The 57671-nt window shown below is 71.5% G+C and carries 49 protein-coding genes (2 of these 49 cut by a window edge); 17 read left to right on the top strand and 32 right to left on the bottom strand.

All coding sequences use genetic code 11. The features are described from left to right. The 4 genes from ACGFIO_RS03135 to ACGFIO_RS03150 all read right to left on the bottom strand — a co-directional run. Positions 1-886: the 5' portion of a GNAT family N-acetyltransferase gene (locus tag ACGFIO_RS03135; RefSeq protein ID WP_392821285.1), read on the bottom strand. 71 nt of this gene lie to the left of the window's left edge; the window shows 886 of its 957 coding nt (coding positions 1-886); it begins with the start codon at positions 884-886; the stop codon falls past the left edge of the window. A gap of 40 nt (positions 887-926) precedes the next feature. Beyond that, complete coding sequence (locus tag ACGFIO_RS03140) at positions 927-1664, bottom strand: hypothetical protein (RefSeq protein ID WP_392821288.1); 738 nt, start codon at positions 1662-1664, stop codon at positions 927-929. Between the two features lie 90 nt (positions 1665-1754). Next, complete coding sequence (locus ACGFIO_RS03145) at positions 1755-2660, bottom strand: hypothetical protein (protein WP_392821289.1); 906 nt, start codon at positions 2658-2660, stop codon at positions 1755-1757. Continuing rightward, positions 2660-3301, bottom strand: coding sequence for an MBL fold metallo-hydrolase (locus ACGFIO_RS03150; RefSeq protein ID WP_392821292.1), 642 nt, complete (start codon positions 3299-3301; stop codon positions 2660-2662). The genes ACGFIO_RS03145 and ACGFIO_RS03150 overlap by 1 nt, the downstream gene beginning before the upstream one ends. A gap of 111 nt (positions 3302-3412) precedes the next feature. Here ACGFIO_RS03150 and ACGFIO_RS03155 point away from each other — a divergent pair, with 111 nt between their 5' ends. Continuing rightward, positions 3413-4357: a DUF4349 domain-containing protein gene (locus ACGFIO_RS03155; protein WP_392821293.1), complete on the top strand. Its 945-nt coding sequence runs from the start codon at positions 3413-3415 to the stop codon at positions 4355-4357. On the opposite strand, the gene ACGFIO_RS03160 is transcribed toward ACGFIO_RS03155, so the two are convergent. Beyond that, positions 4297-5091 (bottom strand): helix-turn-helix domain-containing protein, encoded by a 795-nt coding sequence (locus ACGFIO_RS03160; RefSeq protein ID WP_392821296.1) that lies wholly within the window; start codon positions 5089-5091, stop codon positions 4297-4299. The genes ACGFIO_RS03155 and ACGFIO_RS03160 overlap by 61 nt on opposite strands. A gap of 3 nt (positions 5092-5094) precedes the next feature. Between ACGFIO_RS03160 and ACGFIO_RS03165 the strand changes: the two genes are divergently transcribed. Next, positions 5095-5433 carry an SDR family NAD(P)-dependent oxidoreductase gene (locus tag ACGFIO_RS03165; RefSeq protein ID WP_392822564.1) on the top strand — a complete coding sequence of 113 codons (339 nt, stop codon included), beginning with the start codon at positions 5095-5097 and terminating at the stop codon, positions 5431-5433. Between the two features lie 4 nt (positions 5434-5437). Here ACGFIO_RS03165 and ACGFIO_RS03170 read toward each other — a convergent pair whose 3' ends face one another. Both ACGFIO_RS03170 and ACGFIO_RS03175 read right to left on the bottom strand, forming a co-directional pair. Beyond that, positions 5438-6679 (bottom strand): amidohydrolase, encoded by a 1242-nt coding sequence (locus tag ACGFIO_RS03170; RefSeq protein WP_392821299.1) that lies wholly within the window; start codon positions 6677-6679, stop codon positions 5438-5440. 141 nt (positions 6680-6820) lie between these two features. Beyond that, positions 6821-8377: a methylmalonyl-CoA mutase gene (locus ACGFIO_RS03175; protein WP_392821301.1), complete on the bottom strand. Its 1557-nt coding sequence runs from the start codon at positions 8375-8377 to the stop codon at positions 6821-6823. A gap of 155 nt (positions 8378-8532) precedes the next feature. Here ACGFIO_RS03175 and ACGFIO_RS03180 point away from each other — a divergent pair, with 155 nt between their 5' ends. After that, positions 8533-10416: a protein kinase gene (locus ACGFIO_RS03180; protein ID WP_392821303.1), complete on the top strand. Its 1884-nt coding sequence runs from the start codon at positions 8533-8535 to the stop codon at positions 10414-10416. A gap of 162 nt (positions 10417-10578) precedes the next feature. Next, complete coding sequence (locus ACGFIO_RS03185; protein WP_392821305.1) at positions 10579-12222, top strand: phospho-sugar mutase; 1644 nt, start codon at positions 10579-10581, stop codon at positions 12220-12222. 33 nt (positions 12223-12255) lie between these two features. On the opposite strand, the gene ACGFIO_RS03190 is transcribed toward ACGFIO_RS03185, so the two are convergent. Continuing rightward, entirely contained in the window at positions 12256-12939 is a 684-nt protein-coding gene (locus ACGFIO_RS03190; RefSeq protein WP_392821307.1) for a GPP34 family phosphoprotein, read from the bottom strand. Between the two features lie 141 nt (positions 12940-13080). Here ACGFIO_RS03190 and ACGFIO_RS03195 point away from each other — a divergent pair, with 141 nt between their 5' ends. After that, a complete protein-coding gene (locus tag ACGFIO_RS03195; protein WP_392821310.1) occupies positions 13081-13596 on the top strand; it encodes an acyltransferase in 516 nt (171 codons plus the stop codon). Between the two features lie 212 nt (positions 13597-13808). Here the strand turns inward: ACGFIO_RS03195 and ACGFIO_RS03200 are convergent, their stop codons facing one another. From ACGFIO_RS03200 to ACGFIO_RS03210, 3 genes are read right to left on the bottom strand one after another with little or no spacing between them, the layout of a single operon-like run. Then, the gene (locus ACGFIO_RS03200) at positions 13809-15092 is read right to left on the bottom strand and encodes a nucleotide sugar dehydrogenase (RefSeq protein WP_392821313.1); all 1284 of its coding nucleotides are present in this window, start codon (positions 15090-15092) and stop codon (positions 13809-13811) included. Between the two features lie 45 nt (positions 15093-15137). Next, the gene (locus ACGFIO_RS03205) at positions 15138-16703 is read right to left on the bottom strand and encodes a glycosyltransferase (protein ID WP_392821315.1); all 1566 of its coding nucleotides are present in this window, start codon (positions 16701-16703) and stop codon (positions 15138-15140) included. Further along, entirely contained in the window at positions 16700-18898 is a 2199-nt protein-coding gene (locus tag ACGFIO_RS03210; protein WP_392821317.1) for a glycosyltransferase, read from the bottom strand. Before ACGFIO_RS03210 ends, ACGFIO_RS03205 begins: the two co-directional genes overlap by 4 nt. Positions 18899-19066: 168 nt before the next feature. Between ACGFIO_RS03210 and wecB the strand changes: the two genes are divergently transcribed. Genes wecB through ACGFIO_RS03230 form a run of 4 tightly spaced genes read left to right on the top strand, consistent with a single transcriptional unit; the run spans position 19067 to position 23222 of the window. Then, complete coding sequence (wecB, locus tag ACGFIO_RS03215) at positions 19067-20146, top strand: non-hydrolyzing UDP-N-acetylglucosamine 2-epimerase (RefSeq protein WP_392821319.1); 1080 nt, start codon at positions 19067-19069, stop codon at positions 20144-20146. 9 nt (positions 20147-20155) lie between these two features. After that, positions 20156-21355, top strand: a complete 1200-nt coding sequence (locus tag ACGFIO_RS03220) for a glycosyltransferase (RefSeq protein WP_392821321.1) — start codon at positions 20156-20158, stop codon at positions 21353-21355. Then, positions 21352-21894, top strand: a complete 543-nt coding sequence (locus ACGFIO_RS03225) for a hypothetical protein (protein ID WP_392821324.1) — start codon at positions 21352-21354, stop codon at positions 21892-21894. Before ACGFIO_RS03220 ends, ACGFIO_RS03225 begins: the two co-directional genes overlap by 4 nt. After that, entirely contained in the window at positions 21891-23222 is a 1332-nt protein-coding gene (locus ACGFIO_RS03230) for a glycosyltransferase (protein WP_392821327.1), read from the top strand. Before ACGFIO_RS03225 ends, ACGFIO_RS03230 begins: the two co-directional genes overlap by 4 nt. On the opposite strand, the gene ACGFIO_RS03235 is transcribed toward ACGFIO_RS03230, so the two are convergent. From ACGFIO_RS03235 to upp, 5 genes are all read right to left on the bottom strand, one after another. Further along, a complete protein-coding gene (locus ACGFIO_RS03235) occupies positions 23219-25483 on the bottom strand; it encodes a TIM-barrel domain-containing protein (RefSeq protein WP_392821330.1) in 2265 nt (754 codons plus the stop codon). The genes ACGFIO_RS03230 and ACGFIO_RS03235 overlap by 4 nt on opposite strands. Before the next feature lie 4 nt (positions 25484-25487). Then, positions 25488-28085, bottom strand: a complete 2598-nt coding sequence (locus ACGFIO_RS03240) for a glycosyltransferase family 4 protein (RefSeq protein WP_392821333.1) — start codon at positions 28083-28085, stop codon at positions 25488-25490. A gap of 35 nt (positions 28086-28120) precedes the next feature. Continuing rightward, positions 28121-29122 carry a Gfo/Idh/MocA family protein gene (locus ACGFIO_RS03245; RefSeq protein ID WP_392821334.1) on the bottom strand — a complete coding sequence of 334 codons (1002 nt, stop codon included), beginning with the start codon at positions 29120-29122 and terminating at the stop codon, positions 28121-28123. Then, positions 29119-30225, bottom strand: coding sequence for a DegT/DnrJ/EryC1/StrS family aminotransferase (locus tag ACGFIO_RS03250; RefSeq protein ID WP_392821336.1), 1107 nt, complete (start codon positions 30223-30225; stop codon positions 29119-29121). The genes ACGFIO_RS03245 and ACGFIO_RS03250 overlap by 4 nt, the downstream gene beginning before the upstream one ends. Positions 30226-30477: 252 nt before the next feature. After that, the gene (gene upp / locus ACGFIO_RS03255; protein ID WP_392821338.1) at positions 30478-31110 is read right to left on the bottom strand and encodes a uracil phosphoribosyltransferase; all 633 of its coding nucleotides are present in this window, start codon (positions 31108-31110) and stop codon (positions 30478-30480) included. 227 nt (positions 31111-31337) lie between these two features. Here upp and deoC point away from each other — a divergent pair, with 227 nt between their 5' ends. The 5 genes from deoC (at position 31338) to ACGFIO_RS03280 (ending at position 37825) form a co-directional block, all read left to right on the top strand. Further along, the gene (gene deoC, locus ACGFIO_RS03260; protein WP_392821341.1) at positions 31338-32264 is read left to right on the top strand and encodes a deoxyribose-phosphate aldolase; all 927 of its coding nucleotides are present in this window, start codon (positions 31338-31340) and stop codon (positions 32262-32264) included. Positions 32265-32266: 2 nt separating this feature from the next. Further along, positions 32267-33691, top strand: coding sequence for an aldehyde dehydrogenase family protein (locus ACGFIO_RS03265; RefSeq protein WP_392821343.1), 1425 nt, complete (start codon positions 32267-32269; stop codon positions 33689-33691). Between the two features lie 49 nt (positions 33692-33740). After that, positions 33741-34547 carry an aldehyde dehydrogenase family protein gene (locus ACGFIO_RS03270; RefSeq protein ID WP_392822566.1) on the top strand — a complete coding sequence of 269 codons (807 nt, stop codon included), beginning with the start codon at positions 33741-33743 and terminating at the stop codon, positions 34545-34547. Positions 34548-34588: 41 nt separating this feature from the next. Continuing rightward, positions 34589-35548, top strand: coding sequence for a DNA primase (locus tag ACGFIO_RS03275; protein ID WP_392821344.1), 960 nt, complete (start codon positions 34589-34591; stop codon positions 35546-35548). Between the two features lie 93 nt (positions 35549-35641). Next, entirely contained in the window at positions 35642-37825 is a 2184-nt protein-coding gene (locus ACGFIO_RS03280; RefSeq protein WP_392821345.1) for a transposase, read from the top strand. A gap of 308 nt (positions 37826-38133) precedes the next feature. On the opposite strand, the gene ACGFIO_RS03285 is transcribed toward ACGFIO_RS03280, so the two are convergent. After that, positions 38134-38586 (bottom strand): hypothetical protein, encoded by a 453-nt coding sequence (locus tag ACGFIO_RS03285; protein ID WP_392821347.1) that lies wholly within the window; start codon positions 38584-38586, stop codon positions 38134-38136. Between the two features lie 222 nt (positions 38587-38808). Then, positions 38809-39684 carry a ketopantoate reductase family protein gene (locus ACGFIO_RS03290; RefSeq protein WP_392821350.1) on the bottom strand — a complete coding sequence of 292 codons (876 nt, stop codon included), beginning with the start codon at positions 39682-39684 and terminating at the stop codon, positions 38809-38811. 52 nt (positions 39685-39736) lie between these two features. On the opposite strand from ACGFIO_RS03290, the gene ACGFIO_RS03295 reads away from it, so the two are divergent. After that, positions 39737-40366: a TetR/AcrR family transcriptional regulator gene (locus ACGFIO_RS03295; protein ID WP_392821353.1), complete on the top strand. Its 630-nt coding sequence runs from the start codon at positions 39737-39739 to the stop codon at positions 40364-40366. Positions 40367-40616: 250 nt separating this feature from the next. On the opposite strand, the gene ACGFIO_RS03300 is transcribed toward ACGFIO_RS03295, so the two are convergent. From ACGFIO_RS03300 to ACGFIO_RS03320, 5 genes are all read right to left on the bottom strand, one after another. Beyond that, positions 40617-41225, bottom strand: a complete 609-nt coding sequence (locus tag ACGFIO_RS03300) for an ATP/GTP-binding protein (protein WP_392821354.1) — start codon at positions 41223-41225, stop codon at positions 40617-40619. Continuing rightward, positions 41206-41586: a DUF742 domain-containing protein gene (locus tag ACGFIO_RS03305; protein ID WP_392822568.1), complete on the bottom strand. Its 381-nt coding sequence runs from the start codon at positions 41584-41586 to the stop codon at positions 41206-41208. Before ACGFIO_RS03305 ends, ACGFIO_RS03300 begins: the two co-directional genes overlap by 20 nt. Positions 41587-41683: 97 nt before the next feature. Then, positions 41684-42088, bottom strand: a complete 405-nt coding sequence (locus tag ACGFIO_RS03310; RefSeq protein ID WP_014447580.1) for a roadblock/LC7 domain-containing protein — start codon at positions 42086-42088, stop codon at positions 41684-41686. Continuing rightward, entirely contained in the window at positions 42085-45633 is a 3549-nt protein-coding gene (locus ACGFIO_RS03315) for a nitrate- and nitrite sensing domain-containing protein (protein ID WP_392821357.1), read from the bottom strand. The genes ACGFIO_RS03310 and ACGFIO_RS03315 overlap by 4 nt, the downstream gene beginning before the upstream one ends. A gap of 447 nt (positions 45634-46080) precedes the next feature. After that, the gene (locus ACGFIO_RS03320; RefSeq protein WP_392821360.1) at positions 46081-47160 is read right to left on the bottom strand and encodes an adenosine deaminase; all 1080 of its coding nucleotides are present in this window, start codon (positions 47158-47160) and stop codon (positions 46081-46083) included. Between the two features lie 26 nt (positions 47161-47186). Here ACGFIO_RS03320 and ACGFIO_RS03325 point away from each other — a divergent pair, with 26 nt between their 5' ends. Further along, on the top strand, positions 47187-48026 hold the full coding sequence (locus ACGFIO_RS03325) for a putative RNA methyltransferase (RefSeq protein WP_392821363.1): 840 nt from the start codon (positions 47187-47189) through the stop codon (positions 48024-48026). Here the strand turns inward: ACGFIO_RS03325 and ACGFIO_RS03330 are convergent. The 9 genes from ACGFIO_RS03330 to ACGFIO_RS03370 all read right to left on the bottom strand — a co-directional run bounded on the left by ACGFIO_RS03330 (position 47968) and on the right by ACGFIO_RS03370 (position 57548). Beyond that, positions 47968-48648: a DUF4272 domain-containing protein gene (locus ACGFIO_RS03330; protein ID WP_392821365.1), complete on the bottom strand. Its 681-nt coding sequence runs from the start codon at positions 48646-48648 to the stop codon at positions 47968-47970. The genes ACGFIO_RS03325 and ACGFIO_RS03330 overlap by 59 nt on opposite strands. A 6-nt stretch (positions 48649-48654) precedes the next feature. Beyond that, positions 48655-49932, bottom strand: coding sequence for a thymidine phosphorylase (locus tag ACGFIO_RS03335; RefSeq protein ID WP_392821367.1), 1278 nt, complete (start codon positions 49930-49932; stop codon positions 48655-48657). Then, positions 49929-50687: a cytidine deaminase gene (locus tag ACGFIO_RS03340; protein WP_392821369.1), complete on the bottom strand. Its 759-nt coding sequence runs from the start codon at positions 50685-50687 to the stop codon at positions 49929-49931. The genes ACGFIO_RS03335 and ACGFIO_RS03340 overlap by 4 nt, the downstream gene beginning before the upstream one ends. A 143-nt stretch (positions 50688-50830) precedes the next feature. Further along, positions 50831-52135 carry an ABC transporter permease gene (locus ACGFIO_RS03345; RefSeq protein WP_392821371.1) on the bottom strand — a complete coding sequence of 435 codons (1305 nt, stop codon included), beginning with the start codon at positions 52133-52135 and terminating at the stop codon, positions 50831-50833. Positions 52136-52140: 5 nt separating this feature from the next. Further along, a complete protein-coding gene (locus ACGFIO_RS03350; protein WP_392822570.1) occupies positions 52141-53421 on the bottom strand; it encodes an ABC transporter permease in 1281 nt (426 codons plus the stop codon). Continuing rightward, positions 53376-54848, bottom strand: coding sequence for an ABC transporter ATP-binding protein (locus ACGFIO_RS03355; RefSeq protein ID WP_392821372.1), 1473 nt, complete (start codon positions 54846-54848; stop codon positions 53376-53378). The genes ACGFIO_RS03350 and ACGFIO_RS03355 overlap by 46 nt, the downstream gene beginning before the upstream one ends. 146 nt (positions 54849-54994) lie before the next feature. Continuing rightward, positions 54995-56092 carry a BMP family protein gene (locus ACGFIO_RS03360; RefSeq protein WP_392821375.1) on the bottom strand — a complete coding sequence of 366 codons (1098 nt, stop codon included), beginning with the start codon at positions 56090-56092 and terminating at the stop codon, positions 54995-54997. Positions 56093-56287: 195 nt separating this feature from the next. Then, on the bottom strand, positions 56288-56545 hold the full coding sequence (locus ACGFIO_RS03365; RefSeq protein ID WP_392821377.1) for an SCO4848 family membrane protein: 258 nt from the start codon (positions 56543-56545) through the stop codon (positions 56288-56290). Positions 56546-56579: 34 nt separating this feature from the next. Further along, a complete protein-coding gene (locus ACGFIO_RS03370; protein ID WP_392821380.1) occupies positions 56580-57548 on the bottom strand; it encodes a hypothetical protein in 969 nt (322 codons plus the stop codon). 101 nt (positions 57549-57649) lie between these two features. On the opposite strand from ACGFIO_RS03370, the gene ACGFIO_RS03375 reads away from it, so the two are divergent. Next, on the top strand, positions 57650-57671 hold the beginning of the coding sequence (locus tag ACGFIO_RS03375; protein ID WP_392821383.1) for a TetR/AcrR family transcriptional regulator. 569 nt of this gene lie beyond the right edge of the window; 22 of the gene's 591 nt are visible here — the first part of the coding sequence; it begins with the start codon at positions 57650-57652; its stop codon lies off the right edge, out of view.

A 57671-nucleotide genomic window follows, 5' to 3' on the forward strand; every position in this document is an offset into this window, starting at 1 on the left:
CACGGGTCGGGTTGGCCATGTCCACACCCAGACCAGCCCGGGTGCGTCCGTGCTCGGCGTAGGCGGCGAAGGCTCGGCGCAGGAGCGCCTCACCCACACCCCTCCGGCGGTACGCGCGGAGCACGGCCAACGAGCGCACCCAGCCCTCGTCCTCGGCCGAACCGTCACCGTCGGCCGACTGCAACGCCCCCACGATCTGCCCGCCGACCTCGGCCACGAACCACTCCGACCAGGTCACCGACGTCTGCGCCAGCACCCGGTCGAGCCACACCTCATAGCTGGTGGCCTGGTGGTCGGAGTCGCGGAACGCCACCTGGATGACCTCGTGGAACCGCTGCAGCTCGGTCTCGTCCTCGTGGTCGAGCGGCCGCACGGTCACGCCGGCCGGCGGCTGCGGTGGGGTCGCCGGCACACCGGCCAGCGACATCGACATGCGGGCGTGCTGGGCGTGGAACTCGAACCCGAAGTCGGTGAGCGCGGCGATGTAGCCGGTCTCGGACGGGATCGCTCCCGCTCGTACCTCATAGAGCTCGTGACCGAACGCCTCACCCCGCTCTCGCACCCGCGCGAGGATCAGGTCGAGCAGCGGCCGCTGAGCCGGCACGCCGCGGCCGGGCCAGGTGTAGACCTCGATGAAGTCACGGCTGCCGCCGGTCGGGTTGTGCGGGTACGCCCAGCCGACGATCGTGCCGTCGGCATCCAGCGCCACCCAGCAGTCCACAGTCATGTCGGTGTTGGCGTCGGTCAGCGCCTCGCGAACGTCGTCGGTGCCGAAGTCGGGCTCGCCGACCGCCTCCAGATCGCTGGCATGCGTGAGTTTCAGCAGGTCGGGAACGTCGTCCAGGGTGGGCCGGCGGGTCGACCAGCCGGGCGGCAGAGCGTACACACCTGCATCCGACCACACCATCGCCGCGGCGGGTAGCGGTTTACCTGGTCAGGCTGCTCACCAGGGATTCCATCAACCCGTTGAGCTCGACCCGCTCCTCGCGGTTGAGGCTGCCGTAGGCCTGCCCGGCCAGCGCGTCGGCCACCGACTCGGCCCACATGAGACGCCGGACGATCGGACCGGCCGGCGGATAGGGCGGCTGCCAGCCGAACGCCACCGCGCCGGTCTCGCCCTCCGGCCCGGCGATGATCGCCTCGAGCGGTGTCAGGCCGCTGGCCCGGATGGCCACCACCTGGATGCCCATCCGATGCTCGTGCAACAGGTGCAACTGGACGGCCGCGAGCGCCCCGGGCGTGGAGTCCGGGACGGGCATGGCCCGCCACGCCGCGAACAGCGGCAGCCCAGCGGCGTCCACGGCGGACACCACCCGGCGGGACAGCTCCAGCAGCCGGGCCACCCGCGGGAACTCGCCCAGTTCCTCGGCGCCCCAGCGGCACAGCTCGTGCAGGTGCCAGGTGGCCACCTCCATCGGCTCGGAGGTCTTGGCCGTCGCCTCCCAGCCGTCGGTCACCGCCTCGGGGGCGATGAATCCGATCGCCGCGGTCACCGTCTCGGGCCGCACGTCGCCGAGCGCGCCGGCTCGGGCCGAGACGTGGTAGGCCCAGCCGGACAGCCCGAGCAGACGGGCACGGCGCAGCGTCCGCGGCGACTCGGCGAACGCACCGATGAGTTTCGCGAGTCCCGGTCGGGCTTTGGCGGCGGCCTGTTCGGGGGTCACGTGGCGATTCTGCTCTCTGCGCGGGAATCCTGAAAATCATCCCAACAGACCGAGCAGTGATTTCCGGGAATCAACCGGAACTTCGCCGGCTCAGTCCGGAGTGACGCTGTCCAGGTCATCCAGGGCGGCCTCGGCGTCGCCGACCCGGCGGCGGGCGGCCGCGGCCTCCCGTTCCGCGGTCCGCCGGGCCAGTTTGCGCCGGCCCACCTCGGACTGCGCCTCGGTCCGGCGACGCTCCAGTTCGGCCAGTTCGTTGTCCAGATCCTCGACGACATGACCCGCGTCACGCTCGGCCGTCTCGGCTTTCTCGAGCTGATCGTCGGCCCGTTTCTCGGCCGACCGGGCCGCGGTCAGCTCCTTCTTGACCTCGCGCCGGCGTTCCTCGTGCTCCCGGCGGCGACGCTCGGCCACGGCCCGTTCCCGGGCGCTGGGTCGCGTCTCCTCTTCGGATTCGGGCTCGTTCTCATCGGCGGAAGCCCCCGAACCGGTGACCAGCCTCAGCCGCGGGCGTGGGACCTCACCGAAGCCGGCGTATGTGGCCGCGCGTACCAGCCGGCCGGTGCGGACCTGTTCGGCCACCTCGGGCTCGGCCATCGCCGCGCTCAGCGTCGCCTCCACCTCGCCCAGCGGCAGCTTGCCGGCCAGCCCGCGATCTTGGGCCACGGCCAGTTTGCGTGCCTCGCCGACCAGCGCGGACACGATCTGGCGGCGCTGAGTGGACAGTTCCCGCAGTTCGTCGCCCTGGAGCGTGCGCTGGGCGGTCCGCAGCGCCTCGGCCAGGTCGACCAGTTGGTCGATCAACTCCGGCTTCTCCAGGGCCAGGAGGTTGACCAGCCAGGCCGCCACTGTCGGTTTGCGCAGGGCGGTCAGCCGTTTGACGGCGGTGGTGTCACCGGACTTCTTGGCGTCGGCGATGGCCGCGGTCCGGGCCGCGACGAAGCCGTCCGGCGGCTCGAGGTACATCCGCCGGATCAGCGCCTCGGTCGCCGACGCCATCAGCCGATCGTGCTGCCCGGCGTGAGGCGGGCGTAGCTGGTGCCGGAGAGCCGTTCCATCTGCCCGTTGTACACACCGAAGGCGATGTCGTTGAGCAGGCCGTCGTGCAGGGCGAAGGCGCGCTCCGGGCGTACCGTACGGGTGAAGTCGATCGTCTCGGAGATCTTGGCCCACGGAGCGTGCAGCGGGACGAACAGGGTCTCCACCGCCTCCCCCTCGGGTGCGAAGTACGAGTCGCCCGGGTGGTAGAGGTTGCCGCTGCCGTCCGAGATCAGATAGCCCAGGTTGGCGATCCGCGGGATGTCCGGGTGGATGATCGCGTGCTGGCCGCCGAAGGCCCGCACGGTGAACCCGGCCGCGGTGAACTCGGCTCCCGGCTCGACCGCGGTGATCGACTCCGCGCCGAGCGACTCGACCTTGGGCAGCACCTCCGGATGCACGACGATGCGCAGGTCCGGGCGCTGCTTCACCGCCTCGCCGAGCGCCTCGACATCCAGATGGTCGGGGTGCTCGTGGGTGATGAGCACGGCGTCCGCCCCGGTCAGGGCCTCCGACGTCTCGCTGAACACGCCGGGATCGACGACGAGCACGCCGTCGCCCTCGAGACGCAGGCAGGAATGCGTGAACTTCGTGATGCGCACGGGACTCCTCCGAAGCCGAATCGTGACTCCTCAACCCGCAGTCTGCCGGAACCGACCGGCGCGCGGCGCGCGTCTGACGGGGGCAAACCGAAACGGGGTTCGGAGGATGCCATGCGTACCACACGACTGATTGCGGCCGCTCTGGTGGCCGGTTTCCTATTGACAGGTTGCGGTGCCGGCTCGGATGACAGCGCCGGCACCGCGGGCCGGAGCGACGCCGGAGGTCCCGCCGCGGCGCCGGCCGCGCCCAACGAGGCGGCCAAGGACCAGGCCCAGGTCGCTCCGGCCGAGGGCAAGAACGAGCCGGCCCAGGCGCCCGATCTGAGCGTCGACCAGCGCTCGATCATCTACACCGGGTCGATCACCGTACGCGTCGAGAACGTCAACGACGCGGCCGCGCGTACGGTCGGGATCGCCAACGGCGCCGGCGGCTTCGTCGGCGGCGACAACCGCAACAGCAGCAACGGTGGCGCCAACGCCACGCTCACCCTGCGCGTACCGGCCGAGAAGTTCACCAGCGTCGTCGACCTGGTCGCCAAGCTGGGCAAGGACGGCAAGGAGGAGTCCCGGGAGATCAACACCCAGGACGTCACCGAGGAGACCGTCGACCTCGACGCCCGGATCAAGGTGCAGCAGGCCCGGGTGGACAGCGGGCGACGGCTGCTGGCCTCGGCCAAGTCGCTGAACGACCTGGTCATGCTCGAGCGCGAGGTGGCCACCCGGGAGTCCGACCTGGCGTCACTGCAGGCCAAGCAGCGCCGCATGGCCGACCTGACCGCGCTCTCGACCATCACGGTGGTGCTGCTCAGCCCGGCCGCACAGGTGGGACCGCCGGGCAACGAGCCGCCGGGCTTCCTGGCCGGGCTGCGTGGCGGCTGGCAGGCGCTGACCGCCTCGCTCGGCGTGCTGGTGACCGTGCTGGGTGCGCTGCTGCCCTGGCTGATCGTCCTGGGCGTACCGGTCTGGCTGCTGATCTGGGCCCTGCGCCGGCGGCGTCAGGGAACGACCAGCGAGGCCAGGCGGCCGGCCGAGTCGGTGCCCGGTTCGGCCGAATAGGTGACCACGTGCAGGTCGCTGTCCGGGACGTGCAGGATGTCACTGTCCAGGACGAGCCGGCCGGCGTGCGGATGCTCGACGAGCTTCTGGGCGGTCCGGTGCCGGGCCGCCCGGGCGGCGTCCCAGCGGCGGGCGAAGTCCGCGCTGTGCTCGCGCAGTCTCGCGATCAGTGCGGCCAGCCCCTGGTCGTCGGGGTGGTCGAGCCGGGCCACCCGCAGGTCGGCCACCAGCGCGGCCCGGAACGCCTCACTGTCCGGGCCGGGCAGCCGCACCCGGGACGGCTGCCCGGTGAACTCGTACCAAATCAGGTTGCGGGCGTCGCCGGTCAGCCCGGCCGGGTCGCCGAGGAGCCTGGCCCACGCGTCGTTCCAGGTCAGGAGCCACCAGTCGGCCGAATAGACGGCCATCGGCCAGGCCGCGGCACTGCGGACCAGCCGGGCGATGCTGCGCGGGACGTCGTGGCTGACCGGGCCGCGCGATCCGGCCAGGCCCGCGGCCTGGTGCAGCAGCATCGTGTCGGCCGGTGACAGCTCGAGGGCCCGGCTCAGCGCGCCGACCACCTGGGCCGACGGGTGGGCCCGGCCCTGTTCCAGCCGCACGATGTAGTCGACCGACAGCTCGGCCCGGGCCGCCAGTTCCTCGCGACGCAGGCCGGGAGTGCGGCGGGCGTCGCCGGGCCGCTCCGGGCGGGTGCGGTTGCGCCACCCGCGCAGCAGCGTCCCGAACTCGCTCATCCGCTGCGGGCAAGCGAAGCGGCGAGGATCGTCATCGTCTCCAGCGACCTCGGTTCGTTCGCGAACACCTTGACCAACGACTGGTGGGACTGGCAGCAGGAGCCGCCGCTGTACGCCGCGAGCAAAAGCGCCCTGACCATGCTCACCCTGCGTTACGCCCGCGCGCTGCCCGGGATGCGGGTCAACGCCGCCGCCCCGGGCTGGACGGCGACCGACCTCAACGCCTTCCAGGGCGTGCAGACCGTCACCGAGGGCACCGACGCCATCATCCGGCTGGCCACGCTGCCACCGGACGGGCCGACCGGCACCTACCTGAGCCGGCACGGCGAGGTGCCGTGGTGAACTGCTAGAAGGAGCCCGAAGCGAGCGCGGCCAGGGCGGTGTGCGCCATCACCCGTACGCCGTAGCCGATGCAGCGCTCGTCCACGTCGAAGTTGCTCCGGTGCAGGTCGTACTGGACGTCGCTGCCCGGGGTGCCGGTGCCGAGCCGGATCATCGCCCCGGGCACGTGCTCCAGATAGAACGAGAAGTCCTCGCCGCCCATGCTGATCTCGGCCTCGACGACGTGATCGGCGCCCAGCGCGGCACCGGCGGCCCCGGCCACCACGGCCGCGGCCATCCGGTCGTTGATCACCGGCGGCACACCACGCCGGTAGGTGACCTCGGCCTCGGCCCCGGTCGCCGCGACCACGTCCTTGATCAGCTGGGTGACCAGCTCGGGGGCCTCGCGCCAGGCCTCCCGGTTGAGGATCCGGACGGTGCCACGGGCGACGCCGGTGCCGGGGATCGCGTTGGCCGCCTCACCGGCGTGCACCGCGCCCCACACCATCGACACACCGGCCCGTGGGTCCATCCGCCGGTCGAGCAGCGCCGGCACGTCGACGACGACCCGGCCCAGCGCGTGCACCAGGTCGGCGGTCAGATGCGGCCGGGCGGTGTGCCCGCCGGGGCCGGTCAGCGTCACGTGCACCATGTCGGCGGCCGCGGTGAACGGGCCGGACCGGACGCCGACCAGACCGGCCGGCAGCTGCGGGTAGCAGTGCAGGGCGAAGATCGCGGCGACGTCCTTGAGCGCGCCGGCGGCGATCACCTCGGGCGCGCCGGACGGGATGTGTTCCTCGGCGGGCTGGAAGATCAGCCGGACCCGGCCGGGCAGCACGCCGTCCCGCTCCAGCTCGGCCAGGGCCAGGCCGAGGCCGAGCAGCACGGTGGTGTGCACGTCGTGCCCACAGGCGTGGGTGACGTTGTCCACCGTGGAGCGGTAGGGCACGTCCTTGGTGTCGGGCAGCGGCAGCGCGTCGAGGTCGGCGCGGAAGGCGATCACCCGGTCGCCGGTACCGATGTCGCACAGTACACCGTTGCCGTTGGGCAGCAACTCGGGCTTGAGGCCGGCGGCGGTCAGCTCGCGGACGACCAGCGCGGCGGTCTCGAACTCGTGGAACGACGGCTCGGGATGCGCGTGCAGATGGCGACGGAACGTGACCAGGTCGGCGCCACGGACCGCGAGCAGGCGGTCGAGCCGGCCCGGCAGGGGACCCGGTTGTTCATCCACGTTCGTGCCCTCCGGCACCGTCAGCACACTTGTCACAATTCCCTCGGTCATAGCTTGGTGAGGCGCGACAGCCTAGACCACCCAACGGGTGATCCATCCAGCAGGTGACGACCTTGTGCCTTGTTTCAAGTTCGCCTCGCGAGGTCACGCTCCGTAAGCGAATTTGAACAAGGCACCTCAGAACCGCTCGATCGGCTGGTAGACGCCCCAGACAGCACGGAGCTTGTGGCAGACCTCTCCGACAGTCGCACGCCGCCGCAACGCTTCCTTCATGTACGGCAACACGTTCTCCGTACCCTCGGCGGCCTTGGCCATGTCGGCCAGCGCGGCCTCGACCGCCGGCCCGTCCCGCTCCGCCCGCAGCGCGGCCAGCCGCTCGGCCTGCCCCTGCTCGATGACCGGGTCGACGCGCAGCGGCTCGTAACGCTCCTCGGTGTCGACCGCGAACCGGTTGACCCCGACCACCACCCGCTCGCCCCCGTCCACCTCGTTGGCGATGCGGTACGCGGACGTCTCGATCTCCTGCTTCTGGAAGCCCTGCTCGATCGCGTCCACCGCCGAGCCGTACGAGAACACCTGCTCGATCAGCTCCAACGCGATCCGCTCGACCTCGTCGGTCATCGCCTCGATCGCATACGAGCCCGCGAACGGATCAACGGTGCCGGTCAGACCGCTTTCGAAGGCCAGGACCTGTTGGGTACGCAAGGCCAGCCGCGCCGACTTCTCGGTCGGCAGCGCGATCGCCTCGTCGTACGCGTTGGTGTGCAGCGACTGCGTGCCGCCGGCCACCGCACCGAGCGCCTGGATCGCCACCCGGACCAGGTTGACCTCGGGCTGCTGGGCGGTCAGCTGGACACCGGCCGTCTGGGTGTGGAACCGCAGCATCAACGACTTGGGGTTCTTCGCACCGAACTGGTCGCGCATGATCCGGGCCCACATGCGGCGGGCCGCCCGGAACTTGGCGATCTCCTCCAGCAGCGTGGTGCGGGCGACGAAGAAGAACGACAGGCGCGGCGCGAAGTCGTCGACGGCCAGGCCGGCGGCGATCGCCGCGCGCACGTACTCGATGCCGTTGGCCAGCGTGAACGCGATCTCCTGAGCGGGCGTGGCCCCGGCCTCGGCCATGTGGTAGCCGGAGATCGAGATGGTGTTCCACTTCGGAATCTCGGACCGGCAGTAGGCGAAGGTGTCGGCGACCAGGCGCAGCGACGGCTTGGGCGGGAAGATGTAGGTGCCGCGGGCGATGTACTCCTTGAGGATGTCGTTCTGGATCGTGCCGTTGAGAGCCGATCCGGGCACCCCGTGTTCCTCGGCCACCAACTGATAGAGCAGCAGCAGCACCGAGCCCGGCGCATTGATCGTCATCGAGGTGGAGACCTTGTCCAGCGGGATGCCGTCGAAGAGCCGGCGCATGTCGTCGAGTGAGTCGATCGCCACACCGACCTTGCCCACCTCGCCGTGCGCGATCGGGTCGTCCGAGTCGTACCCCATCTGGGTCGGCAGGTCGAACGCGACGGACAGGCCCATCGTGCCGTTGGCCAGCAGCTGGTGGTAGCGGGCGTTGGACTCGGCGGCGGTGCCGAAACCGGCGTACTGCCGCATGGTCCATGGTCGCTGGGTGTACATCGTCGGATACACGCCACGTGTGTACGGAAACTCGCCCGGCTCCCCCAGATCGGCCGCGACGGGTTCCTTATACACCGGTTTGATGGTGAATCCGGATTCAGCTTCCACGCCTTGATCCTAGTCTTCGACGCTCCGCGACAGCTCGGATACGGGTCGTCGTCGGCACGGTAACGAATGCCCCATCGACTTTCCGAAAAGGGGTCGGAAGCGGCAAGATAGCGGGGTTCGGTCCCCCGGCCCCTAGATCTCTCGGTGGCATCTCTGTGACTCAGATTCCGACGTGGAGCGGCGGCAACGCTCCCACCAACGGACGCGCAGCTCCAGGCACGCTCATCGGCGGTCGATACACACTCCGGGCCGCGGTGGGCCACGGCGGCATGGGCACGGTCTGGCGCGCCGCCGACACCCTGCTGCGGCGCGACGTCGCTGTGAAAGAGGTCATTCTTCCGCCCGGCCTGGCGCCGAGCGACCGCGACTCGATGTACGAGCGCACCATGCGCGAGGCCCGGGCCGCCGCCGCGCTGCAGCATCCGGCCGTGGTCCAGGTCTACGACGTGGTGCAAGAGTCCGGCCGCCCGTGGATCGTGATGGAGCTGCTGGACGCCCGCAGCCTGGCCGACATGATCATCGAGGACGGCCCGATCCCGCCGCGCGTGGTCGCCAAGATCGGCATCGCCCTGCTGGGGGCGCTCGAGGTCGCCCACGCGCACGGCGTCCTGCACCGCGACGTCAAGCCGGCCAACGTGCTGATCTGCTCGGACGGCCGCTGCGTGCTGACCGACTTCGGCGTGGCCAAGCTGCCGACCGACGTGCAGCTGACCACCCCCGGCATGGTTCTCGGCTCGCCCCACTTCATCTCGCCCGAACGCGCCATGGGCAACGACTTCGGGCCGCCCAGCGACCTCTTCTCGCTCGGCGTGACGCTGTACACCGCGGTCGAGGGCCGCCCGCCGTTCGACAAGGGCGACCCGATCGAGACCATGCACGCGGTGGTCGAGGACCCGCCGGCCCCGTCGGTCCGGGCCGGTTCGCTCGACCCGATCCTGATGGGCCTGCTGGAAAAGGAACCGTCCCGCCGGTTCGACGCGCAGACCGCCCGCACCATGCTCCGGCAGCAGCTGGCCGGCCCGCTGGCCAGCAAGTCGCCGCCGCACATGATGACCGACCCGTACTCGGTCGTGCCCAGCCAGCGGCCGCCGGCGCAAGAGACCCAGCCGATCCACCCGCCCAAGCCGAGCGGCCAGATCGGCGGCCGGGCCATGCTCCAGCCCGGCGACTCGCTCAGCGGCCACCTGGCCAAGCTCGGGGGCACCGACCGCACCCAGGCCATGCCCGGGTCGCCGATCAGCCCGGCGGGCAGCGACACCACGGCGGTCGTGCCGCCCCGGCGCTCCTGGGAGACCGGCCAGCCCTGGGAAAACAGCGCGCCGTCGACCGGCAACCAGTACGGCGGCGGGCGCATCGTGCAGAGCCCCGCGGCCAAGCGCCGCGCGATGATGCAGAACGCCGTCGACACGGTCAAGGACTACTCCGACAAAGCGGTCACCACGGTCAAGGGCTGGTCGCCCAAGCAGCAGCTGATCGCCGGGGGCGCCACGCTCGCCGTGCTCATCGCGCTGATCCTGGTCATCACCCTGCCCGGCGGCGACGACCCATCGGCGCCGCCGGCCGCGTCCGGTCAGCAGAGCCAGGCGCCGGCGGCGGCGAACTTCCCCACCCAGGAATACAGCGACCGCGGCATCAACGTGCGGGTGCCGAAGGGCTGGACCCGCAAGTCCGGCGGCGTCTGGGTCGATTACGTGGACCCCAAGGACAAGCTGCGCAAGGTCCGCATCCTGGTCGAGCCGGCCAAGAGCACGCCGGACAAGTTCCTCAGCGGCGGTGCGGAAAACACTCTGAAGACCCGGTCGACCAACTGCCCCAAGCCCTACAAGCGGGTGTCGCTGGGCACGGCGACGATCGCCGGCCAGGACGGCGCGGTGCTGGAATACACCTGCGGCTCCGGCCCCGAGGGCCGGCACGGCAAGTGGGGCGCGGTCATCCAGGACGGCAAGGCGTACTCCTTCTTCCTCACGACCACGGAAGAGAAGTTCGCCGATAGCGCTCCGATCTTCGACGAGATGGTCAGCAGTTACGCTCTCGCTTGATTGCCCCGCTTCGCTCCGCGGGCGATCGGCCCCGCGATGCCGTTGAGATGACTCGCGGTCTTCTGAAGCCGCAAAGAGCGACGGGTGTCCAAAAAATCGCGGGCCATCTCAACGACGGGCCGATCGCCGGGACCGACTCCCGTGACGTGGTATGCACGGTGCATGTCAAACGATGACCTTCGTGTCGTGGCTGAAGCGTGGCTGGCCGACGATCCGGACCCGGCCGCGCGGGCGGAGATTCGGGCTCTGCTCGACGGGCTGCCGGGAACCGCTGACGAACTGCGGGATCGGTTCGCCGGGCCGCTGACCTTCGGGACGGCCGGGCTGCGGGGGCGGCTACGGGCCGGACCGAACGGGATGAACCTCGCGGTTGTCACCCGGGCCGCGGCCGGGCTGGTCGGCTGGCTGGCCGGCACCGGGGCGGACGGGCCGCTGGTCATCGGGTACGACGCGCGGTACGGGTCGCGGGACTTCGCCGAGCGCACGGCCGAGGTGGCGCTGGGCGCGGGACGGCCGGCGCTGCTGCTGCCCCGGCCGCTGCCCACGCCGGTGCTGGCGTACGCCGTGCGGGCCCTGGACGCGGTGGCCGGCGTGATGGTCACCGCCAGTCACAATCCGCCGCAGGACAACGGCTACAAGGTCTACCTCGGTGCCGCGCTGGGCGGGGTGCCGGGGGCGGGCGCGCAGATCGTGCCGCCCGCCGACGCCGAGATCGAGGCGGCCATCCAGGCCGTCCCCAGCCTGGCGGGGGTCACGCTGGGTGGTCGGGGCCAGGTCCTCGGTGACGAAATTCTCGACGGGTACGTCCACGGCGCGGCCGCCACCCTGCCGGCCGGGCCCCGAGCGCTCACCGTGGCGTACACCCCGCTCCATGGGGTTGGCGGCGACGTGCTTGCCGCGGCCTTCACGCGGGCCGGGTTCGACGCCCCGCACGTGGTGGCCGAGCAGGCCGAACCCGACCCGGACTTCCCCACCGTGGCCTTCCCCAACCCGGAGGAGAAGGGCGCGATGGACCGGCTGCTGGAGCTGGCCACCAAAACCGGCGCCGACCTGGCCATCGCCAACGACCCGGACGCCGACCGGTGCGCGGTCGCGGTCCCGGCGGAGGGCGGAGGCTGGACCCCGCTGACCGGCGACCAGCTGGGCACGCTCCTGGCCGACCACCTGATCCGTCGCGGCGCCCCCGGCACGTACGCCACCACCATCGTCTCGTCGACCATGCTGGCGGCGATCTGCGCGGCCCGGGGCGTGACCTACGGCGAGACGCTGACCGGCTTCAAATGGATCGTGCGGGCCGCCGACGAGCTGGCCTTCGGCTATGAGGAGGCGCTCGGCTACTGCGTGGCGCCCGGCCTGGTGCGCGACAAGGACGGCATCACGGCCGCCCTGCTGGTGGCCGAGCTGGCGGCGGCGCTCGAGGCCGAGGGGGGTACGCTCGCCGGCCGGCTCGCCGAGCTGGACGTGGAGTTCGGCGTGCACCGCACCGACCAGCTCTCGGTGCGGGTGGAAGACCTGGCCGAGATCGGCCGTGCGATGTCCCACCTGCGCGGGGCGCCACCGGCCACCCTGCTCGGCGAACCGATGACCTTCGAGGACCTGCTGCCGGAGAACGACATCCTGCGGCTGACCACGTCCTCGGCGCGGGTGGTGATCCGGCCCTCCGGCACCGAGCCGAAGCTCAAGGCGTACCTGGAAGTGGTCCGCCCGGCCACCGCCGCGACCCTGACCGCCGACCGGGCGGCCGCAACCGAAGCCGTGGCCGCGCTCAAGACCGAGACGGCGACCGCGCTGGGTCTGCCGGCCTGATCGGATCCCGGCCGGACCGGCGGCGGAGTGGCTTCAGACCTGCCTGGGGGTGCCCAGCGCGGCCTGAATGGCGCGGCCCAGGGTGGCGACGACCAGCGCGACGCTGGGCCGCACGATCGAGTCCTCCAGGTTGGCGCTGCCGCTGAAGCCGGCGCCGCTGGCGATCTCTTCCAGCCGCTGGTGGGCCTGCGCCTGCTCTTCCGGGGCCAGCCGCAGCGCCGGCTCCATCCGCACCGCGACCAGCAGCGTGGCCAGCGCGGCGGTGCGCTCGTCGGGCATGTCGCGGGTGATCAGCGCCTCGGCCAGCCGCTTGCGGATCTCGGCCTCGACCGCCGGGTCGGTGGTCGGGTAGCGGTGCACGTGGATGACGCCCATCTGGGTCTCGTCCACGTCCCGCACCACGCCCCGGGCGACCAGGTCGGCCAGCACCCGGGCGCGCAGCCCGTGGCGGAGCCGCTGCAGCCACTGCGCCGGGGTGTGCGGCTCGTCGGCCGCCGCCTTGGCCAGCACCGCGTCGGCGATCGGGTCCTCGACCGAGGTGCTGTCGATGACCTTGAGGTATCCGTCCACGTACGCGACCCGGCCGGCCAGTGCGAGGTCGACCAGGACGGCCGCGGCCATGCCGAGGTCGAGTCCGATCCGGGATCCGGTCGCCTTGCCGGTCTGGTCGTCGTACGCGAGGAGGAGCAGCTCCTCGGCCAGAGCGATGGTGGTCATGTCATGGAACGATAGTGGCCGCGGTCACGCTGATCACCCCCGAGGTCAGGGGTCGGACTCAACCGGGTGATCCGCCGGTCACGCTCGGTTGAGCGACGGGCCGGTGGCGCTGGGGCCGTACGCGCTTGCGAGGATGCGCGGATGGATTACTTCGTACACCCCACCGCGGACGTCGAGGAGGGCGCCCAGATCGGCGCCGGCACCAAGGTGTGGCACATCGCGCACATCCGGAACTCGGCCACGGTCGGTGCGGACTGCGTCATCGGACGCAACGTGTACCTGGACGCCCACGCCGTCGTCGGAAGCCGCGTGAAAATCCAGAACAACGTGTCGGTCTACCAGGGCGTGACCATCGAGGACGACGTCTTCGTGGGTCCCTGCGCGGTCTTCACCAACGACCTGCGCCCCCGGGCCCACAACACCGACTGGAAGATCACCCCGACGCTGGTCCGCCGAGGCGCTTCCATCGGCGCGAACGCCACCCTGATCTGCGGCATCGAGGTAGGCGAGGGCGCCATGATCGCCGCCGGCTCAGTGGTAACCAAAGACGTCCCCCCCTACCAGCTGGTGGCCGGCAACCCCGCGCGGCCCAAGGCGTGGGTCAACTGGCAGGGCGAAATCATCAGCCGAGACATGGACAACCCGCCGAAGCAGTAGCACACCCCGCGACAACCCACCCCAACTTCATGCGCGGTGTTATCCCGTCCCCGCGATTGCCCCGTCAATGAGATAGGCCGGATTTTTCGCCACCGTCGCTCTTTGCGGTGTCGAAAAATCCGGCCTATCTCATTGACTTAAAAGGGGCAATCGCCGGAGGAGCGCAGCGACGACCAAGAAACTCAGCAGCCGTATGCAACCAGCCCGGCCACTTACCCCCCGATGACGATACGGCGGATCCCGGTGAGCTTGTCCGGGTCCGTCGTGCGGCGCCCGTCAACCAGGACCTTGACGCCGGGCAGGTCGTCGCTGGTCAGATTCTTGTATTCGGCGTGGTCGGCCTGCAGGATCGCCGCGCCCAGGTCCTGGCCCTCGAACGGCGGCAGGTCGTGGGCCGCGAGCTCCTCGGACGAGTACATCGGGTCGGACACGTAGGGCACCGCCCCGCGCCGCTTGAGCTCCTCGACGGTGCCGAAGACGCCCGAGAACGCCGTCTCCTTGACGCCGCCGCGGTACGAGGCGCCCAGCACCAGCACGCCCACGCCGGTCAGGTCGCCGATGGCCGCGGCCAGCAGGTCGACCGCGTAGGCGGGCATGGCCGCGTTGGCCTCGCGGGCCGCCCGGACGACTGTCGCGTGCGGGTCGTTCCACAGGTAGAGCCGCGGGTAGACCGGGATGCAGTGCCCGCCGACCGCGATGCCGGGCCGGTGGATGTGGCTGTACGGCTGGGTGTTGCACGCCTCGATGACCAGGTTGACGTCCACGTCGATGGTGTCGGCGTACCGGGCGAACTGGTTGGCCAGCCCGATGTTGACGTCGCGGTAGGTCGTCTCGGCCAGCTTGGCCAGCTCGGCCGCCTCGGCCGAGCCCAGGTCCCAGACGCCGTTGGGCTTGTCCAGGTCGGGGCGGTCGTCGAAGTCGAGCACGGCCTGGTAGAACTCGATGCCGCGCTGGGCCGACGCGGCGTCCACGCCACCGACCAGCTTCGGGTACTTGCGCAGGTCGGCGAAGACCCGCCCGGTGAGCACCCGCTCGGGGCTGAACACCAGGTGGAAGTCGCGCCCGGCGACCAGGCCGGAGCCCTCCTCGAGCAGCGGCGCCCAGCGGTTGCGGGTGGTGCCGACCGGCAGCGTGGTCTCGTAGCTGACCAGGGTGCCGGGCTTGAGGCCGCGGGCGATGTCCTTGGTCGCGGACTCCATCCAGCCGAAGTCGGGCTTGCCGTCGCCGTCGACGAACAGCGGCACGACGACCACTACGGCGTCGGACTGCGCGACCGCGGCGGCGGTGTCAGTGGTGGCGGTCAGCAGGCCGGCGTCGACGGCCTCCTTCAGCTTGACGTCCAGGTCGGCCTCGCCGGGGAACGGCACGACGCCCTCGGCGACCTTGCGGACGGTGGGCTCCGACACATCCGCACCGAGCACGGTGTGTCCCTTGGACGCGAACTGGACGGCGAGCGGCAGCCCGATCTTGCCCAGGGCGACGACACAGATCTTCATGCGGGGGTCTTTCCTCCTCGGGGCGGCGCGCGGTCGCGCCGGACGTTAGCGAAGGCCGAGCCGACGCAGGACGTTGCCGGCGAACCGGCGGGGTGTCACAGGGTTGACCACGATGCGTAGTCCGCCGTTGCGGTCGGTGCCGGTGCTGACCGACCACATCCGCAGTCCACGACGGTGCAGGATACGCGCCACCGGACTGCGCTTGCCGCGCACGGTGACCGGAAGGCTGTGGAATTCGCCACCCACGGTACGCACGAACCGGACGGCCCGGTGTTTGCGCTGGTGATCCTGGGCCAGGACGTCGTCAAGCACGAAGTCGGCCCGGATGGTCCGGTCGGGGCGGATCTCGGCCGTGGCGGCCACATGGTCGCCGGCGAAGACCCGGGGCCGCGGCTCGTCGGTGCGGTCCAGGTCGGTGAGCGAGCTGCGCCACTCGACGACCAGGGCTCGCCGGCCGGCGGCGTCGCGTCCCCACTGGACGGTGGCCGGGCCGTCCTGGTGGGCCGGCGGGGCCAGGGTGGCGGTGGCGTCGTACCACTCGTCGGGGTAGGGGCGGGACGGGTCGCGGAAGAACGGGTAGCCGAGGTAATGCCGGTCACCCTCGACGATCACCGGCCGGTTCTTGCCGGCCAGGTGGTGCCGCAGGATCACGACCAGGTCGTCCAGGGTGCCGAACTGGGCGACGCTGACCAGCAGCCGCCGGTGGGCCTCGAGGTTGCGCCGCACGTCGTCAGTGAGGTAGGTCTCGGCGAGCTTGCGGATGCCGTCCCGCACCCGGGTCTGCTCGGCCCGGTCGGAGTCGACGAACCGCTGGTTCAGGACCTTGCTGACCTCCCAGGTGAAGTGCCGGTGCAGGACCCGGTGGCGGGCGGCGGCGTCCGGTATCAGGTCGGCGGCCAGGTCCATCAGGACGGCGGTGTCGCTGAGCAGGTCGTGCAGCGGGGTGCCGTAGGTGATGTTGCTCGAGTCCTTACGGCGTACGGCGTAGTAGAACTTGTAGTCCGAACGCACCGCCACCCGCCGGGCCTTGACCACCGCCTGGATGGTGAACGGCTGGTCGCTCTGCGACCGCAGCTGCTCGGGGTATCGGATGTGGTGCTCCTCCAGCAGCGACCGGCGGAAGAGCTTGGTGTTGGACAGCGCGAACGGCAGTGCCGAGTTGGTCAGGGTCACGTCGTCGCGGTCGCCGGGATCGAAGATCTGCTGGCTGACGAAGCGGCCGCCGGCGCCGACCAGCCGGCCGAGCACGACGTCGGCCTCCAGCTCGTCGGCGGTGCGCACCAGCCGTTCCAGGGCTTCGGGGCCGAGGTGGTCGTCGGCGCCGACGAAGAACACGTACCGGCCGGTGGCTTGTTCCAGCGCGCGGTTGCTGGGTGCTGCCGGTCCGCCCGAGTTGGCCTGGTGGAGCACCGTGATCGTGTCCGGGTAGCGGGCCTGCCAGCGGTCGAGCTCGGCGCCGCTGTTGTCGGTGGAGCCGTCGTCGACGGCGATCACCCGCAGCCGGTCGAGCCCGATGGTCTGCCCGACCAGCGAGGTCAGCGTCTCGCGGAGGTAGGGCATGGTGTTGTAGACGGCGACGATCACCGTCACGTCGGGTGTCCGGGGGCTCATGACGCGACCTGCCCGTTCGGCAGCGGCTCGGGCAGGGACAGATCGGTGCCGACCACGATCGAGGGGTTGCGCCGGGACAGGCCCCAGCCGACGGTCACGCCGGCCAGGCCGTAGACGACGACCCGCCGGGTGTGCTGGAGGTCGAGGTGCGACAGCACCCGGCGGCGGACGATCTTCCACATGATCCGGGGCCGGACCACCGAGTAGTACGGGTTGTAGAGCCGGCCCTGGACCCGGTCGGCGACGTACTTGTGGCCGCGCTGCGCGGTGATCGCCAGCGCCTCGGGCCGGGGGTCGGGCACGTCTCGCGCCCGGGCTCGCAGGAAGCCCAGCACGCGCCGGGGGAAGCCGCGCACCACCACGTGCTGGGTGCGGTGCGGAAGCCGGCGGTCTTCGACCTCGCCGACGCCGTGCACCGTGACGCCCGGGTCGTCGTCGAACCGGCTGTAGCTGTCCGGGTGAAGGGTGATCACGTCCACCGCGTAGCCGCGTTCGCGCACCTGGGAGACGTAGTGCCGGGCGATCCGCGGGTTGGGCGGATTGATCGCCACCAGCGTCACCCGATCGGTCTCGGACGTGGTGAGCGGCAGTTCCCCGACCGGCGGATCGTCGGCCTCGATCGCCGACGGGTGGACCAGCACGTCGCGGTAGACCTCGCGCAGCCGCGCGCCGACCGCTTCGCGGCCATAGCGTTCCCGGAGCTGGGTGCGGGCCTCGGTCAGGTCCAGGCCGTCCCACGTCTCGACGAGCTTGTGGTACGCCCGGACGATGTCGCCGGGGTCGGTGGTGACCTCGAACAGCTGCCCGGCGATGTGGTCGAGCCCGTGCAGCGTCTCGGCCGGGCCCTGGCTGCGGGCGACCAGCACCGGCGTCTCGGTGGCGACAGCCTCGACGATCGTCATCCCGAACGTCTCCGACGTGCTGGCGTGGGTCAGCAGGTCGTGCTCGTGCAGCAGTCCGGTGACCTCCTCGGGCCGAACCGGTGGCCGCTGCGTGACCCGGTCACCGAGCCCGAGCTCGGCGATCCGCCGGCGCAGCTGGTCCTCGATCTTGCCGTTGCCGACCAGGGTCAGCATCACCCGGTCGTCCTCGGCGGCCACCGTGGCGAACGCCTCGAGCAGTGTGTGCACGCCCTTGTGCTCGAGCATCCGGCCGACGTAGAGCCAGCGCAGCGGGGCCGCGGGCGGGGCCGGGCGGACAGCGAACTGGTCGAAGTCGACCGGGTTGGGTACGACCGAGAGCTTCCCTTCGTACTGTGGGAACTTCTCGGCGATCTGGTCGAGCAGGGCCCGGCCGACGCAGAGCACCCGGTCGGCGCGGGCGAGCATGTCGCCGTAGGCGTTGCGGGACGCCCGGTGCTCGAAGATCCGGTCCAGGAACGTGGCGTGCTCGGTCACGATGATCTTGGCGTCATCGGCGGCCAGCGCGGCGGCCACCACGCCCGCGTAGTGCCCGGTGTGCGCGTGGATCACCGGCGCCTCGAGCCGGCCGGTGGGCAGCGCCTCGGCCAGCCGCTCGACCTGCGCCCGCCCCCAGGTGGCCCAGCTGCCGTTGGTCTGCTGCGGCACGATCGCCCGGGTCAGCTCGCCCTCCGCGGTGTCCTCGACCACCAGGCTGGGGTCGCGGGCCAGCTCACGCTCGAGGGTGACGCCGATCAGCTTGCCGGTCACGCCCTTGGGTGAATAGAACCAGTTCTCCGCGTGCAGCGTGGTGATCGTGCCGGCCTCCTTACCGACCGCCTCGGTGGCGGCCCGGACGAAGGCGCCCGAGAAGGGGTCGTTGGACGACGGGTACCACGGGGTGACGACCGTGACGTCCGCCGCCGCCGAGGGCTTGCGGTCGGGATCGAGCACCAGGTCGGGCCGGATCTCCAGCCCGGGGAACTGCCGGCGGGCGGCGTCCGCGACCGGTGTCGCCTCCGGGTCGCCGGCGATCAGCAGGCCGGCCCCGGCCAGCAGCCCGCGCCGCGAGAACAGCAGCTTGCGCGCGGCCCGCAGTGCCTTGGCCGGATCGGCCGAGCCGACCTTGTGGAGGGTGACACCGGGCACCTCGACGCCGGACCATTCCGACCGGTCGGCCACCACCAGTTGCACCGTCCGGCCACCGGCCGCCAACTCGGCGGTGATGGTTCGGGCGGCCCGGATCCGGCGCGCTCCCAGCGCGACGTATATGACCGGGGAAGTTGGGGTGGTCAACCTGAACACTCCTTCGCGTGAATATGCGGCGTGGGACCCGGCGACGCGTACCGGAGTCCGCGGCGGCTAACAGTATGGTGCCCTCTCCAGCACGCTGCCGCCCCCTTCCGCGCGGGCGGCCGGGACATCCTCCCACCCTGCGCGAAACACGAGCCGAGGAGCATATTCGTGAAGGTTCTGAGTGTCGTGGGCGCCCGCCCGCAGCTGGTGAAGCTGGCGCCGATCGCGGCGGCGTTCGCCGGGACCGAGCACGAGCACGTCATCGTGCACACCGGCCAGCATTACGACGCGAACCTGTCCGACGTGTTCTTCACCGGGCTGGGCATCCCCGACCCGGACGTGCACCTGGGCGTCGGCTCGGGCAGTCACGGCGTGCAGACCGGTGCGGTGCTCAGCGCGCTGGACCCGGTGCTGGAGCGGGAGCGGCCCGACTGGGTGCTGGTCTACGGCGACACGAACTCCACACTGGCCGGCGCGCTCTCCGCGGTGAAGCAGCACATCCGGGTGGCCCACCTGGAGGCCGGGCTGCGCTCGTTCAACCGGCGGATGCCCGAGGAGCACAACCGAGTACTCACCGACCACGCCGCCGACCTGCTGCTCTGCCCGACCGAGGAGGCCATGCGGCACGCCGCCGACGAGGGCCTGGCCCCGCGGTCGGTGCTGGTCGGCGACGTGATGGTCGACGTCTGCCTCCAGGTGCGCGACGACGTCCTGACCGGCGCCGGGATCGCGCCCGAACTGCCCGCCGGCATCGACCCGGAGCAGCCGTACCTGCTGGCCACACTGCACCGGGCGGAGAACACCGACGACCCCGAACGGCTCTCGTCCCTGCTCGACGCGCTGGCCGGGCTGCCCGTACCGGTCGCCCTGCTCGCCCACCCGCGCCTGGTCGCCCGGGCCGCGAAGTTCGGTCTCAAGCTCGACCAGGGCGCGCTGCGCTCGGGCCGGCCGCTGCCGTACGCCGCGATGGTGGCCGGCGTGCTCGGCTCGGCCGGCGTGGTCACCGACTCCGGTGGCCTGCAGAAGGAGGCCTACCTGCTCGGCCGCCCGTGCACCACGCTGCGGCCGGAGACCGAGTGGCCGGAGACGCTGGCCGGCGGCTGGAACCACCTGGTGCCCGACCCGTGGACGCTCGGGGCCGACTGGGCCTCGCTGGCCACCCGGCCGGCGCCGGAGGCCGAGCGCGGAGCGCCGTACGGCGACGGGCACGCCGCCCGGCGGGTCGTCGACGTCTTACACCGGAGCTGACGGGACCCCGTGGCCACACCCCTCCCCGTACCGGTCGCGGTCGTCACTCCCTGGTACCCGGGCGCCGATCACGCGTTCCGCGGTGCGTTCGTGCGGGCCATGGTCGACGCCACCGCGCCCGGTGTCGACCTGACCGTCTACCACTGCGAGGAGTGGGGACACCGGCTGGCCGGCGGGCCGATCGAGGCCGCGTACCAAGGCCTGCTGAGCCGGACCCACCGCCCGCCGCGCGCGACACCCACGGCCGGCGGCGCCCGGCTGATCCACACTCCGGTGACGCTGACGGTGAGCCCGGGCTACGCCGCGATCGGCCGGCGGCACGCCGAGACGCTGAGCGCGGTGCTGGACGGCCGGCCGCTGCCCGCGCCGGTCGTCCACGCCCACGTCGGCCTGCAGGGCGGCTGGGGCGCGCTGCGGAACAAGGCGCCGGACGCCCGGCTGTTCGTCACCGAGCACGCCACCTTCCTCGGCGGGGTGCTGGCCCAGCCCGAGGCCCGCGCCATGTACGACGAGCTGCTGACCGAGTGCGCCGGCTTCTTCGCGGTCGGCGCGGCGGTCAGCGACCCGCTGATCAAGGCGTTCCCGCACCACCGGGACAAGATCCAGCTGATGCCCAACCCGGTGTCGTTCGACGTGCCGCGGCCACGGCCGGTCACCGAGCTGCGCCGCTGGCTCTACGTCGGCAGCCTGACCGAGCGCAAGGGCGTACGCCCGATGATCGAGGCGTTCGGCCGGTGCCGGGCCGAGGACCCGACGCTGGAGCTGACCCTGGCCGGCGACGGCGAGCTGCGCCGCCCCCTCGCCCGCGAGGTCGGGGAGCTGGGCCTGACCGGCGCGGTCACGTTCCTCGGGCTGCAGCCACCGGACCGGGCGCTGGAGCTGATGCGCGAGCACGACCTGCTGGTGCACAACAGCCGGTTCGAGACGTTCGGCATGACCATCGTCGAGGCCGCCGCGGCCGGGCTGCCGGTGCTGGTCACCCGCTGCGGCGGCCCGGAGGAGACGCTGGCCGGGGTCGAGTCGGACGCCGGCGAGATGGTCGACGTCGAGGAGGCGAGCGACGCGCTGGTGGCCGGTTACCGGCGGCTGCGCGACCGGTTCCCGGCCGGGATCGACCTGGCCCGGTCCCGGCGGGCGCTGGAGAGCCGGTACGGCTACGCCGCCACCGCCGAGGCGCATCACCGCGCCTGGTTCGGTGACCCCGCATGAGGGAACACGTGCTGTTCCTGGCCGAGGGCGGCACCCGCAAGCGCGCGGCCGCCGTCGACGCCGCCCGCGTGCTCGAGGCCGGCGGCCGGGCCACGCTGGTCGTCCGGGACTTCGCGGCCTGGTCGGACGAACGGCTCGACCCGCGGATCCAGGTCATCGACGTGGACCGGCTGGAGAAGCGGTACGGCTGGATGCGGGCCGAGCAGATGCTGCTGGTCCGCGTTCCCCGCCTCGCCTTCCGGATCGCCGCCCGGGGGCGGGCCCGGGCCTGGTCCCAGCGCGCCGCGAGCGCCTGGGAGCGCCGCGTCGCCACCCCGCTGCACGAGCGCCGATTCCTTCCGTTGCTGCGCCGCCGTCACGCGGCGCGTCCACCGGCGTTGATCCGTCAGCAGCTCGGAGCGGCCACCGAGGTCGATCTGCTGGTGGTCACCGACCCGGCGTCCATGCCGGCCGCGGTGGCCTACCTGCGGAGCCACGACGTGCCCGGCGTCGCCTACAGCCTGGACACCGCCCCGGCGAGCTCGAAGGGAGAACGATGACCACCTGTCCGCGCGTCCTCTATCTGTCGTTCTACTTCCCGCCGTCCCGGGCCAGTGGTGTCTACCGGGCCCGGGCCACCGCCAACCACCTGGCCGTCGCGGGCTGGGACGTCACGGTCTTCGCGGCCCCGCTGAAGTTCCTGTACGAGGCGATCGGCTCGGTCGACGAGAAGCTGGCCGAGACCGTCGACCCGCGGGTGCGCGTCGAGCGGCCGTGGCTGAGCCAGTTCGTCTGGGCCAGCGACATCCGCGAGTTCAGCCGGTTGCGGCGCAACTCGCCGATGCTCGCCCTGGCGCTCTACAACAAGACGCAGCGGTTCTTCCCCGAGCACTACCACTCATGGGGCATGGCGTCGGTGGCCAAGGCGCTACGGATGCACGCCCGGCGGAAGTTCGACGTGGTGGTGGCCACCGGCAACCCGTTCGCCGCGTTCGCCGCGGCGTACCTGATCAACAAGTTCACCGGGGTGCCGTACATCGTGGACTACCGCGACGCGTGGACGCTGGACCTGTTCGAGGACCGGCCGCTCTTCCCGGCCGGGCACGGCGCCTGGGCCTGGGAGAAGCGGGTGCTGCGGCAGGCGTCGGCGGCGATCTTCGTCAACGAGGCGCTGCGGCAGTGGCACGCCGAGCGGTACCCGTCCGATGCCGGCAAGATGATGATCGTCCCGAACGGCTGGGACCCAGACGTGCTCGAGGAGGGCGCGGCGACGCACCGGTCGGTGCCACCGCTGCGGTTCTCGTACGTCGGCACGCTCACCCCGGCCCAGCCGGTACGCGAGATGGTCGAGGCGTTCGTCGAGGCGCGCAACCATCCGTCGCTGGCCGGCGCCACCCTCAACCTCTACGGCCACCTGGGCTTCTTCCGTTCCGGGCAGGGCCGGCTGATGCAGGCGATCGGCATCGACGAGGACAATCGGGTGGGTGGTGCCGACACCGGCATCGTCTACCGTGGCCCGGTGTCCAAGACCGAGGTCGCGCACACGTACGCGGAGAGCGACGTCCTGGTGTTCCTGGCCGGTGGGGCCAAGTACGTGACATCCGGCAAGATCTTCGAGTACATGGCCAACGGCAAGCCGATCGTGTCGGTGCACGCCCCCGGCATCGCGGCGGCCGAGGTGCTGGCCGGCTACCCGTTGTGGTTCAACGCCGACAGCCTCGACCCGGTCGACGTGGCCCAGGCCATGATCGCCGCGGGCAAGGCGGCCGAGGACCTGACCCCCGAGACGCGCGAGAGGGCGCTGGCCCACGCAAGGCGGTTCACCCGCGACCGCGTCCTGATCCCGTTCGAGCAAAAGCTCCGCGCGCTCGTCGCCGAGCGCGGCTAGTCGCTCGTCAGGATTTCGGTCAGGGCGCTGAGCAGCGGCTCCGGCAGGTCGAGGGTCTGCAGGCCGGCCAGCTTGGTGAGATCGTCGGTGTCGCCGCCGAGGACGGTCCAGGCGGCCAGCTTGCCCTCGTGTTCCCACTGGGCGCGGGCCAGGAGGTCGAACAGCCGGTCGGCCGGTGCGGCGCCGGCTCGTACCGGGATCCGCAGTTCCGTGTCGACCGGCGCGTCCTCGACGGTCACCGCGGCACCGCCGGGCACCCGGACCGTCCAGGTGCGGCGGGCCGGCACCACGGCCGGGGCCGAGGCGGGACCGACGGTCACCGTCCGTGCGGCGTCATCCCAGATCAGCGGGGTACGGGAGACCACGTCGCCGTCGTCCTCGACCAGTTCCCGCGTGCCGTCCGCACCGGGCACGACCAGCAGCTCCAGAGTGGACGGATGGGTGTCGGCGCGGGTCACGGCGTCCGCCGCCAGGGGCAGCACCGCGCCCGCCCGCAGCAGCACCGGGATCGACTCCTGGTCGCGGTGCAGCCGCAGGTGCCGGCCGCCGGGCCCGGCGCGGTAGGTCGTACCGGTGAAGATGTCGGCCCAGACCCCTTCGGGCAGCCACGCCCGGACCGAACCCATCAGCGTCGTCGCGTCGGCCGGCTCGGTGATCGGGGCGACCAGCAGCGAGTCGCCGAACAGGAACTGGTTCGGCACCTCGTACGCGGCCTCGGTCTCCGGATGCTCCCAGTACATCGGCCGGACCAGCGGGTCGCCCGCGGCCGCCCGGTGGTTCATGGTGTGCAGGTGCGGGACCAGGCGGTGCCGGAACCGCAGCGCCGCCCCAAGCGCATCCCGAGCCGGTTGCGGATACGCCCACGGCTCCTTCTGCAGGAACGGGTTCGACGACGAGTGCAGCCGGTTGATCGGCGAGAAGACCCCGAGCTGGATCCAGCGGACGGTCAGCTCGTCGTCGCGTACCCCGAAGAGGTGCCCGCCGACGTCGTGGCTCCACCAGCCGTACCCGATGTTGGCCGCGGTGGCCGTGAAGTATGGCTGGAACCGCAGCGACGCCCAGCTGATGATCGCGTCGCCGCTGAACCCGACCGGGTAGCGGTGGCTGCCCGGCCCGGCGTAGCGGGAGAAGATCAGCCCGGCCCGGGAGTCGGCGAAGTGCAGGTGGTTGAGCATCCACAGCGGGTCGACGCCGGGCACGTTGGAGAGCTGCCCCTGCTGCCAGTCGATCCACCAGAAGTCCACGCCCTGCCGCTCCAGCGGGCGGTGCAGCACGTCGAAGTACGCCTCGGCGAACCGCTGGTCGGTGATGTCGAACGGCACCCCGACGTCGGCCGCCGGATCGACACCGAGGGCGGCGGCCATCGCCGGGAACGCGTCCTCGAACGGCTGCACCCCCTCGTGCGGGTGCAGGTTGAGCGTCACCCGCAGCCCACGCCGGTGCAGCTCGGCCAGGAACGCCTCCGGGTCCGGGATGAGTGACCGCTCCCAGCTGTAGCCGGTCCAGCCGGTGCCGTACCGCGGCGGGACCGACCCGACCCGGTGCCAGTCCATGTCCAGCACGGCCACCGAGAACGGCACCCGCTCGGCGTCGAACCGGTCCATCAGCTCGACGTATTCCTCCGTGCTGTACGCGTGGTAGCGGCTCCACCAGTTGCCCAGGGCCCACCGGGGCAGCACCGGTGGCGCCCCGGACACCGCGTAGAGGGCCCGGACCGCCTCCGGATAGTCGTGACCGTAGGCGAACACGTACACGTCGCGCCGGCCGGCCACCCGCGGGCCGATCCAGCCGTCCGCGGTGAACAGGAACGACTCGCTGTCGTCGAGCACCGCGATGCCGTCCCGGGCGATCACGCCGCCGGCCAGCGGGATGGCGCCGTCCGCGTCGTCGAGGGTCCGGCCGGTGCCGCCCAGGGTGCGCGGCGTCGTGCCCCAGCGCCAGGTCGCCCGGTGCTTGCTGATCGCGCCCCGCACCTGGACCGACAGGCCGGCCGGGCTGAACGGCCGGCGGTCCCAGCTCAGGTGCAGCCGCTCGGTGCGGATCTCGAGCTGCTCGTCCGACTCGTGCACGGTGAACGCCGGCGTCGGGTGGTCGCGTCGGAGGGCGAACGTCGACGCGCGGTCCTCGAAGCCGCCGTCGTCGCTCCATTCCAGCCGCAGCAGGCCGTCGAGCAGCACCGTGATCCGCCAGTGGTCCCCGCTGAGCACGGATTCCGGGCGGGCGGCCGGGGCGGATCCGGTCGGAGCGAAGCGTCCTGGCATGGGATCAATCCTTGCCGAAGAACTCCGCGAAGGCACGGGCCGTGCGACGGCCGTCATGGGTTTCCCGGGCGTAGCCGGCCGAGTCGACGCCGATCTTGGCCGTGCCCGACGGGTCGTCGAGCAGAGATTCCAGGACGGTGCCGAGTGTCGCCGGCGTGGCGTTGACGATCGGCGGGTGGACACCGGCGGCGGTGTGTACGCGCTCGTCCAGGTAGCCGACCACGGGCCGCCCGGCGGCCATGGCCTCGACCGCGAACGTGCCGTACGACCCGACCGCGAACTGGTCGACCACGATGTCGCAGGATTTCACCATCGCGCGGATCTCGTCCCGGCCGACCCGCTCGGCCAGCACCAGCTCGACGGCGCCGGAGTCGTGCAGGCGCCGCAGGGTGGGCAGGATCCGGTCGGTGCCCTTGGTCCAGCGCTGCGACGGCCCGTGCAGCACCTTGGGCCGCGGCCGCTCCATCACCGGCACGTCGCTGGTCCAGGCGTCGACGTCGACCACCAGCGGCGCCCAGGTGGCGGTGGGCAGGTCGTCGAGCAGGTCGGGGGTGGTGACGAAGAGCGGCGTCCCGGCGGCCTCGGCGATCCGCCGGTTCTTCTCGGCCCGCGCGGTGTACCGGGGGACGATGCCCGCCGGCGCGTCGTGGAACAGCGAGAACTCGTGGCGTTTCAGGTGCCGGCCCGGGTGCCGGATCTCGCTGCCGTGGGCCAGCAGCGCGACCTCGACCCCGGCCCGCCGCAGCGCCGGCAGGTCACCCTCGATGGTGTCGCCGTTGAAGTAGCCGAAGACCGGCAGGAACGCGTCGACGATCAGATGCGTGTACCGCCCGATGATCCGCCTCATCTGCTCCATCTGGAGTTCGAGCTCGTCCTGGCGGTCGGTTTCGAGGTAGACGTCGGCCGGGAACAGGAACGTCTCCCGGTTGTGCCGCATCGTCACCTCGGCCGAGACGTCCGGGTGATCACGGCAGATCGCCTGGGCGAACGTCGCCATCTGGCCGGCGTAGTTGGCCGGGCCCAGGCCGAGCCGGATCGGCGTGGCCGTCGTCAACGGACGCCACGCGCCCAGCTCGCCCGGCGCGGCCGTGACCGGCTTGGGCGCCGCGGTCTCGTCCACCGCCCAGGACACCTCCGGGCGGGGGCCGGCCGGCTTCCTCGGCGAGATCCTCCGGTACAGGTCGAGCAGGCCGCTGATCTGGTGCTCCCAGGACATCTCGGTGAGCAGCTCGTCGGTGATGTTGGCGACCAGCTCGGCCCGCCGGGCCAGGGCCGTGCGTACGGCCGTGGCGAAGGTCACCGGGTCGTCGGCGGCGAAGACCTCGCCGACGTCGTGCTCGCGGGTCGCGGCGCCCAGCGTGCGCACGTCGCTGGCCACGATCGGGACGCCGGCGTGCAGATATTCGGCGAACTTGGTGGGCAGCGAGATCTCGTAGTTGAGGGTGCGCTGCGAGCAGATCAGGCCGAGGTCGGCCGAGGAGAGATAGTCGGGTACGGCGTACTGCGGCACGTAGGGCACCACGTGCACGCGGTCGCGGACGCCCAGCTGCCCGGCGCGATCCAGCAGCTTCCGCCGTTCCGGGGTGTCCCGGCCGGAGACGATGGCCAGATGCACGCCGGGCAGCTCGGGCAGGGCGGTGACGGCGGTGCCGAGCCCGCGTTCGGGCGCGAGCCAGCCGGAATAGACCAGCAGCGGTACGTCGTCGGGGAGGCCGCAGTTCGCGCGTACCGAAGGCTTGGGATCGGTCTTGCCGACCGCCTCGCGGATCGGCGTGTTGCGCACCACCACCGGGGTCTCGCGCAGCCGGTAGTCGTCGCGCAGCAGCTCGGCGATCTCCGGTGACACCGTCACGACCCCGTCTGCCTGCCTGAGGAACTCCTTCTCGACCTGGCGATAGGCCCGCGCCTCGGCCGGCTTCCACGAGTCGATGCCGGGCACGTACTCGTGGGCGTCGTAGAGCCAGCCGACCTTCTGGCCACGCGCCCGCATCCGGGCCACGCTCAGCCCAGCCGTGTGGATCATCGTGATGTCGTTGGCGTGGATCAGATCGGGCCGCAGCTCCTCGATCACCGGGCCGAAGACCAGATCGAGGTCGACCAGCGGCGGCCAGTCCCGCCGCCAGTTGCCGGTCGGCCGCAAGGTCTGGCCCTGCTCCCAGTAGAACGCCTTGACCCGCAACCGGTGCCACAGGCTGCGGGCGGTGACCACGCCGCCCAGCGCCCGCGCCACCGGCACCGCGGCCGGGCCGGCGTCGCGCAGCCGGCCGATCCGCGCCGTCTCGGCCCGCAGCCACGCCTGATGCGCGGCGCGGACCCCGTTCAGTCCCTCGCGGTTGCGGATGTCGGTCTGGGTGAGCAGACGACGGACCGGATGGCCTTTGCTGCGTGCGGCGTAGGTGGCGGTCATCGGCAGCCGGATCACCTTGACCGCGCCCATGACCGACTCGAGCCGGCGGCCATGACGGCCACCGGCTCCGAGCAGAGTCACATCCCATCCGGCCCGGGCCGCGGCGATCGCGGTCTTTTGCACCCGGGAGTCGCCCGTGATGCCGTTGGCCACGATCACCAGCAGGCGCGGCGCCGATGCCGGAGGTGTTGCCATGCGGTGTTGCCTTTCGAGCCCGTGGGAACGGACTCCTATTTGGTCCGGACGTCGACCGTAGCGCCGTCCACAGCCGACCGCAGCACCGCTTCGGCGACTTCCACCGTCCGTGTGCCCTGGCGCAAGGTGACGATGTCGCTCTCCTTGCCCTCGACCGCGTCCCGGAAGCGCTCGTGCTCGACCAGCAGCGGCTCACGCTTCGGGATCGCGTACCGGACCATGTCGCCCTCGGCCACGCCGCGGAACGCCCGGATGGCCTCCCACTCGGTGGTGTTCGCACCGTTGGCGTAGAAGGTCAGGTCGGCGGTGAGCGTGTCGGCGACGAAGCTGCCACGCTCGCCGGTGATGACCGTGGACCGCTCCTTGAACGGGCTCAGCCAGTTGACCAGGTGGTTGGCCATGAGCCCGTCACCGAGCGCGGCCACCGCGGACACCATGTCCTCGTGCGGACGGCCGCTGCGCGACACCGTCCGGGCGGAGACGTTGAGGTAGTCGCGGCCGGTGACCCACGCGGTCAGGTCGATGTCGTGCGTGGCCAGGTCCATCACCACGCCGACGTCGGCGATGCGGCCCGGGAACGGGCCCTGCCGCCGGGTGACCACCTGGTACATGTCGCCGAGCTCGCCGGCCTCGAGGCGGGACCGCAGGCTCTGCAGCGACGGGTTGTACCGCTCGATGTGACCGACGGCACCGACCAGGCCGGCCTTCTCGAAGGCGTCGGCGAGCCGGGTGGCCGCCTCCACCGAGGGGGCCAGCGGCTTCTCGATCAGCGCGTGTACGCCCTCGGCGGCCAGCCGCAGGCCGACCTCCTCGTGCAGCGCGGTCGGGCAGGCCACCATGGCGTAGTCGAGGTTGAGATCGAGCAGCTGGTCGAGGGTCGGCACCACCGGCACGCCGGCCGGGCCGGCCGCACCGGGGGCCGGGTCCATGATGCCGACCAGCTCGACGCCGTCGAGCAGGTTGAGGACGCGGGCGTGGTTGCGTCCCATTGCGCCCAGGCCGATCAGCCCGGCGCGGAGCCCCGCGGTGCCGCTCATGCGCGGGCCGCCACGGTGTTGACGCCCTCGACGACCCGGTCGAGCTGATCCTGGGTGAGGCTCGGGTGGATCGGCAGCGACACGACCTCGGCCGCGGCCTTCTCGGTCTCGGGCAGCTTCCAGTCGCCGACGTTGCCGTCCTTGTCGAGGAACGGCTTCAACCGGTGGATCGGGGTCGGGTAGTAGACCGCGTTGCCGATGCCCAGCTCCTTGAGCCCGGCCTGGAACGCGTCCCGGTCGCCCTGGACCCGGATCGTGTACTGGTGGTAGACGTGCTTGGCGCCCTCGGCCACCGGCGGCACGGTCACGCCCCGCAGGTTGGCGTCGAGGTAGGCGGCGTTGGCCCGGCGCTTCTCGGTCCAGCCGGCCAGCTTGCCCAGCTGCACCCGGCCGATCGCGGCGGCCACGTCGGTGAGCCGCATGTTGGCGCCGACGATCTCGTTCTGGTAGCGCGCCTCCATGCCCTGGTTGCGCAGCAGCCGCAGGGTGCGGGCCACCTCCGCGTCGGGCGTGGTGATCATGCCGCCCTCGAGCGAGTGCATGTTCTTGGTCGGGTAGAAGCTGAAGCAACCGGCGGCGCCGAAGCTGCCGACCGCCTGGCCGTTCAGCGCGGCGGCGTGCGCCTGGGCGGCGTCCTCGACGATGGCCAGGCCGTGCTGCTGAGCCAGCGGCACCAGCCGGTCCATGGCGGCCGGGTGGCCGTAGAGGTGCACCGGCATGATCGCGACGGTCCGCGGGGTGATGGCGGCGGCCACGGCGTCGGGGTCGATGTTGAACGAACCCGGCTCGATGTCGGCGAAGATCGGCTCGGCGCCGACCAGCCGCACCGCGTTGGCGGTGGCCGCGAACGAGAAGGACGGGACGATGATCTCGTCGCCCGGGCCGAAGCCGAGCGCGAGCAGCGCCAGGTGCAGGGCGGACGTGCCGGAGTTCACGGCGACGCAGTGCATGTCACCGGCGACGGGGCTGAACTCCTGCTCGAACGCGGCCACCTCGGGACCCTGCACGACCATGCCACTGCGCAGCACGCGTACGGCGGCATCGATCTCGGCTTCGCCGATCTCCGGCTTGGCGGGTGGGATGGCGTCCTGGGGCCCGGACATGGGGCGTCCTCCAAAATGACGGTCTGTATATCTAGGCGGCGGGAACAGTACCTCATCCGAGCAGGCCCACTGCCTGTGGTGACGGTTGTCGCCGGATCGACGGAGCGTGGCGGACGATGTCCACTTCGGGTATTACAACGGCTGGGGACCCCGAGGGGAAATGGAGAAGGTCGCCACCGTGCGGAAACGCACGGCGGATGTGACGAATTCGACTTCGGCCGGAAATCCCGCGTTCGCGGAAAGTTCAGCCGATCAGAACCTCGGCATGCCGCCGAACTGGCGGTCACCGGCGTCACCGAGGCCGGGGACGATGTACTTCTTCTCGTTCAGGCCCTGGTCGATCGACGCGGTGATCAACCGCAGCGGCAGGCCCGACTGTTCCAGCTTGTTGATGCCCTCCGGGGCGGCCAGCACGCAGCAGATGATGATGTCGTCGCACCCGCGCTCGGCCAGCAGCCGGCAGCAGTGCACCAGCGAGCCGCCGGTGGCCAGCATCGGGTCGAGGACCAGCGCCGGCATCGCGCTCATGTCGCCCGGCAGCGACTCCATGTAGGCCCGGGGCTCGTAGGTCTCCTCGTCGCGGGCCAGCCCGACGAAGCCCATCGACGACTCGGGCAGCAGGGCCAGCGCCGAGTCGGCCATGCCCAGGCCGGCCCGCAGTACCGGGACGATCAGCGGCGGGTTGGCCAGCCGGGCGCCCTCGGTCGGTGCCACCGGCGTGGTGATCGGGAACTTCTCGATCGCGAACGAGCGCGCGGCCTCGTACACCAGCATGGTGGTGAGCTCGTGCAATGCGGCGCGGAAGGCGCCGCTGTCGGTCTCCGCCGCGCGCATCGCGGTCAGCCGGGAAAGAGCGAGCGGGTGATCCACCACGAGTACGTCCACGCTGATCAACCTAGGGTCTGACTGGTGGATCAGCCAAGTGCGAGGCGCGGTCCAGAGTGTGGCTGACATCCGGCGCAAGGCGCCCGAATACCGGTGTTGTATTCGGGTGTTTTGCGGCGGCTGTCAGGCGCGCTCCGGACCACGCCTCGCACTTGGCTGATCCACCAGTCAGACCCTCGTGGTTCGTTCGGAGATCACCCGCAGTGACCGCGCGTAGAATCCGTCTCATGACTGCCACGCTCCACCCGACCGCGTCGTTACGCTCGGTTTTGCACGGTTTGCCCGGCGTGGACAAGGTCGGCGTCGAGGCCCGGGCGGCGTCCCTCGGCACCCGATCGATCAAGACCACCAGCAAGGCCGCGGCCATCGACCTGGCCATCCGGATGGTCGACCTGACCACCCTCGAGGGCGCCGACACCACCGGCAAGGTGCGTGCGCTGGCGGCCAAGGCGGTCCGCCCCGACCCCGCCGACCCGGCCTGCCCGCACGTCGGCGCGGTCTGTGTCTACCCGGCCATGGTCCCCGCCGTGGCCGCCGTCCTGCGCGGCTCCGGGGTGCACCTGGCCAGCGTGGCCACCGCCTTCCCGTCCGGTCAGGCGCCGCTCGAGGTCAAGCTGGCCGACACCCGCGACGCGGTGGCCGGCGGGGCCGACGAGATCGACATGGTGATCAGCCGGGGCGCCTTCCTCTCCGGCGACTACCAGCACGTGTACGACGAGATCGTCGCGGTCAAGGAGGCCTCCGGCCCGGCCCACCTCAAGGTCATCCTGGAGACCGGCGAGCTGGGTACGTACGACAACGTCCGCCGCGCCTCCTGGCTGGCCATGCTGGCCGGCGCCGACTTCATCAAGACGTCCACCGGCAAGGTCCCGGTGGCCGCCACCCTCCCGGTCACGCTGATCATGCTGGAGGCGGTCCGCGACTTCCGCGCCCAGACCGGCCGCCAGGTCGGCGTGAAACCGGCCGGCGGCATCCGCACCAGCAAGGACGCCATCAAATATCTGGTCCTGGTGGCCGAGACGGCCGGCGACGACTGGCTCAGCCCGGACTGGTTCCGGTTCGGCGCCTCGTCCCTGCTCAACGACCTGCTCATGCAGCGCACCAAGCTCAAGACCGGGCACTACGCCGGCCCCGACTACTTCACGCTGGACTGATCATGTCCTTCCTCGAGTACGCCCCCGCTCCCGAGTCCCGCTCGATCGTCACCATCGAGCCGTCGTACGGCCTGTTCATCGACGGCGAGTTCGGCCCCGGCAAGGCGAGCTTCAAGACCGTGAACCCGGCCACCGAAGAGGTGCTGGCCGACGTGGCGCTGGCCGGGCCCGAGGACGTCGACCGGGCCGTGGCGGCCGGCCGCCGCGCGTTCCCGGCCTGGTCCGGCCTACCCGGCACCGAGCGCGCCAAATACCTGTTCCGGATCGCCCGGATCCTCCAGGAGCGGTCCCGCGAGCTGGCCGTGCTCGAGTCGCTCGACAACGGCAAGCCGATCAAGGAATCCCGCGACGTCGACCTCCCGCTGGTCGCGGCCCACTTCTTCTACTACGCGGGCTGGGCCGACAAGCTCGAGTACGCCGGCTTCGGCCCGTCCCCGCGCCCGCTCGGCGTGGCCGGTCAGGTCATCCCGTGGAACTTCCCGCTGCTCATGCTGGCCTGGAAGATCGCCCCGGCGCTGGCCACCGGCAACACCGTGGTGCTCAAGCCGGCCGAGACCACCCCGCTGTCGGCACTGTTCTTCGCCGACGTGTGCCGCCAGGCCGAGCTCCCCGCCGGCGTGGTGAACATCGTCACCGGCGCCGGTGACACCGGCCGCTACCTGGTCGAGCACCCCGATGTGAACAAGGTCGCGTTCACCGGCTCGACCGAGGTGGGCCGGCAGATCGCCCGCTCGGTGGCCGGCACCGGCAAGCGGCTGACGCTGGAGCTGGGCGGCAAGGCGGCCAACATCGTCTTCGAGGACGCGCCGATCGACCAGGCGGTCGAGGGCATCGTCAACGGCATCTTCTTCAACCAGGGCCACGTCTGCTGCGCCGGGTCGCGCCTGCTGGTGCAGGAATCCCTGTTCGACGAGCTGATGGAGTCGCTGAAACGCCGGATGGCGACGCTGCGGGTCGGCGACCCGCTGGACAAGAACACCGACGTCGGCGCGATCAACTCGGCCGCCCAACTGGCCCGGATCACCGAGTTGACCGAGGCCGGCGACGCCGAGGGCGCGGAACGCTGGTCGCCACCGTGCGAGCTGCCGTCCCAGGGCTTCTGGTTCGCCCCGACGATCTTCACCGGGGTCACCCAGGCGCATCGGATCGCCCGGGAGGAGATCTTCGGGCCGGTCCTCTCGGTGCTGACCTTCCGCACCCCGGCCGAGGCGATCGAGAAGGCCAACAACACGCCGTACGGGCTGTCGGCCGGCATCTGGACCGAGAAGGGTTCGCGGATCCTGGCCGTGGCCGACAAACTCCGGGCCGGCGTGGTCTGGGCCAACACGTTCAACAAGTTCGACCCGACCTCGCCGTTCGGCGGCTACAAGGAGTCCGGTTACGGGCGCGAGGGCGGTCGGCACGGTCTGGAGGCGTACCTTGTCTAAATCGTCTGGGTCCTCCGCGCCGTCCGCAGCACCAGGCGTCGGCAGCGGCATCGCGCGTCTGAAAGTGCGGAAGACGTACAAACTCTTCATCGGGGGCAAGTTCCCGCGCAGCGAGTCAGGACGGACCGATCTCGTGGACGGCGACAACGTGGCCCGCGCCTCCCGCAAGGACGCCCGCGACGCGGTGGTCGCCGCCCGCAAGGCCCAGCCCGGGTGGGCCGGCGCGACCGCGTACAACCGTGGTCAGATCCTCTATCGCGCGGCCGAGATGATGGAGGCGCGGCGGGCCGAGTTCAAACACCTCGGGCTGTCCGGCGGCGAGGTCGACGCCAGCACCGACCGGCTGGTCTGGTACGCGGGCTGGGCCGACAAGCTGGCCCAGGTGACCGGCAACGCCAACCCGGTGGCCGGCCCGTTCTTCAACCTGTCGTCCCCCGAGCCCACCGGCGTGGTCGGTGTGGTCGCCCCGGCGTCGCTGCTCGGCCTGGTCAGCGTCATCGCGCCGGCCGTCGTGACCGGCAACACCGTAGTCGTGATCGCGACCGCGCCGCAGGTGGCCATCACGCTGGCCGAGACCTGGGCCACCTCCGACCTGCCGGGCGGCGTGGTGAACATCCTCACCGGCGATCCGGCCGAGGTGACGCCGTGGCTGGCCTCCCACGACGACGTCAACGCGATCGACCTGACCGGCGTCGCCTCCGCCGACCTGGCGGCCGACCTGGAACGCGAAGCCGCCGGCACGCTCAAGCGGGTGCTGCGCCCGGCTGGTGAAGTGGACTTCTCCGCCGACCCGGGCCTCCGCCCGATGACCGCTTTTCTGGAGACGAAAACGGTCTGGCACCCCAAGGGGTTCTGAACCCGGCCGCACCAAATCGAAGTTTCCAGATTCGGCCGCGCATGGGGACGCCCCGGAAGCCGGATTTGGAACCTCGACTAGGGTGTCTGTGCGCAGAGTCACCCTCATCGTCCGTCAGTAGAGCACCGGAGGTCACCGTGGCCACCCAGTCCGACGAGTCCGAGGCCGCCGCCGGCCTGTCCGGGCGAGAGCTGTGGGACGAGGCTCGCGTCTCCCCGGTGGAAATCGCGATGCCCGGTGGCGTAGGGCTGACCCTGCGGGCGTACCGGAAGTCGTCCGAGCTGACGCCGACCGAGATCGAGACCGACGAGGACGACCCCTTCGAGGCCCGGGAGCGGGCCGCCGCGGCCCGTGCCGCCGCCGACGAGGAAGAGGTCATCGTCGACGACGAGTTCCAGGCGCTGCTGGCCGAGGACGACGACAAGACCAAAAAGTCGGCGGGTACGGCCGATGCCGACGCCGAAGAGCCCGACCCGGCCGACTTCGAGGACGAGCCCGAACCCGAGCCGGAGGACGAGGAAAACCCGATCTTCCTGAGCCACCGGGGCCGGCTGCTCACCTTCAAGACGCCAGAGTCCCTGGTCAGCTTCATTCGTTCGGGTGCTCCGCACGATATGACCCAGTTGGACAGCTGGAGCACTGTTGCCGAGCGGGTACAGTCGTCCGACGTCGACCCCCTTCCCGAGGACCGTTACGAGCTTGACTTGGTCGTGGAGAATCTCCGTGGTGGGCACGACACGTGGGACCTGCCGCTCCTGATTGCGGCGGGCGAGGTGGCCCGTGATCTGGGTCACGCCCTCCGGCTCAAGCCGGTGATCCTGGCACTGGCGCCGGGTTCACCGTTGGACGACCTCGACGAGTCTCTCCGAAAGGCGGAGACCGGCGGTATGGGCGGCTATTTCGGCCGTCGCAGACTGAAGAAAATCGGGGCACAACAGGCAAGTCTCGGCTGGCGCTCGATCATCGGGAAGATCTCTGCCGCTGTGGACTGGCGCGACTGACCCCTTAACAGGGACTATCAGTCTTTGGCACACAACGCAGAATAAGAGGATCGTTCGCGGCGGAGAGATCACGCGCAGCAACCAGGTGGTCGCGTGACTCGACGGGGTCGCGAACAATCCTCACCCGGGGAGGAGGACGACGCCGTGGCGCTCGTGCGCGTGTACTGCGGTCTGGCGTCGGCTGATGAATCGGTGCGGGCCGGCGTGTCCGCATCGCTGACCATCGCCGTGGTGGACGACGCGGGACGACTGCTCGGCGTCCATGAGATCAGCGACGACCCGACGGGTTACGCCCAGCTGGGCTCGCTGCTCGTGGAACGGACATCCGGGTTCGCCGAGGCCGCCGTGGCCGCGGACAGCGACGACCACATGGTCACGTCCCTCCTCACCGCCGCCGGCCGGCCACTCGTCGTGACCGACGACGACGCCACCGACGACTACGCCGAGCGCTTCGCCGACGACGACTCCGTCGAAGAGATGCAGGCCCCGCCGGCCGCCCGCCGGGCCGTCGGCCTGGCCCGGGCGCTGCAGGCCGGGGCGATCGCCGCCGCGACCGTGCCCGCGCCCCGGGAGCTGACCAGCTACAAGCCGATCCTCGCGGCGCACGTGTCGATGCTGGACGGGCGGCACGCCGCCTCCGTCGCGCTGCGCGAAGTGCTCCGCGAGCTCTACCCGGCGGCGCTGCGGGCATACCCCGACCCGGCGCACCCGTTGGCCATGGCCGTGCTCGACGCGCTGCCCGAGCCCGGGCGCCTCGGCGGCCGCGGCAAGGACGCCGAGCAGACCGCCCTTGAGGTGGTCGCCGAGCTCACCCGGGCCGGCGCCGGCACCGAAGACCAGGTGACCGCCGCGGTCACCGCGCTCGTCGTGGCCATCAACGAATCCCCGCGCCGGGGCGGCGTCAACAAGTCGCTCGCCCCCGCGGCCGCCGACGCCGTGCGTTCGGCCATCGGCGCGGTCCGCTCCTCGGACAGCGCCTGCGAGTCGCTGATCGGCACCCTGGCCGCCCGGGTCACCCCGCCGGCCGGCACGGCCCGCCGGTCCGCCGGGGCCCGCCGCGCGGCCGAGCCCGCACCCGTCGCCCCGATCCGCCCGTCGGACACCGGCACCCGGCTCCCGCGCCGCGGCCGTCCCGAGCCCGCCGCCGGAAACGCGCCGGTCACGCCGCACCCGCTGACCAGCCCGCCGGTCGCGCCGGCCCCGATCACTCCGCCGCCGATGGCACCGGCGCCGCTGGCCGGTCGCCCAACCGCGCCGATGCCGGCGGCGGCCGGACTTCCGCCTCAGCAGACCCCGGGGAACCGGCCGGTTTCCGTACCCCCGCCTCCGCCCGGAATGACCCCCATCACACCCGGCGCCCGGCCGGTGTCCCCGGCCGAGTCCGGCCGCGAGTTCCGGCCCACGCTGACCGACGCGGCGATGAGCAAGGCCCGCGCCGAGCGGGCCCGGTCCCGCCCCGGCGCCAACGGGGCCACCGACTACTCGCTGCCGATGCCGGCCCAGCCGCGTGCCGCCGACACTCCGGCCCCGGGCTCCCGCGCCAACTGGCCGCTGATGAACACCAGCGACGACGCCGCCGTGCCGCCGCCCGCCGCGTCAAACGGCAACGGCGCCGGTGACGGCCGAGTCCGCCCGCCGTGGCAGGACATGCCCAAGGAGCCGCCGGCGCTGCGCCTGGTCGACTCGCCCCTGGGCGGCCTGGCCGACGTGCCGGCCGACGTCACAGCGGTCACCGAGCCCCCGCGCCTGAGCCTGGTCGATAACCCACCGGCCCGGCCCAGCGGCATCGGCCGCGGCCCGCGCCGCAACTCGCTGACCGCGCTCGACCGCAGCCTCACGCCGCCGGTGCCCGACGAGGGCGACGGCGACCTGCTGATCTTCGCGGCGGCCCGGTCGGCCTGGTTCACCGGGCACGACGACGCCCCCGACGACCTCGACTGGACCAACCCGAACGACACCGGCTGGAAGGCCGCGGCCAAGGCGGCCACCCCCGCGGTGGCCTCGCAGACCTCGGCCGGCCTGCCCAAGCGGGTGCCGCAGGCCAACCTGGTGCCCGGCTCGCCGCTGCGCGAGCAGCAGCCGGCCCGGATCGTCCGGGACGCGGCGTCCATCGCGGCCCACACCACCGGCTACTTCCGGGGCTGGCGCCGCGGGCAAGAGATCGGCGGCTACGCCATCGGTGGCCGCCCCGGCCGCGAGTCGGCCGGCGGCTGGGACTTCTCCCGCGACGGCCAGCCCGCCGACGACTACCGCAACAGCGCCGGCTACCGCGCCTAGGGTTCCGCCTCGGCCGTGTTTCGCCCTCGGCTGGAGTGCATAACGCGGCCCGAAACGGCTGGCGCGCGGCTGACGTCGCGGGCCAGCATTCCGGCGCTTTGGGGCCTTTCGTCGTGCGCTGACACCGACCAGACCCCGTCCAGGGGGGGTTCGTCGAACGTTTCCGTCGGCTGCGCGAGCCCCTGTCGCTGTCCTTTCGACGACTTCATCCGTACCGGGACCGACCCGCGGCACCGCGCCGGCGTGACCGCTCTGTGGCGCGCCTGCGCCGCGCGGCGACTTCCACCTCCGGGCAAGTAGCACGGGCTCTATTGCGGCGGCTGTGAGCAGTTCTGGGCGCCGCAGGAGCTGTCCGGGGGTTTGGCCAAGCACGGGTCGGGCCGGAGCCGGTGACCGAGCGGAACTGGTTCCTCCGCCTCTCCCGATACCAGGACCGGATCCGGGACCTGATCGAGTCGGACACGTCGCGGATCGAACCGGCCGCCCGGCGACGCGAGGTACTCGAGTTCGTCCGCGCCGGTCTCGACGACATCAGCGTGTCCCGGCCGGCGGACCTGCCGCTGGCACACAAACACCGCGACGGCCATCCGACGGGTACGCCCGAAGCCCTCTCCCCCGACCTGCCGGCCGCCGTGGACCGGGCCGTCGCCGCCTTCGACCTGCGCGCCGCCACGGGCGCGATCCGCGCGGCCGTCACGGCCGTTAGCCAGACCAACGGCGGGCGGCGAATCCGGCGACAGGCAGGCGATGAGTCCGGTCACCGGCGGGTGGCGAATCCGGCGAGTGGCAGGCGGCGAATCCGGCGGGCGGCGAGCGGCGAGCGGCGAATCCGGCGGGCGGCGAGCGGCAGGCGGCGAATCCGGCGGGCGGCGAGCGGCAGGCGGCGAATCCGGCGGGCGGCGAGCGGCGGGCGACGAGCGGCGAGCGGCGAATCCGGCGGGCGGCGAGCGGTGATTGCGGTTACCGGCGCGCGGTTAGTCCGGTCAGCGCGGGTCGCGGCGGCGGGAACGCAGCTGGGCGGCCAGCCGGTCGAGTTCGGCCACGGCCGACGGCGAGTCGTCGCTGAGCCCGCTCTGCACGGCCGTCGGGCTTCGCAGGAAACGCCGCAGCACCGGGACCAGCAAGCCTTCCGGCAGCGTCCGCAACGCGGCGAACGCTCCCGGGACCGTCGGCCCCGGCACAGTGGCCAGGTGCGCCCGCATGGCGCGGAGCATCTCGCGCACCGCGGCCGGATCGTCGGCCAGCGCCACCGGCCCGCCCGCCGCGTGCACCGCCTGCCCGAGCGGCACCTCGAACGCGGCGTGGGTGGTCAGCCAGGCGTCCATCCGCGGCTCGGCCTTGACGTGGAGTCCGGCGGCCCGGAACGCCCCCACGATCCGGTCCAGTCGCGGGGTGGCCCGGCCGTCGGGCTCGCCGATCGGCATCGGCAGCAGGCGGGCCAGACGGCTGACCCGGCGGTAACGGACCACGTCGCCGTCGATCGTGCCGCCCACCACCCCGAAGCCCAGGAGCACCCGCTCGAGGCCGAGCACCGCGCCCAGCGGGGCGAACCCGCCCGCCCAGTTGAGCAGGAACAGGACGTCGCCGCCGACGTCGGCGAGGGACTCCAGTACCGCGTCGACCTGATGGGTGCGGACGAAGACGACGGTCAGGTCGTACCCGTCGGCGGGGTGTTCGACCACCGGAACCGGCACTGTGTGAACGGCCGGGCTGTCCCCCTCGGCCAGCCGCACCCCGTGCCGTCGCAGGGCGGCCAGGCGCTCACCACGGGCCAGGAGTGACACGTCGTGGCCGCCCTCGTGCAGGCGGGCGGCGTGGACGCTGCCGAGGACCCCGGCCCCGTACACGAGTATTTTCATGGCCCCTCATTCATACGTTCGCTTGATTCAAACGAACGTATAGTACGCACTCATGGCGCCACCCGATACCCGCACTCAGCTCCTGGACGCGGCCGAACATCTCTTCGCCGACCGCGGCTACCGCGGCACGTCGATCCGCGCGGTGACCGACCGGGCCGGGGCGAACCTGGCCGCCGTCGGGTACCACTTCGGCTCCAAGGCGGAGCTCCTGGCCGCGGTCGCCCGGCGGGTGATCGAGCCGATCAACGCCGCCCAGGTCGCCGCGCTCGACCGGCTGCTCGCCCGGGACCCCGACCCGTCAGTCGCCGAGCTGGTCGAGGCCTTCGCCGGGCCGCTGTTCGACCGGATGCCGGCCGGTGACGAGAGCGGCGCCCGCACGTCCCGGCTGATCGTGACCATCCTCAGCGACCCGGCCGAGGAGGTACGTAGCTGGACCGGCCCGGCCGAGGCCACGGTGCGCGACCGCTATCTGACCGCCTTCGGGCGCGCGCTGCCCGGCCTGTCCCTGGACGAGTTGTGGTTCCGGATGCGCGGGATGCTCGCGGTGACGGCCGTCGACCGCGTCGAGGTCTACCAGCGGCGCGCCCCGTCCGAGGAGTCCCCGGCGGCGGCCGAGGCGGCCCGGCGCTATGCGATCACGTTTCTGGCGGCGGCGATGAGCGCCCCACCGACGCCGGGCTGACCACGCGAAAGCCCCGGCGACAGACACCCCACCGCCCGGAGCCGGCACGCGAAAGACACCGGCAGCAAACGCCCCACCAGGGTTATGCCGAGGGCGGCTTTGAGGGTGAGGCCGTGGCCGAGGACGCATCGGAGCCGGCACGCGAAAAGGCCCGCAGACGCGAAAGGGCCGGACGAGCACCATCGGACCGGGGCCGGACACGCGAAAGGCCCCGTCCGGTCCGAGCCGAACGAGGCGTTTCGACGAAAGATCAGGCCGGCGCGACGGCGCGCGAGCGGCGCATCGTCAGCACGTACTCGACCAGCGAGATCAGCACGTTCTTGGTCGACTCGCGGTTACGCGCGTCGCAGCTGATCACCGGCACCTCGGTCGAGATCGCCAGCGCGTCGCGGACGTCCTGAGCGTTGTGGTACTGCATCCCGTCGAAGCAGTTTATGGCGACGAGGTACGGCAGCCGCCGGTGCTCGAAGAAGTCGATCGCGGCGAAGCAGTCCGCCAACCGGCGGGTGTCCACCATCACGACCGCACCGATCGCACCGCGGACCAGCTCGTCCCACATGAACCAGAACCGCGTCTGTCCGGGCGTACCGAACAGATACAGGATCAGGTCCCGGTCGATGCTGATCCGGCCGAAGTCCATCGCCACCGTGGTTGTCGTCTTACCCGGCACCTGCCGGTTGTCGTCGACACCCACGCCGGCGGAGGTCATGATCGCCTCGGTGGTCAGTGGGGTGATCTCGGAGACGGACCCCACCAGCGTCGTCTTACCGACGCCGAACCCACCGGCGATGACAATCTTCGCCGATGTGACGCGCCCAGCACTCGGGCGACGCGACGTGTCAGAGCCTGCGAAGTCCACTCAGCACCCTCTCCAGCAGTTCCGTGCCCACCGCATCGGTCTCGTCCTCCAGCGACGTCGGCTCGTACACCGCGACCAGGCCGTCCGAGGCCATGTCCGCGACAATCACTCGAGCCACGCCGAGCGGTAGTTGCATGCGTGCCGCGATCTCCGCCAGCGACTGAACTCTGCCGCCGTCACACATCGCCGCTATGTATTGGTGCTCGCTGCCGCCGCTGTTGCGACCGACCCCCGCCGAACGGCCTCGGACAGTGGTCTCAACGAGCGCTTCAAGCGCGATCTCAAGCTTGGGCCGGGTACGGCCACGGGTCACGGCGTACGGCCTTACCAGCGCGCCGGTTGGCTCATCGCGTTCGGGCATCGTCACCGCTCACCTCCACCCCATGCTCAGCCCGGTCAAAGTGTCTCTTGTTTTTCATCTTCTGGACAACCGCCGACAGTTCCGGCGGCATGCCCGTTCAGCCGAGCACCCCGGCCGCGGAACGCGGAGCCGGAGTCAGTGCCTCGCCCACCCGGTCGACCAGGAGAGCCATCTCGTAGCCGACCTGACCGACGTCACAGCTGCGGGCCGCGAGGACCGCGAACGACGACCCGTCGGAGATCGACATCAGGAAAAGGAACCCGTTGTCCATCTCGACGACCGTCTGCAGCACGGCCCCACCCTCGAAGCACCGGGCCGCGCCCTGCGTGAGGCTGACCAGCCCGGAGGCGATCGCCGCCAGCTGATCGGCCCGGTCCCGCGGGAGGTCCCGCGAGGCCGCCAGGAGCAGACCGTCGGCTGAGACCGCGATCGCGTGAGCGACCCCGGGAACGCGGTCGGCGAAGTTGGCCAGGAGCCAACCGAGATCCTGCGTTGATGTCATGCCTCATGCTCCTTGCCAGCCTGGAAAGACTGCTGCCCGCCCGAAGTTCCCTCCGGATTGGTCGATTGTTCCTTGGTGCGGCCGCGTTGCACACCCCGGTGGTACGCGGACAGCAGACCACGAACAGCCTCGGGTGTGCGACGTTGAGTGGAAGTTTCCGCCCGATCGACGCCGCCGGGGACGAGCTGTGCCATCGGCTTGCGCTTCGGCAGACCCGCCGTGGTGGTGGCCTCGACGGGGGTCTCGGCCGCGGCCCGGGCCGCGGTCCAGCCCTCGTCCGCGGCGGTTTGCCAGGGGCCGTTCGCGGTGGCCGCACCGGCGCCGGCGACCGCGCCGACCGGGTCGAGGTCACGCGACTCGACCGGGGCGGGCTGCGGCTGCTGCGGCACACTGCGGGTCGGCTCGCCGGTCGGGATCCGCTGCGACACTATCGCGTCGTCGGTGGGATCGGCCGGCCGCTTGGCCGTGGTGAACCAGGCCGACTCGAGCTCCCGGAAGATCGGCAGCTCCATGGTCTCGTCGGCGTACTGCCCCTGACCGCCCTCGGCCCGCTGCCGGGCCTGCGCCGCGGCGATCTGCGCGGCCGCGGTGGCCTGCGCCTCAGCCGCCTGCGCGGTGGCCGCCTCGTGGGCCGCGACGGCGCGCTCGGAGTCGGTCCGCGGCGCCGGCTGGGTGCCGGGACGGTTCTCGGGGCGGTAGCGCGGCAGCTCGGCCGTCATGTCGAGCGCGGCGGCCAGGCTCTCGGGCACGTGCGGGGTGTTGTCCCGCTCGGGTGCGACCGGCGGCCAGGCCGGCGGTGCACCGGCGCCGTTGGTGGGTGCCGGGTACGCCTCGGGCTCGGGCGGCTGCGGCGGGGTGGCCGGGCCACGGTCGAACGGCGACGAGGACGGAACCGGCGGGGCCGACACCGGGGGCGCCGGCGGACCGGAGACCGGCGGCGGGCCGAAGCCGCGCCCACCCTGGCTTTCCGGGTTGGACGGCAGCTGGCGCGGGATGGTCGGCGACCCGAAGCCGTTCATCGTGTCGGTGGCGTCCGGCCGGAAGCTCTCGCCGTTGCGGCGCTGCGGCAGGCCGTCCGGGCCGGCAAAGCCCTGCGGGCCATCCGGGCCGGCGAAACCCTGCGGGCCGTCCGGGCCGCCGAAGCCTTGCGGGCCGTCCGGTCCGCCGAAGTTCGACGGGCCACTGGGGATCGGCGGGATCGGCTCGTTGCTGCGCGGCCCGTGGAAGCCGTTGCTGCCGTTCGAGCCGTTGGCCATGCCGCCGCCGTTGATCGGCGGCATCCCGCCGCCGTTGGTGGGCGCACCGGTGAGGTCGGACCAGGCCGGCACCGACCGGCCGGTGCCGAGCATGCCACCGTTGGGCATCGGCGGGTTCGGGTCGAACGGACGGCCACCGGGGTAACCGCCGCCGCCTCGGCCGCTCTCCAGGGCCAGCGGCTCGGGGAACGCCGGACGGGCCTGGGTGACCGCCGGGTCGCCGCCGAACTGCGGCTGCTGCGGCTGCGGCTGGCCGGACGGGAGCCGGTTGCCGCCGGCGGAGGAGATCAGGACGCTGATCGGCAGGCCGACCTCGGCGACGGTGCCGCGCTCGGCACCGGCCGGGCGAAGCTCGACCTTGACGCCGTGCCGGTTGGCCAGCCGGGCGACCACGACGAGGCCCATCATCCGGGAGACGGCCACGTCCACCATGGGTGGGTTGGCCAACCGCTCGTTGAGGTCGCGCAGCTGCTCGTGGCTGATGCCGATGCCGCGGTCCTCGACCGAGAGGATGGCGCCGTCGCCGAGGCGGCGGGCCTCCACCAGCACTGTCGAGTTGGGCGGGGAGAAGGCGGTCGCGTTGTCGAACAACTCGGCGACCAGGTGGACCATGTCGTTGACCGCGTGCGCGGCCACCTCGATGTCCCGGTCGACGGTGCCGAACTCGATGCGGGTGTAGTGCTCGACCTCGGACTGCGCGGCGCGGAGCACGTCGATCAGGGCGGCCGGCTCGCGCTGCACGCGGGTCGAGTCGGCGCCCGCGAGGACCAGGAGGTTCTCGTCGTTACGGCGCATTCGGGTGGCCAGGTGGTCAAGCTGGAAGAGCTCGGCCAGGCGGTCCGGGTCTTCCTCGCCGCGCTCCAGCCGGTCGAGGTGACCGATGAGCCGGTCGACCAGGATCTGCGAACGGCGGGCGAGGTTGACGAACATGGTCGCGACCGAGGCCCGCAGAGCGGCCTGCTCGGCCGCGGTACGCACGGCTTCCAGGTGGACCGCGTTGAACGCCTCGGTCACCTGCCCGAACTCGTCCCGGCTGCGGACCGGGAGAGGCTCGGCGACCTGGTCGGCCACCTGGGCCGGGGTCAGCGAGCTGGACAGTGACGGATCCCGCAGCCGGTTGACGGCGTGCGGCAGGCCGTACTGCGCGACCGACAGCGCGCCCTGGCGCAGTTCGCGCAGCGAGCGGGCCATCGACCGGGCGACCAGCCAGGCGAACAGGATGGCCAGCAGCAGCATGCCGAGCAGTGCGCTGGTCTCGATGAAGACCTCACGCTGCACGCCGTCACGCAGGTCGGTGGCGGAGCTCACGATGGCGGCGTCGAACCGGGTCTCGACCTGGCGGAAGAGGCCGTTGTAGCCGGTCAGGGCCTGTTCCCAGCCGGCCAGGGTGAACGGGATGTTCTTGGTGTTGGCGCCTTGGAGGGCGCTCAGCGGAAGGATGAAGTTGGTGGCCTGGCGCTTGGCCTCGCCGTCGACCGTGCGCCTGAAGTCGGTGACCTCGGCCGGGGTGCCGACCTGGGTGAGGTTGGCGTCGGCGAGCTGGAAGCCGGAGTCGGCCAGGTCGAGCTCGCGGCGCAGGGCGACGGTCAGGTCGCCCTCGTCGACGATCTTGATGCCGACGTCGCGGGTCTGGGCGGTGAACTCCTTCATGCGGGCCACCGCGGCGGCGGCGCGCATGTGGTCGCCCAGGATGTTGTCACCGGCCAGCTGGGCCGAGACGTCGCGCACGTTCAGCAGGTCGCCGATGATCCGGCCGTAGGTGAGGTCGACATCCTCGACGTCCCGGTCACCGTTCGACACCTGGGTGCGGACGACCGGCAGCTCGCTGAGGTTGAGGTCGAGCCGGCTCAGCAGCGTCTTGACGTTGTCCTGACCGTCGAGGTCGAGAGCGGCCTTCTGCTGCGAGTACGGGACCTTGGCCGCGTCCACCTTGGGGTGCACGGCTTGGTATTGCTGCAGGGCCTTGGCCCGGACCGGGTCGTTCTTGCGACCCTTCTCGTCCGGCTCGAAGGTCCGGGCGATGGTGACGGCGGACGCGCGCTCGTTCTGGAGCTGGTCGACCAGCCCACCGGAAGCCTGCGACAGAACCGCCAGGGTGCGTGCCTGCTCGGCGTTGCTCGCCTCTTCGATGTGGTCGACCAGACCGTTCACGCCGACGATGATCGTCGCGAGCGTGGGGACCAACATGATCAGGCCGAGTTTCGACCAGATGGGCAGATCCCGCAGCCGTCCGGCCGGCCGCCGAAGACGCGACATGACGCCGTTCGCCGGCTTGGGGCGCTTGCTCACGTCACCGTCCTCCTGATTCGGGCCCGTCGTCGGCTCGTCCGGACCCCGCAAACGGCCGACACGGGGTCGGGCCCCCGAGATTCCATCACGACGAGTGTCAAAGAGAAAGAGCAGCCGTACCCGGACCGGTTGTGTGATGCGATGTTGCGGCCAAGTGCTTTGACATCGCGTAGTCCGTCGTAACTGCTCGTATATGTGTGCGTCTCTTAGTGTCACTCCGGACGACTGATGCGACGTGGGGGATTACGTGCACCGGTCGTACTCGATCCTTCCGGATCGTGGCAGGACAGACCATTGCTCGGAAGCGGGGATACGGCAAGGTGAGTTGCCGCATTTTGCAGCTTTTGTAGACACCACTCTGTCCGAACGGATGATGCCCCTGACCGAAACGGCCAGTTTTCGGCATCGCCCGTCCGAGGTTCCGCTATGCGCGAAAAAACCTCGGTTTCAGGACAACAACTTGGCGTACGCCGGCTTGATCACGTCAGTGATGATCGCCAATCGCTCGTCGAACGGGATGAACGACGATTTGAGCGCGTTCACCGTCAACCACTGCAGATCGGCCCAGCCCCAGCCGAACGCCTCGACCAGCAGAGCCATCTCGCGCGACAGCGTGGTGCCGCTCATCAGCCGGTTGTCGGTGTTCACGGTGACCCGGAAGCTCAGGTCGCGCAGCAACCCGATCGGGTGCTCGGCGATCGAGGGCGCGGCGCCGGTCTGCACGTTCGACGACGGGCACAGCTCCAGCGGGATGCGCTTGTCCCGGACGTACGCGGCCAGCCGGCCCAGGATCGGGTCGTTGCTCGTACCCCTGATGTCGTCGACGATCCGCACACCGTGACCGAGCCGGTCCGCGCCGCACCACTGGATGGCCTGCCAGATCGACGGCAGGCCGAAGGCCTCGCCGGCGTGGATGGTGAAGTGGAAGTTCTCCCGCTGCAGGTACTCGAACGCGTCCAGGTGCCGGGTGGGCGGGTAACCGGCCTCGGCCCCCGCAATGTCGAAGCCGACCACCCCGATGTCCCGGTACCGTACCGCCAGCTCGGCGATCTCCTGCGAACGAGCGGCGTGCCGCATCGCGGTCAGCAGCGCGCCGATCCGGATCGGCCGGCCCTGCCCCGCCGATTCGGCCGCACCGTCGCGGAACCCGGCCAGCACGGCCTCGACCACCTGATCGAGGGTCAGGTCACGCTCCAGGTGGAGTTCCGGGGCGTATCGCACCTCGGCGTACACCACGCCGTCGGCGGCCAGGTCGAGCGCGCACTCCTTGGCCACCCGGTGCAGCGCCTCCTCGGTCTGCATCACCCCGACGGTGTGCGCGAAGGTCTCCAGGTAGCGTTCCAGCGACCCGGAATCGGCGGCGGCGGCGAACCAGACGCCGAGGCGATCCGGGTCGGTCTCCGGCAGGGCGTGCCCGACCGCCGCGGCCAGCTCCACGATGGTGGCGGGGCGCAGGCCGCCGTCCAGGTGGTCGTGCAGCAGCGCCTTGGGGGCCTTGACGATGTCCGCGTGTGAGATGGCTGCCATCCGACGACTCTACGGGGGATGAGCGCGTGTTGGATGGCGCATTGCCGTACCTCCGCTGCCCTGTGTGCGACGACACGGTGGCGCGCGGTGGGGAGCTCAGCCTGCGCTGCCCGCGGGGGCACGCTTTCGACATCGCCAAGCAGGGGTACGCCAACCTGACGCGCGGCCGGATGCCCCACGAGGGCGACTCCGCCCCGATGATCGAGGCCCGGGACGCCTTCCTGGCCGCCGGCCACTACGACTTCATCCGCGACGCCCTGGCCGCCGCGACCGACCCGACCGGCGGCCTGATCCTGGACGCCGGCGCCGGCACCGGGTGGTACCTGGCCGCGCTCCTCGACCGCGCCCCGGGCGCCGTCGGCCTGGCCGTGGACGTCTCCAAGCCCGCCCTGCGCCGCGCCGCCCGCTCCCATCCCCGGGCCGCCGCCGTGCTCGCCGATCTCTGGCAGCCCCTTCCGGTGGCGAGCGCCGACCTCATCCTGAACGTCTTCGCCCCGCGCAACGGCCGCGAGTTCGCCCGCCTGCTCGGGCCCGGAAAGACGCTGCTCGTCGCCACCCCGGCCGCCGACCACCTGCATGAGCTGATCGCGGCCCACGGTCTGCTCTCGGTCGACCCGGCCAAGCGGGAGCGGCTGGCCGGGACGCTCGGCACCTTCTTCACCGTCGAGCGCACCGTGACCGTCCGCCGCCGGCTCGCCCTGACCGCCGACGAGCTGCGGACGCTGATCGGGATGACACCGAGTGCCCGGCACGTGTCAGCCGACCCGGTCGCGGGTGAGGTCACCGCGGCGGTCGACGTCACCGTGTTCAGACGCTCAGATCGACCTCTTCCCAGTCCGGCGGCTGATCGTGGTACGGGCCGGTGAACACGACGGCCCACTCCAGCGCCCAGCGCCGCTGCCCGATCGCGTTGCCGTTGATGTCGCCCGGCAGCGGCCGGCCGTTCTGCTCGGCGTCCTGGAACGCCCAGTCCAGGCAGTAGTAGAGGTCGAGCAGCACGGCCGCCTCGACCGGGTCACGGGGTGACATCAGCGACCGGGACCGCCAGCGGTCGAAACCCTCGCCGCTGGGCAGGTCGGGCATCTGCTGCATCAGCCGGTCCTCGGGCGGCGCCGTCGGATCCAGGTGCTGGGCCAGGCCGAGCAGCCAGGCCAGGGCGAACACCGCGTCGTGGTGCAGCACGAACGACCGGTGGTCGCCCTTGGCGCCGATCACGAACTCCCATTCCGGCGGGGTGACCTGCTCGACCAGATGCGAGCCGAGCAGCCAGTGCATGGCGGCCTCGGTGGGCATCCCGAAGCAGCGGGCCACCACGACGTGCAGGACGGCCGCCCGCGCCTCGATCTCGGTGGTGTGGCGCAGTTCCACGGCGTCGCCGGGTTCCCAGACGAGCGGGAAGCCGGCCGGCGGCGTCGCCAGGCCCAGCCGGTCGACCTCGTCCAGGCTGGCCTTGCGTACCGCGCGGGGGTCGGGTGCGGCCTTCTTCATCGGCGGTCAGGCGATCCGATCGAGCATCAGCGGTGCGGGTACGAATTCGCCATCGTCCACCACCACGGCCTCGGCCACCAGATCCCGGGCCGCGGCGAACCGGCCGGGTTCGTCGGTGCGCAGCTCGCACAGCGGATCCCCGGCCCGCACGGTGGCGCCGGGCCGCACCCGGAGTACGACGCCGGCCCCGAAGCTGACCGGATCCTCCTTGCGGGCCCGGCCGGCGCCCAGCCGCCACGCCGCCACGCCGATCCCGTACGCGTCGATCGCCCGAACCACCCCGTCGGCCCCCGCCCGGACGACCTCGGTCTCCTTCGCCACCGGCAGCGGCGCCGAGGGGTCGCCGCCCTGTGCCCGGACCATCGCCCGCCAGCTGTCCATGGCCGCGCCCGAGGCCAGCACCGCGGCCGGGTCGGCGTCCGGCAGCCCGGCCGCGTCCAGCATCTCCCGGGCCAGTGCCAGGGTCAGCTCGACCACGTCGGCCGGCCCGCCCCCGGCCAGCACCTCGACCGACTCGGCGACCTCGACCGCGTTGCCGACGGCCAGGCCGAGCGGGGTGTTCATGTCGGTCAGCAGGGCCACCGTACGCACGCCGGCCGCCCGGCCCAGGTCCACCATGGTCCGGGCCAGCTCGGCGGCGGTGGCGGCGTCCTTCATGAACGCGCCGCGGCCCACCTTCACGTCCAGGACGAGCGCGCCGGTGCCCTCGGCGATCTTCTTGCTCATGATCGAGCTGGCGATCAGCGGGATCGACTCGACCGTGCCGGTGACGTCCCGCAGCGCGTACAGCTTGCGGTCGGCCGGGGCCAGGTCGGCGCCGGCCGCGCAGATCACCGCGCCCACGTCGCGCAGCTGAGCGCGGAACTCGGCACCGGTCAGCGACGCCCGCCAGCCCGGGATCGACTCCAGCTTGTCCAGCGTGCCGCCGGTGTGGCCGAGGCCGCGCCCGGACAGCTGGGGCACCGCCGCGCCGCAGGCGGCCACCAGCGGGGTCAACGGCAACGTGATCTTGTCGCCGACGCCGCCGGTGGAGTGCTTGTCGGCGGTCGGCCGGCCCACCCCGCTCAGGTCCATGCGCTCGCCACTGGCGATCATCGCCGCGGTCCACCGGGCGATCTCGGCCGGCGTCATCCCGCGCAGCAGGATGGCCATGGCCAGCGCGGCCATCTGCTCGTCGGCCACGGTCCCCCGGGTGTACGCGTCCACCACCCAGTCGATCTGAGCGTCGCTGAGCACCTGCCCGTCACGCTTGGCCCGGATGACGTCCACGGCCGCGAACGTCATGAGGGTTCCTCCCAGCGCACGTCGATCCCTTCCGGTGGCGGCCCCTCGCCCGCCCAGGAGAGCGAGCCGTCGGCGTCGACCACCACGATCCGCGGGGTACGGACCCGGCCCCACTCGATCGCCCCGGCGGTGACCGGAAAGTTCGGGCCCTCCTCGAGTACGCCCTTCTCGGCGTCCCCCACGTCCGAGCTGCCGGCCGACCGCTCCCAGTAGGCCGTCCAGACCTGCTCGCCCCCGGCCAGGTCGGGGTGGACGAACACGGTGCCGCGCCCGCGCCACTTGGCCAGCGCGGTCGGCACCTCGGGCACCGGCACGGCCCCGGTCACCCTTTCGATGTCCTCGGGCCCGAAGGCGTGCGGCAGCAACTCGGCCATGCGCAGCGGGCGGGGTTCGGCCTCGACCAGGCACTCCGGCCCGCCGTGCTCGTAGAGCAGCTGCCGGCACCGGCCGCACGGCATCAGCGGCGAGCCGGTGGCGTCGACGCAGGACACCGCGACCAGCCGCCCGCCCCCGGTGGCGTGCAGCGACGTCACCAGGCCGCATTCGGCGCAGAGCCCGACGCCGTAGGACGCGTTCTCCACGTTGCAGCCGACCACCACCCGACCGTCGTCGACCAGCCCGGCCACGCCCACCGGAAAGTCCGAGTAGGGCGCGTACGCATGCCGCATCGCCTCGATCGCGGCCTCCCGCAACCCGGCCCAGTCGATCTCCATGTGGCCGATTCTGCCAAAGGGTCTGTCTCGGGGGTGGACCAAGTGCGAGGCGCGGTTCAGAGTGTGGCTGACACCGGCCGCGGAGCGCCCTGAAACCGCGCTTGTATTCAGGCGCTCCGCGGCCGCTGTGAACCACACCGCAGCCCTGGTCCACCCCCGGGACCGACCCTTCGCGGTGATCTTTGTCAGCTTTTCACGTACGGCACGCCGTCGGCCGCCGGAGCGCGGACCCGGCCGACCAGACCGGCCACCGCGATGATCGTCGCGACGTACGGCAGCATGCCGAGGAACTGGCTCGGTACCGGGCTGTTGATCGAGCTCAGGAAGTACGTCAGGTTCTGCGCGAAGCCGAAGAACAGGGCCGCCGCCAGCGCACCGAGCGGCGTCCAGCGCCCGAAGATGAGCGCGGCCAGGGCGATGAAGCCCGCACCGGAGGTCATGTTCTTGGTGAACGAACCGGCCCCGATCAGCGTGAAGTACGCCCCGCCGAAGCCGGCGATCACCCCGCCGATCAGCACGTTGAGGTAGCGCAGCCCGCGGACCCGGACGCCGACCGTGTCGGCCGCGGTCGGGTGCTCGCCGACCGCGCGGGTCCGCAGCCCCCACCGGGTCCGGGACAGGCCGAAGTGGATCACCACTACCAGGATCAGAGCCACCCAGACCAGCAGCGTGGTGTTGAACAGCACCGGGCCGATGACCGGGATGTCGGCCAGCCCGGGGATCCGCCAGACCGGCATGTCCGGCGGCTCGTTGAACTTGGCCGCGTTGGGCTGCATCAGCCGCTCGTACAGGAAGCCGGTGACGCCCAGGGCGAACAGGTTGAGCACGATGCCGACGACGACCTGGTCGACCAGGAAGCGGATGGCCAGCACGGCCAGCAGCGCCGCGATCAGCACCCCGCCCAGCGCCGCGCTGAACAGGCCGGCCCAGACGCTGCCGGCCATGGTGCCGACCAGCGCGGCGAAGAACGCGCCCATCAGGAACTGGCCCTCGATGGCCACGTTGACCACGCCCGAGCGCTCGCCGAGCACCCCGGCCAGTGAGCCGAGGATCAGCGGCAGGGCGAAGACCAGGGCGCCGTTGGCCGCGTCGACGAGGGACATGAACTGGCCCGCCACCTGCCAGGACAGGAAGGACAGGACCAGGCCGACGATGCCGAGGCCGAGGAAGGCGGTCCGCCAGCGCTTGGCCACCCCGGCCAGCAGCAGCCCGCCGCAGATCAGCGTGACCACGCCGAACAGGATCGCGCCGACCTGCCCGTTGATCGAGATGGCCGGGCCCTCGTTGCCGGGGCTGAGCGTGAACCGGGCGGTCGCCGATTTGGCCACGGCCCCGAAGGCGATGGCGGCGGCCAGCCCGATCAGCACCAGCGCGGCGCCGAGCCGGCGGTGCCGGTCCCAGAAGGGTGCGGCGACCTCGGCCTCGGTGATGTCCGCGGTTGCTTCCGGCGACTTCTTCTGGGGTTTTCCGCCGCGGGCCAGCTCAGTCATGCCGCTCACCAGCCCTTCGCCATCGAGGCGCCGAGCCGCGCGGAGCGGGCGGCGCGCAGGTGGAAGATCGTCTTCACCAGGGCGGGCGCGGCGATGAAGACCACGATCACCGCCTGGACCACGGTGACCAGTTCGAGCGAGACGCCGCTGAACGACTGCATTCGGTTGCCGCCGGCCCGCAGCGCGCCGAACAGGATCGCGGCCAGCAGCGTGCCCCAGGGCCGGTTGCGGCCGAGCAGCGCGACCAGCAGGCCGTCGAAGCCGATGTTGCCGGCCACCGCCGGGGTGAGCGTGTGCGCGGTGCCCAGCACCTGGGTCGCGCCACCGAGACCGGCCAGCCCACCGGCGACGACCATGAGCATGGTGTACGTCCTGGCCACGCTGATGCCGGCCGTCCTGGCCGCCGCCGGGTTGGCGCCGACCGCCCGCAGCTCGAACCCGAACGCCGACCGGTTGAGCAGCCAGGCGACCCCGGCGGTGACCAGCACCGCCAGCACGATGCCGAGGTGCACGCGAACCGGGCCGCCGACCGAGGCGAGCTGGGCCGAGGCGTCCACCGGCTTGCTGATCGCGTCGGTCCGGTCCGGGTTCTGCACGCCCTTCTGGATGATCAGCCAGCTCAGGAACAGCCCGGCGATGTAGTTGAGCATGATCGTGATGATCACCTCGTGGGCGCCGGTCCGGGCCTTCAGGATGCCCGGCAGGAAGCCCCAGGCCATGCCGCCGATCAGGCCGGCCACCAGCGCCACCACGGCGTGGATGACCAGCGGCAGCGGGAACGCGAACCCGGCCACCGCCGCGGTGATGCAGCCGACCACGGCCTGGCCCTGGCCGCCGATGTTGAACAGGCCGCCGCGGAAGGCCAGCGCCACCGACAGGCCGGTGAAGACCAGCGGGGCCGCGTACGTCAGCGTCTCTGAGATCGGGGTGACCGCCGCCTGCCAGGTGCCGGTGCCGCCGGCCCACGCGGAGATCGCCGCCGGGTCGAGGATGGCCCCCTTGAACAGGTCGGCGTACGCCGTGCTGACGAGGTTCCAGCTGCCGGTGAGGGCGTCGCTCGGCCGGGCGGTGAAGTAGCCGAACATCGCGCGGACGTCCTCGTCCGAGACGATCATCAGGATCGCCCCGATGACCATCGCGAGCACGATCGACAGCACCGTGACGGTGGCCGTGTTGGCCGACCAGAGATTGCGCAGGAAGTGGGCGGCGAAGCTCTCCTCCTTGGGCTTTTCCTCGTCCGTCACGACTGCACCTCGGAAGTGATACCGGCCATCAGCAGACCCAATTCCTCGCGCGGGGTGTCCGGGGGTACGACGGCGAGGACCTTGCCGCGGTACATGACCGCGATCCGGTCGGCCAACCCGACCACCTCGTCCAACTCGCTGGAGACGACCAGCACCGCGGTGCCGATGTCGCGCTCGTGCATGATCCGGCCGTGGATGAACTCGATCGAGCCGACGTCCACGCCGCGGGTCGGCTGGGCGGCGACGAACAGCCGCAGCGGCCGGGACATCTCCCGGGCGACCACGACTTTCTGCTGGTTGCCGCCGGAGAGCGTGCCGACCGTGGCGTCGGCCGACGAGGTGCGGATGTCGAACTGCTCGACCCGTTCCCGCGCCGACTTGGCGATCTCGCCCGGGTTGAGGCTGAACGCGTTGCCGTAGGGCGGCCGGTCGTACATGTCGAGCACCAGGTTCTCGGCCACGGTGAATTCCTTGACCACGCCGTCGAGGCTGCGGTCCTCGGGCACGTAGCCGACGCCGGAACGCAGGATCTGCTTCGTACCCATCGCGGTCAGATCCTCGTGGTCGAGGGTGACCGACCCGGCGCGCACCTCGCGCAGCCCCATGATCGCCTCGACCAGCTCGGTCTGTCCGTTGCCCTGCACTCCGGCGACGCCCAGCACCTCGCCGGCCCGGACGACCAGGTCGACGCCGTCGACCGCGCGCACGCCGCGGTCGTCGTCGACCACGAGCCCGGACACGGTCAGCACGTCGCGTCCGGCCTCGGCGTCGGTCTTGCTGACCTCGAGGCTCACCGCACGACCGACCATCAGCGCGGCCAGCTCGTCCTCGGGCGTGTCCGGGGTGGCGGTGCCGACCGTGCGCCCGCGCCGGATCACGGTGATCCGGTCGGCGATGGCCTTGACCTCTTTGAGCTTGTGGGTGATGAAGACGATCGACTTGCCCGAGTCGGAGAGCCCGCGCATCACCGCGAGCAGCTCTTCGGTCTCTTGCGGGGTGAGCACCGCGGTCGGCTCGTCCAGGATCAGCAGGTCGACGTCGCGGGTCAGCGCCTTGACGATCTCGACCCGCTGCTGCGCACCGACCGGCAGGTCTTCGATCAGGGCGTCGGGGTCGACCGGCAGGCCGTATTTCTGGGAGGTCTCGAGCACCTCGCGGCGGCTGCGGCGGCGGTCGAGCCAGCCGAGCGGGCCGCCGCGGGTCTCCTCGGTGCCGAGCGCGATGTTCTCGGCCACGGTGAACACCGGGACCAGCATGAAGTGCTGGTGCACCATGCCGATGCCGGCGCCGATCGCGTCGCGGGGGCTGCGGAAGACCTTGGGCTCGCCGTCGACCAGGATCTCGCCGGAGTCCGGTTGGAGCAGTCCGTAGAGCTGGTTCATCAGGGTGGACTTGCCGGCGCCGTTCTCACCCAGCAGGGCGTGCACCTCGCCGGGCTCGACGGTGATGTCGATGTGATCGTTGGCCACCAGGTCGCCGAAGCGCTTGGTGATGCCGCGCAGTTCGAGTCTCAGCGGATTCTCCCGGTGGCCTGGAAAAGGTGCAGAGCCGCCGCCCGGTCCGGTGAGCTGGGCTCACGTTCCGAGCGGCGGCCTGGATGTTACCTACGGGTCGGCTACTTCGGGGAGCTGGCCGACTCCACCTTCACCGTGCCGGCGATGATGTCCGCCTTGAGCTTGTCGACCTCGCCCTTGAGCCCGGAGTCGACCTTGCTGTCGAAGCTGTTGTACGGAGCGATCGAGACGCCGTTGTTCTCCAGCGTGCCCAGGTAGCCCGGGTCGGCGTTGAGCGGCTGACCGGCCGCACCGGTGGCCACGGCCTGCTCGACCGCGTCGGTGATGTTCTTGACCACGGTGGTCAGGAACACGTCGCAGTACTGCGAGGCGCTCTTGCAGCCGTCCTGGTCGACCCAGACGATCGAGGCCTTGCCACCCGACTTGGCCACGTCGGCGCTGCCCAGCCCGGTGCCGCCGGCCACCGGCATGATCACGTCGGCGCCCTGCGAGATGAAGTTGTTGGCGATCGCCTTGCCCTTGTTCTGGTCGGTGAAGGACTCGGCGAAGGTGCCGTTCTGCGCGGCCTTGGTCCAGCCCAGAACCTGGACGTTCTTGCTCTTCTGCTTGTTGTAATACGCCACGCCGTCGGCGAAGCCGTCCATGAAGACGGTGACCGGCGGGATCTTCAGCCCGCCGTAGGTGGCCACCTTGCCCGACTTGGAGTAGCCGGCGGCCAGGTAGCCGGCCAGGAACGCGGCCTGGTCGGTGGCGAACTGCATCGGGTAGACGTTCTTGGCGCCCTCGATCGCGCTGTCCACGATGCCGAACTGCTGGCTGGTGCTCTCGGCCGCGACCTTCTTGGTGGCGTCGCCCATCAGGCCGCCGACCGCGAGGACGAAGTCGCACTTCTTGGTGACGTAGCCGCGCAGGTTGGGCTCGTAGTCGGCCTCGGCGGTGGAGGCGACGTATTCCGGCTCGACGTTGCTCTGCGCGGTCTTGGCCGCCTGAACGCCGGCCCACGCCGACGCGTTGAACGACTTGTCGTCGATGCCACCGACGTCGGTGACCATGCAGGCCTTGTACGGTGCTCCGGCGCCGGAGCTGCTGCCGGCACCGCTCGGGGTCTCATCGGGAGCCTGACCACAGGCCGCAGCCGCGAGCGTGAGCCCACCGGCCGCGAGAATCGCAACGATCCGCTTCCCACGTACTGGGCGCAAAACGCCCTCCTTCCACTGCACACCGACGACTCGCGGTGAGGTCTCGGGCGCGAGCGTACGCGCAGGCCAGAGCGGCGTCAGGAGATCCGCCCGGACTGTTGGCGCACCGTTACCTGCCCGCAACCGCGAGGTGGACGGCCTGCGGCTTTCGGTGGAATGAGCGGGGAATTGCCCGGCCATTCGCGAAACGTGCCGTTAATCTTTCGGCGCCGCGCCCTGTTCGGCAGAAGATCGTTCGGTTCGCCAGGCTTTGACGCCGAGCACGCCGACCGTGGTCCCGATGGCCAGCGACGCGACGATCAGCACGGCGTGGATCCACAGGAACGCGGTGGGCCGCCCACCGTCGAATGCGCGGTCGTCCCGCCAGATCGCCAGCCCGAACCGCGGCCAGATCAGCCAGGTCCAGACGCCCACCAGCACCAGAAAGGCCGTCCACTTCCGCGTGATAACCACGCGGCCAGTATGGGCGGCCCTTCTCGTGACCCGGTCAGCGGGCCAGAGCGAGCTCGGGCGCTGCCTCCTTCTTGATGACGGTGGTGCCGCGACGCCCGATCAAGGTCAAAAGCAGACCCATGATCGCGTACGCCGAAAGCACGATCGCCGCGCCCGCCCCGCCGTGCCCATCGAAGTACGCCACCGACCGCAGCAGCGTGGCCCCGGCGCCGATCGGCAACGCCTGACCAACCGCACCCCACGGCTGGGGCAGCAACTCGGGCGCCGCCGCGACCGCACCGAGCGCGTTGCCGACCAGGAACATCGTCACCGCGCCCAGCCCCAACCCCGGCCGGTCGAGCAGCGCACCGAGCCCGGTCATCGCCCCCGCGACAGCCAGACCGAACAGTCCGAGCACCCCGGCCACGGCCAGATAGTCGCCGGGCAGCACGTCCAGCCACCCCTGCAGCACCGCGGCCCCGGCCAGACCGGCGGCGACGGCGTAGGCCAGCAGCGCGGTCAGCCGGGCCCCCCGCCGCCCGACCACGAAGAAGATCAGCACCCCGGCCAGCAACGAGGTGATCGCCAGGGGCAGGAAACCGGCCCCGAACCCGGTCCCTCGCGGGTCACCGGAGTGCAGCGGCACGACGTCGACGACCTTGGCCTGCGGACCGGCCGCCTGACCGAGCAGTCCTGAGACGACCGGGCCGGCGGCCGAGGCCACGTGCACCTCGGGGGCCGGACCGGCCAGGACGATCGCCCCGTAGACGGAGCGGTCGCGGATCGCGGCGTCCGCCGCGGCGGCGTCGGGCACGGTGCTGACCTCGAAGGCGCCGGGGTGCTCGGTGGCCAGCTTCTGGGTGACGGCCGCGGCGGCGGGCGGCGGGCCGGCCACCGCGATCGGGAGGTCGCGCGGGGCGAGGCCGGACGCCGGACCGGCGAACAGCGGCACCAGCAGGGCCTGGAGCGCGACGACGACCAGGGCGACGAGGACTCCGGCGGTGAGCGGGCGATGGGATCGCATCGGAATCTCCTAAAACGAATGCTCGTTCTCTTTGACGCTCACAGGATGCTCCGCGCCGTCGCGCGTAGTCAAGAACGAGCGTTCGTTTTAGGATGTGGGGCGTGCCACGTGTCTCCGAGGACC

Source organism: Actinoplanes sp. NPDC049265 (genome assembly GCF_043197135.1).
Lineage (GTDB): Bacteria > Actinomycetota > Actinomycetes > Mycobacteriales > Micromonosporaceae > Actinoplanes.

Excerpts from the sequence above, each read along its gene's own strand:
- ACGFIO_RS03145 (WP_392821289.1), bottom strand. The coding sequence starts at position 2,660 with ATGGCGTCGGCGACCGAGGCGCTGATCCGGCGGATGTACCTCGAGCCG.
- ACGFIO_RS03155 (WP_392821293.1), top strand. The coding sequence starts at position 3,413 with ATGCGTACCACACGACTGATTGCGGCCGCTCTGGTGGCCGGTTTCCTA.
- ACGFIO_RS03160 (WP_392821296.1), bottom strand. The coding sequence starts at position 5,091 with ATGAGCGAGTTCGGGACGCTGCTGCGCGGGTGGCGCAACCGCACCCGC.
- ACGFIO_RS03185 (WP_392821305.1), top strand. The coding sequence starts at position 10,579 with ATGTCAAACGATGACCTTCGTGTCGTGGCTGAAGCGTGGCTGGCCGAC.
- ACGFIO_RS03190 (WP_392821307.1), bottom strand. The coding sequence starts at position 12,939 with ATGACCACCATCGCTCTGGCCGAGGAGCTGCTCCTCCTCGCGTACGAC.
- ACGFIO_RS03195 (WP_392821310.1), top strand. The coding sequence starts at position 13,081 with ATGGATTACTTCGTACACCCCACCGCGGACGTCGAGGAGGGCGCCCAG.
- ACGFIO_RS03200 (WP_392821313.1), bottom strand. The coding sequence starts at position 15,092 with ATGAAGATCTGTGTCGTCGCCCTGGGCAAGATCGGGCTGCCGCTCGCC.
- ACGFIO_RS03205 (WP_392821315.1), bottom strand. The coding sequence starts at position 16,703 with ATGAGCCCCCGGACACCCGACGTGACGGTGATCGTCGCCGTCTACAAC.
- ACGFIO_RS03225 (WP_392821324.1), top strand. The coding sequence starts at position 21,352 with ATGAGGGAACACGTGCTGTTCCTGGCCGAGGGCGGCACCCGCAAGCGC.
- ACGFIO_RS03230 (WP_392821327.1), top strand. The coding sequence starts at position 21,891 with ATGACCACCTGTCCGCGCGTCCTCTATCTGTCGTTCTACTTCCCGCCG.
- ACGFIO_RS03235 (WP_392821330.1), bottom strand. The coding sequence starts at position 25,483 with ATGCCAGGACGCTTCGCTCCGACCGGATCCGCCCCGGCCGCCCGCCCG.
- ACGFIO_RS03240 (WP_392821333.1), bottom strand. The coding sequence starts at position 28,085 with ATGGCAACACCTCCGGCATCGGCGCCGCGCCTGCTGGTGATCGTGGCC.
- ACGFIO_RS03245 (WP_392821334.1), bottom strand. The coding sequence starts at position 29,122 with ATGAGCGGCACCGCGGGGCTCCGCGCCGGGCTGATCGGCCTGGGCGCA.
- ACGFIO_RS03250 (WP_392821336.1), bottom strand. The coding sequence starts at position 30,225 with ATGTCCGGGCCCCAGGACGCCATCCCACCCGCCAAGCCGGAGATCGGC.
- deoC (WP_392821341.1), top strand. The coding sequence starts at position 31,338 with ATGACTGCCACGCTCCACCCGACCGCGTCGTTACGCTCGGTTTTGCAC.
- ACGFIO_RS03265 (WP_392821343.1), top strand. The coding sequence starts at position 32,267 with ATGTCCTTCCTCGAGTACGCCCCCGCTCCCGAGTCCCGCTCGATCGTC.
- ACGFIO_RS03275 (WP_392821344.1), top strand. The coding sequence starts at position 34,589 with ATGGGGACGCCCCGGAAGCCGGATTTGGAACCTCGACTAGGGTGTCTG.
- ACGFIO_RS03290 (WP_392821350.1), bottom strand. The coding sequence starts at position 39,684 with ATGAAAATACTCGTGTACGGGGCCGGGGTCCTCGGCAGCGTCCACGCC.
- ACGFIO_RS03295 (WP_392821353.1), top strand. The coding sequence starts at position 39,737 with ATGGCGCCACCCGATACCCGCACTCAGCTCCTGGACGCGGCCGAACAT.
- ACGFIO_RS03305 (WP_392822568.1), bottom strand. The coding sequence starts at position 41,586 with ATGCCCGAACGCGATGAGCCAACCGGCGCGCTGGTAAGGCCGTACGCC.
- ACGFIO_RS03310 (WP_014447580.1), bottom strand. The coding sequence starts at position 42,088 with ATGACATCAACGCAGGATCTCGGTTGGCTCCTGGCCAACTTCGCCGAC.
- ACGFIO_RS03320 (WP_392821360.1), bottom strand. The coding sequence starts at position 47,160 with ATGGCAGCCATCTCACACGCGGACATCGTCAAGGCCCCCAAGGCGCTG.
- ACGFIO_RS03330 (WP_392821365.1), bottom strand. The coding sequence starts at position 48,648 with ATGAAGAAGGCCGCACCCGACCCCCGCGCGGTACGCAAGGCCAGCCTG.
- ACGFIO_RS03335 (WP_392821367.1), bottom strand. The coding sequence starts at position 49,932 with ATGACGTTCGCGGCCGTGGACGTCATCCGGGCCAAGCGTGACGGGCAG.
- ACGFIO_RS03345 (WP_392821371.1), bottom strand. The coding sequence starts at position 52,135 with ATGACTGAGCTGGCCCGCGGCGGAAAACCCCAGAAGAAGTCGCCGGAA.
- ACGFIO_RS03370 (WP_392821380.1), bottom strand. The coding sequence starts at position 57,548 with ATGCGATCCCATCGCCCGCTCACCGCCGGAGTCCTCGTCGCCCTGGTC.